Source organism: Bradyrhizobium sp. CSA207 (assembly GCF_029051685.1).
Classification (GTDB): Bacteria; Pseudomonadota; Alphaproteobacteria; order Rhizobiales; family Xanthobacteraceae; genus Bradyrhizobium.
In genome coordinates this window covers 1-54607 of the sequence record NZ_JAACFT010000019.1, presented here as the reverse complement: position 1 = coordinate 54607, position 54607 = coordinate 1, and the positions used below count along the sequence as shown (strand labels likewise).

The 54607-nt window shown below is 64.2% G+C and carries 56 protein-coding genes and 1 tRNA gene (1 of these 57 cut by a window edge); 32 read left to right on the top strand and 25 right to left on the bottom strand.

All coding sequences use genetic code 11. From position 1 onward, the window contains the following. Together GWG65_RS21920 and GWG65_RS21915 are read right to left on the bottom strand one after the other, a co-directional pair. On the bottom strand, positions 1–679 hold the 5' portion of the coding sequence (locus GWG65_RS21920; protein WP_275197655.1) for a GGDEF domain-containing protein. It extends 389 nt beyond the left edge of the window; only the first 679 of its 1068 coding nucleotides appear in the window; it begins with the start codon at positions 677–679; the stop codon falls past the left edge of the window. A 112-nt stretch (positions 680–791) separates the two neighbouring features. Beyond that, on the bottom strand, positions 792–2357 hold the full coding sequence (locus GWG65_RS21915; RefSeq protein ID WP_275197654.1) for a DEAD/DEAH box helicase: 1566 nt from the start codon (positions 2355–2357) through the stop codon (positions 792–794). A 605-nt stretch (positions 2358–2962) separates the two neighbouring features. Between GWG65_RS21915 and GWG65_RS21910 the strand changes: the two genes are divergently transcribed. The 3 genes from GWG65_RS21910 (at position 2963) to GWG65_RS21900 (ending at position 6895) form a co-directional block, all read left to right on the top strand. Then, positions 2963–4477, top strand: coding sequence for a caspase family protein (locus GWG65_RS21910; RefSeq protein WP_275197653.1), 1515 nt, complete (start codon positions 2963–2965; stop codon positions 4475–4477). 210 nt (positions 4478–4687) lie between these two features. Further along, complete coding sequence (locus GWG65_RS21905; RefSeq protein WP_275197652.1) at positions 4688–5959, top strand: FAD-dependent oxidoreductase; 1272 nt, start codon at positions 4688–4690, stop codon at positions 5957–5959. Positions 5960–6121: 162 nt separating this feature from the next. Then, positions 6122–6895 carry an outer membrane beta-barrel protein gene (locus GWG65_RS21900; protein ID WP_275197651.1) on the top strand — a complete coding sequence of 258 codons (774 nt, stop codon included), beginning with the start codon at positions 6122–6124 and terminating at the stop codon, positions 6893–6895. A gap of 105 nt (positions 6896–7000) precedes the next feature. Here GWG65_RS21900 and GWG65_RS21895 read toward each other — a convergent pair whose 3' ends face one another. The 4 genes from GWG65_RS21895 to parE form a co-directional block, all read right to left on the bottom strand. After that, positions 7001–7771, bottom strand: a complete 771-nt coding sequence (locus tag GWG65_RS21895; protein WP_275197650.1) for a glucose 1-dehydrogenase — start codon at positions 7769–7771, stop codon at positions 7001–7003. 22 nt (positions 7772–7793) lie between these two features. Continuing rightward, the gene (locus GWG65_RS21890; protein WP_007609848.1) at positions 7794–7979 is read right to left on the bottom strand and encodes a hypothetical protein; all 186 of its coding nucleotides are present in this window, start codon (positions 7977–7979) and stop codon (positions 7794–7796) included. Between the two features lie 312 nt (positions 7980–8291). After that, positions 8292–9143, bottom strand: coding sequence for a porin family protein (locus GWG65_RS21885; RefSeq protein ID WP_275197649.1), 852 nt, complete (start codon positions 9141–9143; stop codon positions 8292–8294). A gap of 442 nt (positions 9144–9585) precedes the next feature. Further along, a complete protein-coding gene (gene parE, locus GWG65_RS21880) occupies positions 9586–11631 on the bottom strand; it encodes a DNA topoisomerase IV subunit B (protein WP_275197648.1) in 2046 nt (681 codons plus the stop codon). A gap of 273 nt (positions 11632–11904) precedes the next feature. On the opposite strand from parE, the gene GWG65_RS21875 reads away from it, so the two are divergent. Next, a complete protein-coding gene (locus tag GWG65_RS21875; RefSeq protein ID WP_275197647.1) occupies positions 11905–12435 on the top strand; it encodes a DedA family protein in 531 nt (176 codons plus the stop codon). A 64-nt stretch (positions 12436–12499) separates the two neighbouring features. Here GWG65_RS21875 and GWG65_RS21870 read toward each other — a convergent pair whose 3' ends face one another. Beyond that, positions 12500–13495 (bottom strand): MBL fold metallo-hydrolase, encoded by a 996-nt coding sequence (locus tag GWG65_RS21870; protein ID WP_275197646.1) that lies wholly within the window; start codon positions 13493–13495, stop codon positions 12500–12502. Between the two features lie 366 nt (positions 13496–13861). Here GWG65_RS21870 and GWG65_RS21865 point away from each other — a divergent pair, with 366 nt between their 5' ends. Then, the gene (locus GWG65_RS21865; RefSeq protein ID WP_275197645.1) at positions 13862–14530 is read left to right on the top strand and encodes an FMN-binding negative transcriptional regulator; all 669 of its coding nucleotides are present in this window, start codon (positions 13862–13864) and stop codon (positions 14528–14530) included. Beyond that, positions 14527–15510: an N-acetyl-gamma-glutamyl-phosphate reductase gene (gene argC, locus GWG65_RS21860; protein WP_275197644.1), complete on the top strand. Its 984-nt coding sequence runs from the start codon at positions 14527–14529 to the stop codon at positions 15508–15510. Before GWG65_RS21865 ends, argC begins: the two co-directional genes overlap by 4 nt. Before the next feature lie 156 nt (positions 15511–15666). Here argC and GWG65_RS21855 read toward each other — a convergent pair whose 3' ends face one another. Continuing rightward, positions 15667–16065, bottom strand: coding sequence for an MAPEG family protein (locus GWG65_RS21855; protein ID WP_275197643.1), 399 nt, complete (start codon positions 16063–16065; stop codon positions 15667–15669). Positions 16066–16131: 66 nt separating this feature from the next. Further along, entirely contained in the window at positions 16132–17940 is a 1809-nt protein-coding gene (phaC, locus tag GWG65_RS21850) for a class I poly(R)-hydroxyalkanoic acid synthase (protein WP_275197642.1), read from the bottom strand. On the opposite strand from phaC, the gene GWG65_RS21845 reads away from it, so the two are divergent. From GWG65_RS21845 to glpX, 5 genes are all read left to right on the top strand, one after another. Next, positions 17939–18091 (top strand): hypothetical protein, encoded by a 153-nt coding sequence (locus GWG65_RS21845; protein ID WP_275197641.1) that lies wholly within the window; start codon positions 17939–17941, stop codon positions 18089–18091. The two genes, phaC and GWG65_RS21845, sit on opposite strands and share 2 nt — an antisense overlap. Positions 18092–18193: 102 nt before the next feature. Continuing rightward, positions 18194–18469, top strand: coding sequence for a hypothetical protein (locus GWG65_RS21840; RefSeq protein WP_275197640.1), 276 nt, complete (start codon positions 18194–18196; stop codon positions 18467–18469). Between the two features lie 246 nt (positions 18470–18715). Next, positions 18716–19936 (top strand): LL-diaminopimelate aminotransferase, encoded by a 1221-nt coding sequence (locus tag GWG65_RS21835; protein ID WP_275197639.1) that lies wholly within the window; start codon positions 18716–18718, stop codon positions 19934–19936. A gap of 29 nt (positions 19937–19965) precedes the next feature. Then, on the top strand, positions 19966–21282 hold the full coding sequence (locus GWG65_RS21830) for a homoserine dehydrogenase (protein ID WP_275197638.1): 1317 nt from the start codon (positions 19966–19968) through the stop codon (positions 21280–21282). A 115-nt stretch (positions 21283–21397) separates the two neighbouring features. Beyond that, positions 21398–22399: a class II fructose-bisphosphatase gene (gene glpX, locus GWG65_RS21825; protein ID WP_275197637.1), complete on the top strand. Its 1002-nt coding sequence runs from the start codon at positions 21398–21400 to the stop codon at positions 22397–22399. A 75-nt stretch (positions 22400–22474) separates the two neighbouring features. Here glpX and GWG65_RS21820 read toward each other — a convergent pair whose 3' ends face one another. Continuing rightward, the gene (locus GWG65_RS21820; RefSeq protein ID WP_275197636.1) at positions 22475–23158 is read right to left on the bottom strand and encodes a hypothetical protein; all 684 of its coding nucleotides are present in this window, start codon (positions 23156–23158) and stop codon (positions 22475–22477) included. A 673-nt stretch (positions 23159–23831) separates the two neighbouring features. Between GWG65_RS21820 and GWG65_RS21815 the strand changes: the two genes are divergently transcribed. Then, positions 23832–24560 (top strand): haloacid dehalogenase type II, encoded by a 729-nt coding sequence (locus GWG65_RS21815; protein WP_275197635.1) that lies wholly within the window; start codon positions 23832–23834, stop codon positions 24558–24560. Between the two features lie 49 nt (positions 24561–24609). Here the strand turns inward: GWG65_RS21815 and GWG65_RS21810 are convergent, their stop codons facing one another. Then, on the bottom strand, positions 24610–25251 hold the full coding sequence (locus GWG65_RS21810) for a glutathione S-transferase family protein (protein ID WP_275197634.1): 642 nt from the start codon (positions 25249–25251) through the stop codon (positions 24610–24612). A gap of 67 nt (positions 25252–25318) precedes the next feature. Next, positions 25319–25984, bottom strand: a complete 666-nt coding sequence (locus tag GWG65_RS21805) for a GntR family transcriptional regulator (RefSeq protein WP_275197633.1) — start codon at positions 25982–25984, stop codon at positions 25319–25321. 117 nt (positions 25985–26101) lie between these two features. Here GWG65_RS21805 and GWG65_RS21800 point away from each other — a divergent pair, with 117 nt between their 5' ends. From GWG65_RS21800 to GWG65_RS21770, 7 genes are all read left to right on the top strand, one after another. Next, positions 26102–26899 (top strand): enoyl-CoA hydratase/isomerase family protein, encoded by a 798-nt coding sequence (locus tag GWG65_RS21800; protein WP_275197632.1) that lies wholly within the window; start codon positions 26102–26104, stop codon positions 26897–26899. Between the two features lie 9 nt (positions 26900–26908). Beyond that, positions 26909–28168 (top strand): CoA transferase, encoded by a 1260-nt coding sequence (locus tag GWG65_RS21795; protein WP_275197631.1) that lies wholly within the window; start codon positions 26909–26911, stop codon positions 28166–28168. Between the two features lie 51 nt (positions 28169–28219). Next, on the top strand, positions 28220–29212 hold the full coding sequence (locus GWG65_RS21790) for a tripartite tricarboxylate transporter substrate binding protein (RefSeq protein ID WP_275197630.1): 993 nt from the start codon (positions 28220–28222) through the stop codon (positions 29210–29212). Positions 29213–29464: 252 nt separating this feature from the next. After that, positions 29465–29947: a tripartite tricarboxylate transporter TctB family protein gene (locus tag GWG65_RS21785; protein ID WP_275197629.1), complete on the top strand. Its 483-nt coding sequence runs from the start codon at positions 29465–29467 to the stop codon at positions 29945–29947. Between the two features lie 11 nt (positions 29948–29958). Beyond that, complete coding sequence (locus GWG65_RS21780; RefSeq protein WP_275197628.1) at positions 29959–31500, top strand: tripartite tricarboxylate transporter permease; 1542 nt, start codon at positions 29959–29961, stop codon at positions 31498–31500. Next, on the top strand, positions 31497–32528 hold the full coding sequence (locus GWG65_RS21775) for a 4-hydroxythreonine-4-phosphate dehydrogenase PdxA (RefSeq protein WP_275197627.1): 1032 nt from the start codon (positions 31497–31499) through the stop codon (positions 32526–32528). Before GWG65_RS21780 ends, GWG65_RS21775 begins: the two co-directional genes overlap by 4 nt. 152 nt (positions 32529–32680) lie before the next feature. Continuing rightward, positions 32681–33289 (top strand): NADPH-dependent F420 reductase, encoded by a 609-nt coding sequence (locus GWG65_RS21770; RefSeq protein ID WP_275197626.1) that lies wholly within the window; start codon positions 32681–32683, stop codon positions 33287–33289. Positions 33290–33471: 182 nt separating this feature from the next. On the opposite strand, the gene GWG65_RS21765 is transcribed toward GWG65_RS21770, so the two are convergent. Beyond that, entirely contained in the window at positions 33472–34554 is a 1083-nt protein-coding gene (locus GWG65_RS21765) for a methyl-accepting chemotaxis protein (RefSeq protein WP_275197625.1), read from the bottom strand. Between the two features lie 286 nt (positions 34555–34840). On the opposite strand from GWG65_RS21765, the gene recJ reads away from it, so the two are divergent. The 3 genes from recJ (at position 34841) to GWG65_RS21750 (ending at position 38412) form a co-directional block, all read left to right on the top strand. Continuing rightward, positions 34841–36682, top strand: a complete 1842-nt coding sequence (gene recJ, locus GWG65_RS21760) for a single-stranded-DNA-specific exonuclease RecJ (protein WP_275197624.1) — start codon at positions 34841–34843, stop codon at positions 36680–36682. 32 nt (positions 36683–36714) lie between these two features. Next, positions 36715–37524, top strand: coding sequence for a glucose 1-dehydrogenase (locus GWG65_RS21755; protein ID WP_275197623.1), 810 nt, complete (start codon positions 36715–36717; stop codon positions 37522–37524). 96 nt (positions 37525–37620) lie between these two features. Continuing rightward, positions 37621–38412: an aldolase gene (locus GWG65_RS21750; protein WP_275197622.1), complete on the top strand. Its 792-nt coding sequence runs from the start codon at positions 37621–37623 to the stop codon at positions 38410–38412. A gap of 18 nt (positions 38413–38430) precedes the next feature. Here GWG65_RS21750 and GWG65_RS21745 read toward each other — a convergent pair whose 3' ends face one another. After that, a complete protein-coding gene (locus GWG65_RS21745) occupies positions 38431–39663 on the bottom strand; it encodes a lytic murein transglycosylase (RefSeq protein WP_275197621.1) in 1233 nt (410 codons plus the stop codon). Between the two features lie 184 nt (positions 39664–39847). On the opposite strand from GWG65_RS21745, the gene GWG65_RS21740 reads away from it, so the two are divergent. Both GWG65_RS21740 and GWG65_RS21735 read left to right on the top strand, forming a co-directional pair. Then, positions 39848–40099 (top strand): hypothetical protein, encoded by a 252-nt coding sequence (locus GWG65_RS21740; RefSeq protein ID WP_275197620.1) that lies wholly within the window; start codon positions 39848–39850, stop codon positions 40097–40099. An 84-nt stretch (positions 40100–40183) separates the two neighbouring features. After that, positions 40184–40351: a hypothetical protein gene (locus tag GWG65_RS21735; RefSeq protein ID WP_275197619.1), complete on the top strand. Its 168-nt coding sequence runs from the start codon at positions 40184–40186 to the stop codon at positions 40349–40351. A gap of 31 nt (positions 40352–40382) precedes the next feature. Here the strand turns inward: GWG65_RS21735 and GWG65_RS21730 are convergent, their stop codons facing one another. Continuing rightward, the gene (locus GWG65_RS21730; protein ID WP_275197618.1) at positions 40383–40931 is read right to left on the bottom strand and encodes a MarR family winged helix-turn-helix transcriptional regulator; all 549 of its coding nucleotides are present in this window, start codon (positions 40929–40931) and stop codon (positions 40383–40385) included. 54 nt (positions 40932–40985) lie between these two features. Here GWG65_RS21730 and GWG65_RS21725 point away from each other — a divergent pair, with 54 nt between their 5' ends. Continuing rightward, a complete protein-coding gene (locus GWG65_RS21725) occupies positions 40986–41465 on the top strand; it encodes a carboxymuconolactone decarboxylase family protein (RefSeq protein WP_275197617.1) in 480 nt (159 codons plus the stop codon). A 21-nt stretch (positions 41466–41486) separates the two neighbouring features. After that, complete coding sequence (locus tag GWG65_RS21720; protein WP_275197616.1) at positions 41487–41990, top strand: cupin domain-containing protein; 504 nt, start codon at positions 41487–41489, stop codon at positions 41988–41990. Between the two features lie 28 nt (positions 41991–42018). Here GWG65_RS21720 and GWG65_RS21715 read toward each other — a convergent pair whose 3' ends face one another. The 3 genes from GWG65_RS21715 to efp all read right to left on the bottom strand — a co-directional run bounded on the left by GWG65_RS21715 (position 42019) and on the right by efp (position 45312). Continuing rightward, on the bottom strand, positions 42019–42927 hold the full coding sequence (locus GWG65_RS21715) for an amino acid ABC transporter substrate-binding protein (RefSeq protein ID WP_275197615.1): 909 nt from the start codon (positions 42925–42927) through the stop codon (positions 42019–42021). Positions 42928–43099: 172 nt separating this feature from the next. Continuing rightward, complete coding sequence (locus GWG65_RS21710; protein WP_275197614.1) at positions 43100–44722, bottom strand: M23 family peptidase; 1623 nt, start codon at positions 44720–44722, stop codon at positions 43100–43102. Positions 44723–44745: 23 nt separating this feature from the next. Further along, positions 44746–45312: an elongation factor P gene (gene efp, locus GWG65_RS21705; protein ID WP_148738367.1), complete on the bottom strand. Its 567-nt coding sequence runs from the start codon at positions 45310–45312 to the stop codon at positions 44746–44748. 162 nt (positions 45313–45474) lie between these two features. Here efp and epmA point away from each other — a divergent pair, with 162 nt between their 5' ends. From epmA to GWG65_RS21690, 3 genes are read left to right on the top strand one after another with little or no spacing between them, the layout of a single operon-like run. Further along, complete coding sequence (gene epmA / locus GWG65_RS21700) at positions 45475–46539, top strand: EF-P lysine aminoacylase EpmA (protein ID WP_275197613.1); 1065 nt, start codon at positions 45475–45477, stop codon at positions 46537–46539. Further along, positions 46536–47630 (top strand): lysine-2,3-aminomutase-like protein, encoded by a 1095-nt coding sequence (locus tag GWG65_RS21695; RefSeq protein ID WP_275197612.1) that lies wholly within the window; start codon positions 46536–46538, stop codon positions 47628–47630. The genes epmA and GWG65_RS21695 overlap by 4 nt, the downstream gene beginning before the upstream one ends. A gap of 44 nt (positions 47631–47674) precedes the next feature. Next, entirely contained in the window at positions 47675–47926 is a 252-nt protein-coding gene (locus tag GWG65_RS21690) for a hypothetical protein (RefSeq protein WP_275197610.1), read from the top strand. A 52-nt stretch (positions 47927–47978) separates the two neighbouring features. Here GWG65_RS21690 and GWG65_RS21685 read toward each other — a convergent pair whose 3' ends face one another. The 6 genes from GWG65_RS21685 to GWG65_RS21660 all read right to left on the bottom strand — a co-directional run bounded on the left by GWG65_RS21685 (position 47979) and on the right by GWG65_RS21660 (position 52667). Continuing rightward, positions 47979–49064 (bottom strand): 3-deoxy-7-phosphoheptulonate synthase, encoded by a 1086-nt coding sequence (locus GWG65_RS21685; RefSeq protein ID WP_275197609.1) that lies wholly within the window; start codon positions 49062–49064, stop codon positions 47979–47981. A gap of 238 nt (positions 49065–49302) precedes the next feature. Beyond that, a complete protein-coding gene (locus tag GWG65_RS21680) occupies positions 49303–49881 on the bottom strand; it encodes an HdeD family acid-resistance protein (protein ID WP_275197608.1) in 579 nt (192 codons plus the stop codon). Positions 49882–49949: 68 nt separating this feature from the next. Continuing rightward, complete coding sequence (locus GWG65_RS21675; RefSeq protein WP_275197607.1) at positions 49950–50987, bottom strand: PrsW family glutamic-type intramembrane protease; 1038 nt, start codon at positions 50985–50987, stop codon at positions 49950–49952. A 397-nt stretch (positions 50988–51384) separates the two neighbouring features. Further along, positions 51385–51624, bottom strand: a complete 240-nt coding sequence (locus tag GWG65_RS21670) for a hypothetical protein (protein WP_275197606.1) — start codon at positions 51622–51624, stop codon at positions 51385–51387. 118 nt (positions 51625–51742) lie between these two features. Further along, positions 51743–52369 (bottom strand): PilZ domain-containing protein, encoded by a 627-nt coding sequence (locus GWG65_RS21665; RefSeq protein WP_275197605.1) that lies wholly within the window; start codon positions 52367–52369, stop codon positions 51743–51745. A 223-nt stretch (positions 52370–52592) separates the two neighbouring features. Beyond that, a tRNA-Glu gene (locus GWG65_RS21660) sits at positions 52593–52667 on the bottom strand. Between the two features lie 225 nt (positions 52668–52892). Here GWG65_RS21660 and GWG65_RS21655 point away from each other — a divergent pair. The 3 genes from GWG65_RS21655 to GWG65_RS21645 all read left to right on the top strand — a co-directional run bounded on the left by GWG65_RS21655 (position 52893) and on the right by GWG65_RS21645 (position 53630). Beyond that, positions 52893–53147, top strand: a complete 255-nt coding sequence (locus GWG65_RS21655) for a PilZ domain-containing protein (RefSeq protein ID WP_247387373.1) — start codon at positions 52893–52895, stop codon at positions 53145–53147. A gap of 61 nt (positions 53148–53208) precedes the next feature. Beyond that, complete coding sequence (locus tag GWG65_RS21650) at positions 53209–53457, top strand: hypothetical protein (protein WP_275197604.1); 249 nt, start codon at positions 53209–53211, stop codon at positions 53455–53457. 5 nt (positions 53458–53462) lie between these two features. Then, on the top strand, positions 53463–53630 hold the full coding sequence (locus GWG65_RS21645; RefSeq protein ID WP_275197603.1) for a hypothetical protein: 168 nt from the start codon (positions 53463–53465) through the stop codon (positions 53628–53630). Between the two features lie 117 nt (positions 53631–53747). Here the strand turns inward: GWG65_RS21645 and GWG65_RS21640 are convergent, their stop codons facing one another. Further along, positions 53748–54386, bottom strand: a complete 639-nt coding sequence (locus tag GWG65_RS21640) for a glutathione S-transferase (RefSeq protein ID WP_275197602.1) — start codon at positions 54384–54386, stop codon at positions 53748–53750. Between the last annotated feature and the right edge of the window lie 221 nt (positions 54387–54607).

Sequence of the window (54607 nt, the reverse complement as noted above, 5' to 3'; positions counted from 1 at the left end):
AGGAATCGTTGAACGACTTGAAGTGATCGATGTCGAACAGCAGCAGCGACAGCGGCTCGCCGCTTGCAAGCGCGCTCTGCACGGCCATGCCGATCATGCGGTCGAAATATTTGCGATTGCCCAGGCCCGTGAGTGGATCGGTCAGGCTCTCGGCCCGGATTGCCTCGAGGCTGTGCTGGAGATTGCTGATCTCGCTCTTCGATAGCGTCAGCCGGTCTTCCAGCGCCTTGTTGGTCTCGCGCATCTCGCTGGTCGAGCGCACCAGGCTCTCGACGACCGCCTTGATCTGCTCGCGGCTCTTGGCCGACGACAATTTTTCGGTCGCGCCCGACAGGTTGGCGTCGTAGGAGCCGGTCATGCCGAGCGCGTCGCTCAGCACCTTCATCACGTCGTCGATCTCGCCGATGACGCGCGCGCCCACCTTGTCGATGCGATCGGTGGTCTTGATGTGGGAGAGATAGGTCTCGTAGATCTGCTCGAGATCGGCTTCGGACAGCTTGCCGCTGCGCGCCAACGTCTCGTTGATGATCTTGTTGAGCGGGGCGTTGTAGCCGGTGGCGTAGACGTACCAGATTTCGTAATTGCGGGGGATTGCGGTTTGCCGGAGCGAGCGGATTTGACCGAGCGCCACTTCGGCGAACGCCATCGTGCGTTCGTGTTCATCGAGCACGTTGACCACTGAACATTCCCCACGGCGACCGGTGCGCCGCCGATCGCTGCAATACTTAAATTATGTTCGTAGGCTAACGGACGATCGTGAACGGCCGGTAAACGGCCGCTCGCTGGAGCGTTCAGGCGCCCGCCGGTGAGCGAACCGGCCGCAGCAGGAATGCCGGAAGATGCGAGTGATCGCCAGGCTCGGAATCGGCTTCGCGCTGGCGGCGCGGCTCGGGACGGCCGATCGACGGCACATGGGGCGGATTGGCCTGTTGGCGCGAGCCGCCGCGCGGCTCGGATGATGGCCGTGCTTCACGCGGCGGCCGTGCTTCGCGCGCGGGCCGTTCTTCGCGAGCAGGTCTTGCCTCGCGTGCGGGCCGCGCTTCGGCCGCAGGCCTTGTGTCGGCCGCAGGCCTGGCGTCGACCGAGGGTCTCGCCTCGGTGGGCTGCGGTGCCTCGCCACGCGGCTCGTGGCCGCGACGCGATTTGCCGCGTCCGCCGCGGGAGCGATCGCGTTCCCGCCCACGCGACTCGCGCGGACGCTCGCTCTGTTCGGACGTGCCGGCGTGTACCTCGAAGTCGCCTTCGGCGCGCGGAATGCTCTGGCCGATCAGCTTTTCGATCGCCACCATCGACTTCTGGTCGAGCGGCGTCACGAGCGAAATCGCCATGCCGCTACGGCCCGCGCGGCCGGTGCGGCCGACGCGGTGAACATAGTCGTCGGGATGGTGGGGGACGTCGAAATTGAAGACGTGGCTGACCGCAGGGATGTCGAGGCCGCGGGCGGCGACGTCGGAGGCCACCAACAGCGGTAGCTCGCCCTTCCGGAACTGTTCGAGCGCCGCCGTGCGGGCCGACTGGTCCATGTCGCCGTGCAGGGCGCCGACGCTGAAGCCGTGCTTCTGGAGCGATTTGTGAACGACGGCGACTTCGCGCTTGCGATTGCAGAAGATGATCGCGTTCTTGAGATCCTTGGCCTCGCGCAGCAGGCGTCGCAGCAATTCGCGCTTCTCATGCGCCTCGCGCCCGGCCGGGACCTGGCACTGCGTGACTGTGACGGCGGTGGTGGCGGGCTTGGAAACTTCCACCTTTTGCGGATTGTGCAGGAAGGTCTCGGTGATGCGCCGGATTTCCGGCGGCATGGTCGCGGTGAAGAACAGGGTCTGCCGCGTGAACGGGACGAGCTTGCAGACGCGCTCGATGTCGGGAATGAAGCCCATGTCCAGCATGCGGTCGGCTTCGTCGATGACGAGCAGTTCGACGCCGGTGAGCAGGAGACCGCCACGCTCGGTATGGTCGAGCAGACGGCCGGGGGTTGCGATCAGCACGTCGACGCCGCGCGTCAACTTGGCGTCCTGGTCACCGAACGAAACGCCGCCGATCAGGAGCGCAACGTTGAGCTTCTGGCCGGCGCCGTAGCGGTCGAAGTTCTCCTTGACCTGCGCCGCGAGCTCGCGGGTCGGCTCCAGGATCAGGGTTCGCGGCATGCGCGCGCGGGCGCGACCCTTTTCGAGAATGGTGAGCATCGGCAGCACGAAGGCTGCAGTCTTGCCGGTGCCTGTCTGGGCGATGCCGAGCACATCCTTGCGCGCGAGGACGTGGGGGATCGCCTGTTCCTGGATGGGGGTTGGGGTGGTGTAACCTGTGGCCGCCACTGCGGCGAGGACTTTTTCGGATAGTCCGAGATGGGTAAAAGACATTGAGCCTCTGGTCGAAACCGCCGTTCGGAATCGAGGGTAATAAGGCTGTCGCGTTCCACCCCAAAACGGCGCGCTCTCAAAGAAGCTGGGGGTGCTGACTCACGCGAACAAAGCGCCAGGCTCAGGAATCGCTCTTCGATCTGAGCCGCGTCGTCCCGGAACATAGGCGGGAATCGGCCAAAGTCAATGGAGCAACCGCGGGAAGGCCCGAAAAGCCCTGAGGTTTTTGCTCAAATAATGGGTTCGGCTTGGCTTTTCTGGCTGGCCGACCGCCGGGCCCGGGGCGCCGCTAATCCGCTTCGGCCGCCTGGGCCCGGAAATCGCCGGGGGCCATGCCGTAGGCGATGCTCGCGGCCTCACCGAGCGCGGAAAGCAGGCACCGAGCAGGGGCGCCAGGGCGTGGTCGTTAAATATCTTGGGTGCGCGCTCGCCAATGCGCTTGTCGTGCGAGGACAGGCCGCTTACGCGGATCTTCGGGATTCGCCCGCCGCCACGGCCGGTTGAACCGCTACTATGTCTGGACCGACTATGACAACAGCGGCCGAAGCTTGCCAATGAGTTCGAGGGCGCCGGCAAGGAGGCCGCTCTGCAATGGGATTTTTTCGATGACGCGCCGGCTTTTCGGAATTCTGGCGGCCCTTGGCCTCGCGGCGGGCCTGAGCGGTTTCGCGGCTCCCGCCTATGCCGAAAAGCGCGTCGCGCTTGTCGTCGGCAACAACGACTACAAGAATGTTCCAAAGCTGCTCAAGGCCGTCAACGATGCCCGCACGATGGGCGACACGCTGAAGCAGCTCGGCTTCTCGGTGATGGTCGCGGAGAATCAGAACCGTCAGCAATTCTCCGAAGCGCTGCTCGCCTTCGACAAGGCAATCGAGCCCGGTGATACCGCTTTCTTCTTCTATGCCGGCCACGGCTTCGAGATCGCCGGACAAAACTATCTGCTGCCGACCGACGTGCCGGCAGCGACCGAAGGCCAGGAAGAGCTGGTGCGCGATGCGTCCGTGTTGGCCGACCGTATCGTCGAGCGGCTCCAGAACAAGAAGGCACGGACCTCGATCCTGGTGTTCGACGCCTGCCGCAACAACCCGTTCGAGCGCAGGGGCACCCGCGCGGTAGCCGGCGGCGGCGGGCTTGCGCCGATGGTGCAGCTGCCCGAAGGCGTGTTCTCGGTGTTCTCGGCCGGTCCCCGCCAGACCGCGCTCGATCGCCTCTCCAATGACGACGCCGATCCCAATTCGGTCTTCACGCGCACCTTCGCCAAGGAGCTGTTGCAGCCCGGCGAGAACCTGGTGCAGGTGGCACAGCGCACCCGTCGTCTCGTCAGCGAGATGGCCGACACGGTCAAGCACAGGCAGGTGCCGGTCTATTTCGACCAGATGGTCGACGACGTCTTCCTCAGCGGCATCGCGAAGGACGCTGCGGCACGCCCGGCCGATCCGCCGCCGCAGAAGGTCGCGGCGCTGCCACCGGTCTCGGTGCCGCGCGTGCCGAAGGAGGAGACCACCAATGCGCCGATCGCGAGCTTCTCGCGCCACAATGGCGGCTGGAGTGTGGTGTTCTCCTTCGCCGACCCAACGCTTGGAATTTCCTGGCGCATGGCGGGCAATGGTGATTTCCGCGAGACCGGCTTCATCGATACGCTCGATCCACGGACGCGCAAGCGGATGCCGAACCCGTCGATCGAACTGCCGCCGGACGCTGCGGCCGGCACGATCGAGATTCGCTATGTCGATCAATCCGGCGACATGCAGGGCCCGTTCCCGATCAAGTTCGATCCCGAGGCCGCGCTGGTCCGCGACCAGCGCAAGATCCTCGACATGACCGCGACGAGCTGGCTGTCGTTCCGCGAGTTCAACGGGCTGCTGGTCTACTACACGCACCTGGTATCGTATCGCTGCGCCATCCGCGAAGTGCGCATCGGCATCGATACCGCCGTTCCCAACCAGGTGCTGAAGATGCCGGGTTGCGACATGCGCGACCCCAGTGCGATCAGCGCGGGAATGCCGCTCTACATGAAGCTTGCACCGGCAACGCAGTTCATCTCGGTGGAGCTGACCTATCGCGACGGCAGCGTGTCGGAGATCAAGAGTTTCCGCACCGCGAACCGCAGCAACAATTAAGCGGCACCACGTCCCCGACCGTCATTGCCCGGCTTGACCGGGCGATCCAGTAATCCGAGACTTATCGCGATAAAAACGTTGGGGCGCGGCGTACTGGATGCCCCGCCTGCGCGGGGCACGACGGCCGGTGGATCAAATTGGGCCTATGCGCCTCGTCGGCTGCAGCTACAATTCTCGCAGGGAATCGACGTTGCCAGTGAGAGCCGGAATATGAACACAACGCTGGAACGACAGCCTGCGACCTCCCTCAAAGTCCGGTGTTGCATTGTCGGCGGCGGACCCGCCGGGATGATGCTCGGTTATCTCCTGGGGCGCGCCGGCATCGATGTCGTGGTGCTGGAGAAGCATGCGGACTTCTTCCGCGACTTTCGCGGTGACACCGTGCATCCTTCGACCCTTCAGGTCATGGATGAGCTCGGCCTGATCGACGGCTTCCTGAAGCTGCCGCATCAGCGCTTGCAGACGATGGACGGCCTGTTCGGCGGCACGCCGGTGCGCATCGCCGATCTCCGCCAGCTCCGCACGAAGTACCCGTTCATCGCCTTCATGCCGCAATGGGACTTTCTGAATTTCCTGCGCGAGGCCGGCCAGCGCTTCGCTTCGTTGAAGGTGATGATGAACACGGAGGCCGTCGATCTGATCCGCCGCGGCGAGAGCATCGCCGGCGTGCGCGCAAAGACGGCGGACGGCGACATCGACATCGAAGCCGATCTCACCATCGCCTGCGACGGCCGGCATTCGATCGTGCGCGAGCGCGCGGGCCTCGAGGTCGAGGAGATCGGTGCGCCGATGGACGTGCTGTGGTTCCGCGCCGGCCGCAACGCGGGCGAGACGGAAAACGTGTTCGCCGGTGTCGAGCGCGGCAAGATGATGATCAGCTTCGACCGCGGCGATTACTGGCAGTGCGCCTATGTCATCGCCAAGGGGCAATACGATGCGGTGAAGGCGAGGGGATTGCAGACGCTGCTCGACGATGTCGTGCGTATGGCGCCGATCCTCAAGAACGGCATTGCCGACGTGAACAGTTTTGACGACATCAAGCTTCTCACCGTCGCGATCAACCGCCTGACGCGCTGGACGCGGCCGGGTCTGCTCTGCATCGGCGATGCCGCGCATGCGATGTCGCCGGTCGGCGGCGTCGGCGTCAATCTTGCCGTGCAGGATGCGGTCGCGACCGCAAACCTGCTGGCGGACAAGATGCAGCAGCGTTGTCCGTCCGAGAATGAGCTCGATGCGGTGCGCCGCCGCCGCGAGTTTCCGGTGAAGATGACACAGTGGATGCAGGTCGTCGTGCAGAACAACATCATCAGCGGCGCCTTGCAGCCGGGCGATCGGCCGCTGAAGGTGCCGCTGATCGTGCGCCTGATCACCGCGCTGCCGTGGCTCCAGGGCATTCCGGCGCGCCTGCTCGCGCTCGGCGTGCGGCCCGAGCACGTGCATTCGAGAGCTGCGCCGTCATCGTCGCGCGCAGGAATTGGGTAGGGATAACGCCGCGTTAAATCGCGCTTTGCGCGTTGCGTTCGGGCAACAGCGCAGACGGATTCACGGCACTCTTTTCGCGAATCCGGCGTCTTAACTTTCTTGATTCAAATTTGAGTAAGAACTGTCTGTGAGCGTGCACCCATCGAGGACAAGGGGTGTACGATGCGTTCCAAGTTGATTGCTGCCTTCGCCTGCACGACCGCTCTGGTTTCGACCGGCGCTGCTTCCGCTGCCGATCTCGGCGCGCGGCCCTACACCAAGGCGCCGGCCTATATCGAGCCGCTGTTCAACTGGACCGGCTTCTATGTCGGCGGCCACATCGGCGGCGCCTGGACCAACGAGCAGTTCATCAACAATGGCAACGGCGGGGGCTTCGGCGACCTGCTGCCCGGGCAGGGCTATCGTCAGCGCGGCGCCGGCATCATGGGCGGCGCCCAGATCGGCTATAACTGGCAGGCCAACAATTACGTGTTCGGCATGGAAGGCACGATCTCCGGCCTCGACAACAAGGGTACCGTCGTGAACACGGCCTTCGGAGCCGCCGACGACATCTTCACCTGGCGTGCCAACGTGCTGGCGACGGTCGTCGGCCGTGCAGGCTTTGCCGTGCAGAACAACCTGTTCTACATCAAGGGCGGCTACGCCGGCGTGAACAATCGTCTGTCGGTGATCGACAACGTTGCGAACCCGACGACGGGCTCGGGCGGTCAGACCCACTGGGCCAACGGTTGGACCGTCGGCGCCGGCTGGGAATACGGCATCACCCGCAACTGGATCGTCGGCCTCGAATACAACTACGCGGCCTTCGGCAGCCAGACCTATCAGCTCGGCGGCGCCACGGCCAACTACTCCTTCGATGCCAAGCCGCGCGACATCCAGTGGGCCGTCGTGCGCGCCAGCTACAAGTTCGACGCGCCGGTCATCGGGCGCTACTGAGCACGTCAACGAACGATCGATCATCTAAAAAGAAAATCACCACCACCAATTCAAAAGCCCCGGCTTGGTCCGGGGCTTCTTTTTTGCGTGCAGCGCGAGGGCGTCTCAGGCCATCACCGAGAATCCGCCGTCGACGGGAATTGCAGTGCCGGTCACGAAGACCGATGCCGGCGAGGCGAGGAACACCGCGATGCCCGCGAAGTCGTCGATGTCGCCCCAGCGCCCTGCGGGCGTGCGCGCCAGCACACGCTCATGCAGCCCCGAGACCTGTTGCCGCGCGCCGCGGGTGAGATCGGTGTCGATCCAGCCGGGCAGGATGGCATTGACCTGGATGTTGTCCGGCGCCCAGGCGTTGGCGCAGGCGCGCGTGTACTGCACGATGCCGCCCTTGCTCGCCGCATAGGCGGTCGCGAAGCTCGCGCCGAAGATCGACATCATCGAGCCGATATTGATCACCTTGCCGTTGCCGGATGCCTTCAGCGCGGGATAGGCCGCCTTCGAGCACAGGAAGGCGCTGGTGAGGTTGGTTTCGATCACCTTGTTCCACTCGTCGAGCTCGAGCTCGTGCGGCGGCTTGCGGATGCTCATGCCGGCATTGTTGATGAGGATGTCGATGCGGCCGAGATCCTTGACGACGCGATCGACCATCGCGGCGACGGCGGCCTTGTCGGTCACGTCGGTGGTCACGGCGATCGCCTTCACACCGCGCTGCTTGAGATCTGCCACGGCGGCTGCGGACTTCGCTTCGTTGCGCCCGACCACGGCGAGGTCGGCGCCGGCGTCGGCGAGGCCGTGGGCCATGCCGAGCCCGATGCCGCCATTGCCTCCCGTTACGACCGCGACCTTGCCGCGGAGATCGAACCGGCTGGATGTCATGCTTTCTATTCCCTCGTTTCTTCTATTGGTTGCTCTGCCAGATTAGCACCAGCCCGAAGCCGGCCATGGCTGCGCCATAGCCCGCCCACTGCAGCTGGTTGACCATGAAGCTCGATCGTGGCCACGCAACGGTGCCCGTGCCCTGTCCGATCCAGAGCAGCCCGACGGCGAGAGCAAACAAGCCTGCGATCAGCAGAAATCTGCGCATGCATTCCTCCCATTGGTCCGCTTCTGTCGTGGCGCGCGGCGTGAAACGCCACAGCCGCGAAAGCTTGGGGCCAGACTAGCCGGCTTCAGCTCGGATACAATGGCTACGGATGCAGGGCGGCAGGGAGGCGCATGGTCCGCGCGCAGGGCCGTGGTGGCCGGGGTGCGGCGATCTTCACGCCAATCGAGCAATGATCGAAGGGTAGCCCGCAAGCGCATTCGGAGCGACGAAGACGAGCGTCAGCCGTTGAGGGCCCCACAACGAAAAAGCCCCGGACGATGCCGGGGCTTTGACGTCGATATCGGGATCAGATCAATACTTCGCGACCACCGGGCCAGCCCAGTTGAAGCGGTAGACCAGCGAGGTGCTGATGGTCTGGGTCCAGGGCTTGAAGGTGATCGCTTCGCCCGTAAGAGTGCCGGCGGCGCCGCCAAAGAGATTACCTGTAGCGAAAGTCGTCGGCAGCGAAATACGGTTGTAGAAGGTCGAGCGGTATTCGGTCTTCATGAACCAGCCTGGCGCGGAGATGCCGAAAATGCTCAGGTTGTTCTCGACGCCGCCGCCAATGAACCAGCCATCACGACGGAAAGAACCTGTGGTGGTTTGCGCACCGGTGGGAGCAAACGCCGGTCCGGCAAGGAAGGTTTGCGTGGTGCCGGACCACTCCGAACCGGAGTAACCGGCATTCACGTAGGAGAGGACATTGGGGGCAACCAAATAGCCCACCCGCGCACCGGCGGCGTAGCTGGTGCGAAGCTTTTCGCGACCTTCCGTACCCAAGGCGGTGTCGCTGAGCGAGCCGCGGATGTCACCGAACTGGCCGTCGGCGAAAGCGCCGATGACCCAAGTGGGGTTGATCTGCCAGTCATAGCCGATACCGACCGTTCCGAACCAGCCGCTGCCGCCCAGGCGCTGATCGCGGGTGAGAGAGGTGCCAGCGGGACCAAAGCCGCCGAAGGGTGCGGTCACAACACCAGTGCTGTTCACGTTGCTGTCGGCATTCCACAAGCCGCCGCCGCCGCCGCCGAAGATGTAGAAGCCGGTCCAGTTCGCGACGGGCGCCGGCATCGGGGCCTTCACGTAGGGGCGGGCCCCAAGGTCGGCCGCCGAGGCCGAACCGGTCATTGCCGCAACCGCGGTCAGAGCGAGCAAAATCTTCTTCATGTTAAAATCCCCAACCCTTGGTCTGTCCGGCAGGCGCGAGCGCACTGAAGTTCGTTTCATCTGATGCCCTGACTATAGACGTTTCCCGCCGGAATGCTGTTGCCCGGCAGGCACAGTCGCCGGAAAACGCCTGCCGGAAGGGATTCGTGCCGCTGTCGCCAGAGTCGAGAAAACCAACATGATTTCAGTATGTTGCGTGGAGCGCTTGGTTTCAATCTCCGGTAGCTTCTCGTCAGGAAGACGGCTTTGTTCGAAATGGAGGCAATCCTGCCTCGGCCTTGGCGCCCGTGAGTCGTTGGCCGAGTCGCTCGTTGCGCGCGATCTGCCTGGAAGGACAGCCGGTTCGATTGCCCGGCGTAAATCGTCAGGAAAAGGCGGCATCGCAGCCGCAAACGAAAAAGCCCCGGACTTGAGCCGGGGCTTTTGAAGGATGATCGCAGCGTCAGACGTCGAGCAGCTCATCGCTCGCAAACTCGGCCTTGTCCGAGATGAACGCGAAGCGCGCTTCAGCCCTGGTGCCCATCAGGCGCTCCACCGAATCCGCCGTGGTGTCGCGGTCGTCGGCGAGCAGCACCACCTTCAGCATGGTCCGTTTGGCCGGATCCATGGTGGTCTCCTTGAGCTGCGCCGGCATCATTTCGCCGAGGCCTTTGAAGCGGTTCACCTCGACCTTGGCGTTGGCGTTGAATGCGCTCTTGATCAGCGCCTCCTTATGCGCGTCGTCGCGGGCGTAGACCGATTTCGTGCCATTGGTCAGCTTGTAGAGCGGTGGCACCGCCAGGAAGAGGTGCCCCTCGTCGATCAGCCGCGGCATCTGCCGGTAGAAGAAGGTGATGAGGAGCGAAGCGATGTGGGCGCCGTCGACGTCGGCGTCGGTCATGATGATGATGCGCTGATAGCGCAGATCCTCTTCGCGATAATGCGCAAGCGTGCCGCAGCCGATCGCCTGCACGAGATCCGAGAGCTGGGCGTTCGCCGTCAGCTTGTCCTTGCCGGCAGAGGCGACGTTGAGGATCTTGCCCCGCAGCGGCAGCACGGCCTGGGTCTTGCGGTCGCGCGCCTGCTTGGCGCTGCCGCCGGCCGAGTCGCCCTCGACGATGAAGAGCTCGGAGCCTTCGGTGCCGGCATCGGTGCAGTCCGCGAGCTTGCCCGGCAGGCGCAGCTTCTTGCCGGCGGTTTTGCGCGCGGTCTCCTTTTCCTGGCGGCGGCGCAGCCGCTCCTCGGCGCGATCGATCACGAAGTCGAGCAGCCTGTTGGCCTGGTTCGGGTTGCCCGAGAGCCAATGGTCGAACGGATCCTTCATCGCCTGTTCGACGATGCGCTGGGCTTCGGCGGTGGCGAGACGATCCTTGGTCTGGCCCTGGAATTCCGGCTCGCGCACGAACACCGAGAGCATCACGGCCGCGCCGACCATCACGTCCTCCGACGTGATGGAGGCCGCGCGCTTGCCTTGGCCGGCGCGCTCGGCATGATCCTTCAGGCCGCGCAGCAGCGCGCTGCGCAGGCCCGATTCATGCGTGCCGCCGTCCGGCGTCGGCACCGTGTTGGTGTAGGACGAGAGAAAGCCATCGGCATCCGCGGTCCAGGCAACCGCCCACTCGCAGGCGCCATGCGCGCCGTTACGCCCCGACTTGCCGGAGAAGATGTCGGGATGCACCAGCGTGTCAGCGTGGATCGCTGCGCCGAGATAATCCTTGAGGCCGCCGGGGAAGTGGAACGTTGCCTCCGGCGGCACGTCGTCGATGCCCTTCAAGAGCTCGGGCGCGCAATTCCAGCGGATCTCGACGCCGCCGAACAGGTAGGCCTTGGACCGCGTCATCTTGAACAAGCGCTGCGGCTTGAACGCGGCCTTGGCGCCGAAGATGTCGGTGTCCGGCTTGAAGCGCACGCGCGTGCCGCGGCGGTTGTTGATCTTGCCGAGATCCTCGAGCTTGCCCTTGGGATGGCCGCGCTCGAAATTCATGCGGTAGAGTTTCTGGCTGCGCGCGACCTCGACCTCGAGGCGCGAGGAGAGGGCGTTGACCACGGAGATGCCGACGCCGTGCAGGCCGCCCGAGGTCTCGTAGACCTTTGAATCGAACTTGCCGCCCGAATGCAGCGTGCACATGATGACTTCGAGCGCCGACTTCTTCGGAAATTTTGGATGCGGATCGACGGGGATGCCGCGGCCGTTGTCGGTGACAGTCAGAAAACCGTCGGCGCTTAAGTCGACCTCGATGAAGGTCGCGTGCCCGGCGAGCGCCTCGTCCATCGAGTTGTCGATGACTTCCGCAAAGAGGTGATGCAACGCCTTCTCGTCAGTGCCGCCGATATACATGCCAGGCCGGCGCCGGACCGGTTCCAAGCCCTCCAGCACCTCGATGTCGGCCGCGGTGTAGTCGGCTTCGGCGCCGCCAGCGCGCGCGGCCGCCTTGGCGGGCGCGCGGGGTTTCGGCTCGTTGCCGCCGAACAGGTCGTCTTTTGCTTTGGTTTTCAATTGCTTGGACATATAATCTTGATGCGTTTTGAGGGATCGCGCAGACGGCGAATCGGTTGGCGTGACTATGCCACTTCTGGCTCGAAAAGGTCACCGCGGGGCGGGCCGGCCGAGGTGGTTGTAAGCCAATCCCGGCGATTTTACGCCGCAGGCCCTCCAGTTCCCGGCAATTTGACGTCCGGGTCCACGCTCACAGGGCCTTTGTGACTTGATGTCACACAAGTCCTTGGCTTACCAGTCATTTTCATTATCTGGGTCCTGTCGGGGCGGGAAGGCTATTCTGGAATGGAGCAGTATGCGCACGCACTGGCCGACTTCGTGCGCGCTCACCAGGCCTGGGCAGCTCCGATCGTGTTCCTGCTCGCCTTCGGGGAGTCGCTGGCCTTCATCTCGCTGCTGATCCCGGCCTGGGGTGCGCTGGTGGCGATTGGCGCCCTGATCGGAGCCAGCGGCATCAGCTTCTATCCGGTCTGGATTGCCGGCGGCATCGGCGCAGCGCTCGGTGACTGGGTCTCCTATTGGTTCGGTTACCGCTACAAGGAGAAGGTCGCGCAGATGTGGCCGCTGTCGCGCTATCCGGAACTCCTGCCAAAGGGCGAGGCCTTCGTGCGAAGCTGGGGCGTGCCCAGCATCTTCATCGGTCGCTTCTTCGGGCCCTTGCGCGCCTCGGTGCCGCTCGCCGCCGGCATCTTCGAGATGCCCTATTGGAGCTTTCAAGCGGCGAATTTCGTCTCGGCCCTGGTCTGGTCGGCGGCGCTCTTGCTGTTCGGCGACGTGATCGCCAAGCTGATGGAATGGATATGGCGCCTGATCTGACCGGGCGGCAAGGCCACCCGGTCAGGGCGTAACAAGGCCACCCGGTCAGGGCGTAAAACGACGCCTAAAGCGAGGCATTCCAGATCGACGGGATCCAGCGATAGCCCGAGCCGTCCTTTTCGACGCGGACGAGACCGGGGAAGGCGGCGTGGAAGGCCTGGATCGGCATCTTCTCGGCGATTGCCATGTCGTAGAGCTTGCGCCGGGTCTCCTGCGCCAGCGGCTTGTCGACGTCGGAGGCGATGTTCCACTCGGGATGCTTGACGAAGAGGAACGCCGCGCCAGCGGTGATATCCACCTGCACCAGCACCTTCTCCGAGCCGGAGGCGACGACGAAGGAGTTGTGGCCCGGCGTATGGCCGGGGCTCGCCACCGAGGTGATGCCGGGCGCGACCTCCTTGCCGGACTCGTATTGCGTGACCTTGCGGCCGAGCGCGTCGAACACACGGCGGATGTTCTTGAAGTTGCTCTCGAGAATGGGATTGCCAATCCCCTTGCTCATCTCGCCGTCGTCCATCCAGAACTTCCATTCCACCGCCGGCACCATGATCTCGGCGTTGGGGAAGGCGGGCTTGTTCTCGGCAGAGAGCAGGCCGTTGATGTGATCGCCGTGAAAATGGGAGATGATGACGGTGTCGACGGCCGCGCGGTCGATGCCGGCGGCTGCGAGATTGTTGTGGAACTGGCCGACCTTGCCCTTGGTCTGCGCGAACTGGTCGGCGCCGAGACCGGTGTCGATGACGACCAGCTTGGGCCCGGTGTTGACGACAACAGGATTGAAGGTGTGCGTGACCTTATCGGTCGGCAGATGGTTCTCGGCGAAGATCTTGTTGATGTCGTCCTTGCTGGCACCGGCTGCGTAATTGTCGGGCAGGTTGACCGTGGTGACGCCATCGCAGACCACCGTGACCTGGTGGGTGCCGACATTGTAGCGGTAGAAGCTCGCATTCTGTGCGGCGGCCGGAGGTGCTGCGGCGTTCGCGGACGACGTCTTCACGAAAGGCAGGAGCGCGGAGGCGGCGGCGCCGGCTAGCGTTGCGCGACGGGTGATCTCGGTCATGGCGATGTCCTGGGCTGGGTTGCGAGAGGCACGGGCCGGCGGGCTGTGGCGCGTCGGCCTTTTTCCGAAACCCCCATTGCTAGTGGAAATTCCTCTGCAACCTGATGACATCGGGTGCGGCATCCTGCCGTCACGCCCGATTGGTTTGGACTTGACCCCGGAACCCGCCGGCCGTATAGCCGCGCGTCATGATCAACGCCGCGACCATCCTGTTCGCCCGTCGCCGCCGCCGCAGCTTAGCGGTTTGGGCGGTCGATCGCGTTTGAGATCATCGTCTTTGCCGCTGGATCCGATCCGCGGCATTCTCTCTCCTGTCAGCGCGATCTGATCCGGCGGTCCCCCGAGGAGGCCCAGCAGGAGACCACGATGTACACACCACCCTTTTTCAAGCAGGACCGCGCCGCGAGCCTGAAATTCGCCAATGAGCGCGGCTTCGGCACCATGTGCGCCTTCGATGGCCACAAGCCGGTCGCCTCGCCGCTTCCGTTCTACCTGGCTTATGCCGCTGACGGCACGCCGCACGCCGCCTTTCATCTTGCCCGTCACAATCCGCTGCTAAAGCTTGCGGACGGCGCGACCGCCTGGCTGCTCGCGGTCAACGGTCCCGATGCCTATGTATCGCCCGATTGGTACGTCTCGCCGGATCAGGTGCCGACCTGGCTCTACCAGTCGGTCCACCTGAGCGGACCGGTCAGGCTGTTGTCGGACGACGAGCTGTCGGTGCAGATCGAGGTGCTCAGCGACAAGTTCGAGACCTGGCTGCCGCCGAAGAAGCCGTGGACGTCGGCGAAGATGACGGCCGGCCGGCTGGAAGCAATGAAGAAGGCGATCGTGGGTCTGGTCATGACGGTTGAAGAGGTCGAAGGCAGCTTCAAGCTCAACCAGCATAAATCCGACGCCGACTATACGGCGATCGCCAATGCGCTCGGTGCACAAGCCCATGCCGACGCCAGGGAGATCGCGCAACTGATGCAGGACGTGAGGCCGGAAGCCTTCGCGGACGAAAGCAACAAGCTCGAAAGGAGCGTGCCATGAGCCTCACTGATACCAAGCAAGCACCGACCAGGGGCGCTAACACCAAGCCCGCCACTGTCTTCGTCGATGGCGGCTCCGGCACCACCGGCCTCGGCATCAACGAGCGGCTCAAGCTCCAGGGTGACGTCGCGGTGAAGACGATTGCCGACGACAAGCGCAAGGACCCCGCGGCCAAGAAGGCGCTGATGGAGGAGGTGGATCTCGTCATCCTCTGCCTGCCGGATGACGCTGCCAAGGAAACGGTCGCGCTCATCGACAGCATGGGGCCGTCGGGCCCGAAGGTGCTGGACGCCTCGACCGCGTACCGGGTCGCACCGGATTGGGCCTACGGCTTTCCGGAGTTGACGCCGGACCAGGCCGGCAAGATCAAGGCGGCGAAAAAGGTCTCCAATCCCGGCTGCTATCCGACCGGCGCGATCGCGCTGCTGCGGCCGATCGTCGATGCCGGCCTGCTGCCGCAGGACTATCCCGTCACGGTCAATGCGGTGAGCGGCTATTCCGGCGGCGGCAAGTCGATGATCGCGAGCTTTGAAGACGGCAGCGCGCCGTCCTTCGAGCTCTACGGCCTCGGCTTCGAGCACAAGCATCTGCCGGAGATGCAGCTTTATTCGAACCTGACGCGGCGGCCGATCTTCATTCCCTCCGTCGGCAACTACCGGCAGGGCATGCTGGTCTCCGTGCCGCTCCAGCTGGACACGCTGCCCGGCAAGCCCAGTGGTTTGGACCTGCAGGCCGCGCTGGCAAAACGCTACTCCGGCTCGAAATACGTCTCGGTGATGCCGCTTCAAAACGAGGCGACCAAGGGCGGCCGGCTCGAGCCGGAGGCGCTGAACGAGACCAATCAGCTCGAGCTCTACGTCTTCGCCAGCGACAAATATCACCAGGCGGTGCTGGTGGCCCGGCTCGACAATCTCGGCAAGGGTGCTTCCGGAGCGGCCGTGCAGAACATGCGGCTGATGCTGGGATTGCCGGAGGAGTAGCCGAGCCGCTCCTTCATTTTCCGTCATTGCGAGCGAAGCGAAGCAATCCAGAAATGTTCCGCGCAGAAGCGGTCTGGATTTCTTCGTCGCTTCAGCGCAAAATTGCTACGCAATTTTGTCGCGAACTCCTCGCGATGGCCAGGGGAAGAAGAAGCGTCAAAACACCTTGAAAATCGCCAGCGCCAGCACGGCTTGCGCCAGGAAGCCGACGGTGAAGGCCAGGGTGCGGAAAACCGGGATCCCCAGCGCATAGACGATCAGATGCGCGAGGCGTGACCAGAAGTAAACCGCGCAGGCGAGCACAGTCCATTTCGTGGAATAGTCGATCGCATTCAGGATCAGTACCAGCGGCGCGAACAGCACGAGGTTCTCCACCGCGTTGTCATGCGCGAACATCAGGCGGTTCGCCCAGTCCGCCTGGGGCTTGTCGCCGCGCGAGGGATTGGCCAACGCGCCACTGAGACCTCGGACCTGGTAGCGGTTGATGGTGTAGGGAATCCAAAGGATTCCGGTCAGGATCACAGTCAGTGTCAGCCAGAACAATTCACGCGTCATAACCCGGTCCCCTCGTTTAATCGCCGTCGCAAGAGTGGAGCTTATACGAAGCTGCGGAAGATTCCGCTATGCGCGAACCCTGACATAGCTGCCGGGGGCGTCCTCGATCGGGGGCAGCGCCTCGCTGCCGACGCTGCGTGCCGGGACTTCCTCCGGATCGATTCCGCCGAGCCATTCGCGCCAGTCCGGCCACCATGAACCCTTGTGCTCGACGGCGCCTTTCATCCACTCGGCAACGGTGACGTCCTTGACGTTGTCGTTGGTCCAGTACTGGTATTTGTTCGACGCGGGCGGATTGACCACGCCGGCGATGTGGCCCGAGCCGGACAGCACATATTTCACCGGACCGCCGAAGAACTGCGAGCCATAAAGCACCGACTCGGCCGGCGCGATGTGGTCTTCGCGGGTGGCGAGATTGTAGACGGGCACCATGACTTTGGAGAGATCGAGCAGGGTGTTGTCGAGCACCATCGTGCCGGTGGACAGCCGGTTCTCCAGATAGCAGTTGCGCAGGTAATAGGAATGGTTCGACGCGGTCATGCGCGTTGCGTCCGAATTCCAGTGTAGCAGGTCGAACGCGCTCGGCTGCTGGCCCTTGAGGTAATTACTGACGACGTAGGACCAGATCAGGTCGTTGGAGCGCAGCATGTTGAAGGCCATCGCCATCTTGGAGCCTTCGAGCACGCCGGCCGCCTTCATGTCCTGCTCGAGGGCTGCGATCTGATCCTCGTCGACGAAGACGAGAAGGTCGCCGGCATGGGTGAAGTCCACTTGTGCGGCAAAGAACGTCGCGGAGCTGACGCGCTGGCGGCGCTTCTCGGCGAGCCAGGCCAGCGTGGTCGCGAGCATCGTGCCGCCGACGCAATAGCCGGCGGTGTGCACCTTCAACTCACCGGTCGCGCGCTCGATGACGTCCATCGCCGTGAGCACGCCTTCCTTCATGTAGTCTTCCCAGCTTTTGCTGCCGAGCCCCTTGTCGGGATTGACCCATGAGATCACGAACACGGTGATGCCCTGGTCGACGCACCACTTGATGTAGGATTTTTCCGGCTTGAGATCGAGGATATAGAACTTGTTGATCCACGGCGGCACGATCAGCAGCGGCGTGCGTAGCACCTTCTCCGTCGTCGGCGCATACTGGATCAGCTGCATCATCTCGTTCTGGTAGATCACCTTGCCGGGCGTCGTCGCCATGTTGACGCCGACGACGAGGTTGTCCGGATCGGACTGGCGGATCTTCAGCATGCCCTTGCCGGCAGCGATATCCTCGGCAAGCATCTTCAGGCCGCGCGCGAGATTGTCGCCGGACGTTGCGACCGTCTCGCGCAGCACTTCCGGATTGGTCAGAACGAAATTCGACGGCGACAGCGCGTTGGTGACCTGCTGGATGTAGAACTCCGCCTTGCGGCGGGTCTTTGGATCGAGCCCCTCGGCGTCGCGGACCAGCTCCTGCGCCCATTTGGTCGTGAGCAGATAGAGCTGCATCACGAAATCGAAGAACTGGTTCGACTTCCATTCCGGATCGGCGAAGCGCTTGTCGCGCGGCGAGGGCGCGATCGCGGGCGGAGCGTCCTCGCCGGCCATGCGCCGCGCCGCCGAACCCCAGAGGTCGAGATAGTCCTTGGCGAGCTTGGTCTGGAGATCGGACGAGCGCGTACTGTCCGACAGCCAGTATTCGGCGACCGACGTGAAGGTCTTGATGACCTCGGTGAGCTCGGCCGGCGGGCGATCCTGCACCTCGCCGCTCTCGCGCGGCTTCAGGTAAGCGGCGAGCGCCTTGCCTCCGCTCTCCATCGCCCGCGCAACATTCATCGCGAAGGCTTCCGCATTGAACTTCGTCTCTGACTTGGGCGTGTCGGTGGTGGCGGTACTCATGAGCAGAACAGTAACGATTCATTCCGTATTCGTCACCGCGAAGCTCGCACGTTTGGCGTTAAACACTCTCGAAGATGTGCTGCACTGCGACAAAGTTTCTTGGTTCCGTCACAATCAAGCCGCACCGACCGGGTTGATGGACGCCGGATGATTTCTCGCTCGCACCATTTTTGGGCACAATGGTTTGAGCTTGGACGGGTTGTTGGGTTAAGGTCCGGCAGCCTTGCGTTGGGACGAGGTGGGGATTTCCCAAGTGTTGGCGTTGAGGGACCTGCAAAAGACGCGGCTTGCCTGCTGCGCACTGCTGATCGCGGCGGTGGCGCTGGGCGGCTGTTCGAGTCAGCTTGCCGACCTTACGCCTGCCGATGCGCAGGCGCACCCCAAGGAGCCCGGCTCCTATTTGCCGGTGCACGATCTGCCGCCGGACCGTGATCAAGCAGTCATCCCGCCGGATCAGCGCGCCAAGATCGAGGCCGAGCTTGCGGCGGCGCGCGACCGCCAGGCCACCGCCGCCAAGGACGCCAAGTAAACGAAGGCGCCAGGTAAAGACGCCAGTTGGGGCGCTGCAAGGTAATCGCTGGCGCCCCCGCCACACCGTGCTAAAAAGGCCTGAGTTCAGCCGAGAGTTGGGGCGAAGGAGTTCAGCCCTTGTCGCCGAAAATGGCTCTAGGCCTTTGATGTAGAGGTATTTTCGCCCAGGTGCCGGGTGCCTTTCAAGGGGCCGTCACGGCCCTTTCGTTTCTGTCCAGACCGGTTGCCCGGAGCCCAGAGAGCCATGGAAGAGTTTTACCGCATCCGCCGCCTTCCGCCTTACGTGTTCGAGCAGGTCAACCGGGCCAAGGCCGCCGCACGGAATGCCGGCGCCGACATCATCGACCTCGGCATGGGCAATCCGGACTTGCCGGCACCGGCGCACGTGCTGGAGAAGCTCAAGGAGACCCTCGGCAAGCCGCGCACCGACCGCTACTCGGCCTCCCGCGGCATCCCCGGACTGCGCCGGGCCCAGGCCGGCTATTACGCCCGCCGCTTCGGCGTGAAGCTCAACCCGGACACCCAGGTGGTGGCGACGCTCGGCTCCAAGGAGGGCTTTGCCAACGTGGCGCAGGCGATCACCGCGCCAGGCGACGTCATCCTGTGTCCGAACCCGAGCTACCCGATTCACGCCTTCGGCTTTTTGATGGCGGGCGGCGTGATCCGCTCGGTCCCGTCGGAACCGACACCGCAGTTCTTCGAGGCGGTGGAGCGGGCGATCGTGCACTCGATCCCGAAGCCGCTGGCGCTGGTGGTGTGCTACCCCTCGAACCCGACCGCATATGTCGCGAGCCTCGACTTCTACAAGGACCTCGTCGCGTTCGCGAAGAAGCACGAGATCCTGATCCTGTCCGATCTCGCTTACGCCGAAGTCTATTTCGACGAGAACAACCCGCCGCCCTCGGTGCTCCAGGTGCCCGGCGCGATCGACGTCGCCGTCGAGTTCACTTCGATGTCGAAGACCTATTCGATGGCCGGCTGGCGCATGGGCTTTGCGGTCGGCAACGAGCGCGTCATTGCAGCACTCGGGCGCGTCAAATCCTATCTGGACTACGGCGCCTTCACGCCGATCCAGGTCGCAGCGACCGCCGCGCTGAACGGCCCTGACGATTGCATCAAGGAGATGCGCGACACCTACCGCAAGCGCCGCGACGCGCTGGTGGAGTCGTTCGGCCGCGCCGGCTGGGAGATCCCGCCGCCGGACGCCTCGATGTTCGCCTGGGCGCCGTTGCCGGAAGCCTTCCGCAGCGTCGGCAGCATGCAGTTCGCGACCCTGATGGTGGAGAAATCCGGCGTCGTGGTCTCGCCCGGCGTCGGCTTCGGCGAACATGGCGAAGGATATGTCCGCATCGCCATGGTGGAAAACGAGCAACGGATCAGGCAGGCCGCGCGCGGCGTGCGCCGCTTCCTTGAAAGCGGCATCGAAACGTTGCACAACGTCGTTCCGCTCGCCAACCGGCGTTAATTCTCTTCGACAGGTTTTCTAAAAGCATCATGGTCGCACCCCTGAAAGTGGGCATAGCGGGGCTCGGCACCGTGGGCGCCGAAGTTGTCCGTTTGATTGAAACGCAAGCCCGCGTGCTCGCAGGCCGCAGCGGACGCGGCATTCGTGTCGTCGCGGTCACCGCGCGCTCGAAGGCGAAGAAGCGTAGCCTCGATCTGCGCGATGTCGAATGGGCCCGGGATCCGATGGCGCTGGCCACGCATCCCGGCATCGACTGTTTCGTCGAACTGATGGGCGGTGCCGGCGATCCTGCGCTCTCCGCGGTCGAAGCCGCGCTCAACGCCGGCAAGTCCGTCGTCACCGCCAACAAGGCGCTGCTCGCCAAGCACGGGCTCAAACTGGCAAAAGCCGCTGAAAAGCACGGCGGCGCGCTGAATTTCGAGGCAGCGGTCGGCGCCGCAATCCCCGTCATCAAAACGTTGCGCGAAGGTCTTGCGGGAACCGGCATCAACCGCGTCTACGGCATCCTCAACGGCACCTGCAATTACATCCTGACCCGGATGGAGCAGGAGGGCCTGTCCTTCGCCGAATGTCTGAAGGATGCGCAGCGGCTCGGCTATGCCGAGGCCGATCCGTCCTTCGACGTCGACGGCCACGATACCGCACAAAAGCTCGCCATTCTCGCCAGCCTTGCCTTCGGCACGAAAGTTGCTCAAAGCGCGGTGTATGTCGAAGGTATCTCCTCCATCGCGCCGGAAGATTTGCGCGCCGCCGCGGATCTCGGCTACCGCGTCAAGCTGCTCGGCGTTGCCGTGCGCACCGCCACGGGCATCGAGCAGCGCGTGCATCCGACCATGGTTCCAAAATCCTCCTCGATCGCGCAGGTGATGGGTGTCACCAATGCGGTCACGATCGACGGCGAGGGCATTCCGCCGATTACGCTGGTCGGCCCGGGTGCCGGGGGAGCGGCCACCGCATCCGCGGTCGTTGCCGACATCGCCGACGTCGCGCGCGGTATCCGCGCCAATCCGTTCGGCCGGCCGATCTCGCATCTGTGCGACACAAAAAAGGCGCCGATGGAGCGGCACGAGGGCGGCTACTACATCCGCCTGCTGGCGCGCGATTTCCCGGGCACGGCGGCCGCGATCGCGACCCGGCTTGCCGAACAGAAGATTTCGATCGAGTCGATCGTGCAGCGTCATCCCAATGGCGGCGCCGCTCCGGCAAATGGCAAGGCGGTGCCCGTGCCCGTCATCCTGATCACCTACGCAACGCATGAGGACGCCGTGCGCCGCGCACTCGCGGCCGTGCAGCGCGACAAGGTGATCAGCGGACGGCCGCAGGTCATAAGGATCGAGAAGAACTAGGGCATGCTCCGGATCAGCATGCTGAAATGAGGAGCGCGGTTCGAACGAACCGCTGATGTTGCGAGTTGATGCGGACGGAGATTTCCGTTCAAACCTGTCTTGAAGGAGTGAGCCGATGTCGACCCATATTTCAGTGCCGCCGCACGCGTTGCTCGAGCGCATTCTCACGCTGGAGATCGTGCGTGTGACGGAGCGGGCGGCGGTGTCTTCGGCGCGGCTGCGCGGGCACGGCAATGAGAAGGCGGCCGACCAGGCCGCCGTGGACGCGATGCGGCGCGAGCTCAACAAGCTGCCGATCGAAGGCACCATCGTGATCGGCGAGGGCGAACGCGACGAGGCGCCGATGCTGTTCATCGGCGAGAAGGTCGGCATGAACGCCGGCCCGCAGGTCGACATCGCGGTCGACCCGCTCGAAGGCACCACGCTGTGCGCCAAGAACATGCCGGGCTCGATCGCCACCATGGCGATGGCCGACGGCGGCACGCTGCTGCACGCCCCCGACGTCTACATGCAGAAGCTCGCGATCGGTCCCGGCTACGCCAAGGGCGTCGTCGAGCTCGACGCCACGCCGGCCGAGAACGTCCGCCGTCTCGCCAAGGCCAAGGGCGTGCCGGCGGAGGGGATCACCGTGCTGGTGCTCGACCGTCCGCGCCACGCCAGCATCATCGAGAGCGTGCGCTCGACGGGCGCGGCCGTGCGTCTCATCACTGACGGCGACGTCGCCGGCGTGATCCACTGCGCCGACCCCGACAATACCGGCGTCGACATGTATCTCGGCACCGGCGGCGCGCCGGAAGGCGTGCTTGCGGCCGTGGCGCTGCGCTGCATCGGCGGCCAGATGCAGTGCCGCCTGATCCTCGATTCCGACGAGAAGCGCGAGCGCGCCGCCAAGATGGGCGTCAACGATCCCAAGATGATCTACGGCATCGAGGACATGGCCAGGGGCGACTGCCTGTTTGCCGCCACCGGCGTCACCACGGGCTCGCTGCTCTCGGGCGTGAAATTCCGCAAGGACGGCGTGATCGAGACCGAGACGGTGGTGATGCGCTCCGTCACCGGCACCGTGCGCTACATCAAGGCCGAGCACCGCGAATTGGCGAAGTTCCACCTCGATTGAGGCTGCGACGATCGCGCGCAACGTTCGGCTGACTAACGCCGGACGTTGGTCGCGGATAGGCACCTCCGTCGGGGGCTACGGACTGCGAGGCGGTGCTGGCAAAAACATGAAGGCATCGCGCAAAGTCAGGCCTAACTTCAAAGCCGACTGAAGCACGTCGACTTCTTCCGCAAACGGCCGGAGAAGCAGCTTCGCCGATTGGATATCCCCGCTCGCGAGCGCACGTCGAGCCTTTGCGTCGGCCTCAATATGGGCATCGGTAGCGAGCAAGTTGGACAGCGCGCCCGATATGGCGCCGTCGTAGCTCTCCAATCGGACTTCCGAAACGTAGTGGTCAGGCCGGAGTTTGATTTGATTTTCGCTCTTTGCCGGATCGAAAAGCCCGACCTTGCTCAACATGACCAGCAGAGGATGATTCCGGGCGATCGAGCCCGGAATGATCTCGTAGGTCTTGAGCCTTCCAAATCGATCCGGAACAGATGAGAATGAAATGACCGGCCCGATGTTGAAGCGCGAATTGCGGTGAAGCACGGCAACGCGATGATCAATTTCGGAGTCGGCCTCGAAAACCGCGCCGCTCTTAATCCCGGCGTCGAGGCCGTTTGCGATGAGGTATGACGAAAGCTGGGCAACGCGGACGGTGACGGCGCGTTCCTCGAGCCCATCCACCTCAAATTCGATCTCGCGTCCCGTGAATGCGGACAATCCGACCGTGTAGGCTCCGACGCTTTCACCGCAACGGAAGGGAACGATTTCCATCCACAATCCGAACGGGTGATCTGGAAACGGATCGAACGAGCGGCGCGACTGCTCAAGCCACATCTCGGGGGAGCGGCCACTTTTCCACTCCAGACTACGCCGAGACAGCCCGGCAGCGCTTCGAGCACGCCGCCGACAACGGCCGTTGTAAGGGGAGCATTCTCAACGAGCCCAAGCTTTGGCGTCTCTGCCTTGTTCTCGGCGGAGCCCATTGTCGAGACGATGAGGTGCGCGCGGTGGCGTCCAACCGCTTGGAAAGCCTCCGGCCACACCCAGGAAGCCCGCTGCCACAGCTGCTGATCGAACGGCAGGGGCGCAGGCATCAAGAGGATGGCCATGAGATGATCGCCGGCGCGAATGAACATCGCCTTGTCGGCGTCTTCACTTATTGTGACTTCGCTGCTTTCCCAGCGCAGGCCGGGATGACGGACGCGGAGCGTCTCGATCAGGACTCCCTTGTCGGGGAGGCGGGCGTCCTCAAGCAATACATATGCAACAGCGTTGGTCATGGCAGATGCGTTACACCCCGACTGGTTGAAGCCGGTCATCTTGTTCGTCTTGGACGTGCTTGATGTGCCGGACTAGCGCTGTTGTTGCATGGAACGGATCATGCTTTAAAGCCCTTGGTCTGATCCGAGGCCGCCCGGGGCGCGGGGACTCAGCGGAGCAAAGCATGACCACGACGTCCGATCTTTCCGCCGTCAAAGCCCTTGTCTTCGACGTGTTCGGCACGGTCGTCGACTGGCGCACCAGCCTGATCACCGACTTCATGCGGTGGAGCAGGGGGCGCGGCATCAGCGCCGACTGGACCGCGCTGGTCGACGGCTGGCGCGGCATGTACATGGCCTCCATGGATGACGTGCGCCAGCACCCCGAGCGCGGCTATGTCATGCTCGACGATTTGCATCGCCGCTCGCTGGAAAAGCTGGTCGAGAAGTTTGCGATCAAGGGCCTGACCGAGGCCGATCTCGATTATCTCACCAAGGGCTGGCACCGCCTGCATCCCTGGCCCGACAGCGTCGCCGGCCTGACGCGGTTGAAATCGAAGTTCGTGATCTCGCCGCTGTCGAACGGCAACGTCGCGCTGCTCACCAACATGGCGAAGTTCGCGGGCCTGCCCTGGGACCTGATCATGTCCGCCGAACTGTTCGAGCATTACAAGCCGGATCCCGAAACCTATCTCGGCGCCGCGCGCCTGCTCGGCTTCAAGCCAGCGCAGGTGATGATGGTCGCCGCCCACAACGGCGACCTCGCCGCCGCGCAGAAGAACGGCCTGAAGACGGCGTTTGTGGCGCGGCCGACGGAATATGGTGCGTTGCAGAAGGTCGATTTTGAAGCGACCGGCAACTGGGACATCGTCGCCAGGGATTTTGGCGGGATCGCCGACAGGCTGGGCTGCTAGTGAGGAACGCCCCGCCTTAGGCATCCTTGGCTGAGAGCAGCTCTCACGGCTATGCCTGCGGCAATCGCGGCGTTGTGGCCACGAAACTATTTCTTTCGGAGAAATCTACCCACCAGTCGCGCAGCCTGAGGTGCTTCCAAAGCAGCGTTTTGCCTTCAGGCGCCAATACAAAGTAGCCGATGATTGGCGCGAGATGGATGTCAGCGAGCGAGAGTTGATGGCCGCAGAGGTATGGTCCCTCGACGAGGGTTCTCTCCAATGCTGACAGGATCCTCGGCGTGGCTTCGAGGCCTTTTCGAAATTCGCTCTCGTCCGCCGGCAATCCCATGCGCGGCCTGAAAACCCCGTGAGAGAAGACTTGCCTCACCAGAGGCCAGTAGGCGTAGCTGTCCACGATCGACATGATTTGATTGCAACGCGCCCGCGTTCTCGGCTCCATGGATTGAAGCTTTGGCCCTTCAAAGGCTTCATCCACATAGCGCGTGATGGCGCCCGTTTCGTAGACGACGAAGCCATCATGAACCAGCGCGGGAACGCGCGTGAAGGGATGCATTGCAAGGTAGCTTGCAGGGATATTCTGCGCGAATGGATTGACCTCGACCCAATCGTACGCCACCCGCTTTTCATGGAGAGCCAGGCGGACGATCCGGGAGTAGACGCTGTATTGGTAGCCGTGCAACCCAATCGCCATGCAACGCGCTCCTAGTCTCCAGGATTGCCCGATACTGGCAGGTTCACAAGCCGTTGTGACCTCTCCCTCACGCGATCTTCAGCGCGAGCTCGCTCCCGTCCGTCTCCGCAAATCCGGCTTGCAAGACCTCTTCGCGCTTATGGCGCAGATGCGCGCGCAGGATGTGGGAGAGGCCGACGCCATCGCGCCGCTGTAGCGCGTTCAGAATGGCTTCGTGCTCGCTAACCGCGACCGCCCAGCGTTGCGGCGTCATCGGCGTGACGTAGCGCGCGCGGCGAATGCGCGCGGTCACGGAGGCATAGAGCCCCGAGAGCACGGGATTTCCGGCGGCGGCGACGATCGCCTCGTGGATGGCGCGGTTGCCGCGATAGTACTGAATCAAATCGCCCTCGCGATAGCGCTGCACCATCGACGCGTGTGCGGCGGCAATCTCGTCGATCTCCGCGTCGGTGATGCGCTCGCAGGCGAGTTCGCCGGCGAGTGCCTCGAGGCCCTGGCAGACCTCGAACAGGTCGCGCATGTCCTTGTCGGTCAGCTTCGCCGCGCGCGAGCCGCGATGGGGCAGCAAATGCACCAGGCCTTCGGCGGCGAGGACCTTGAGCGCTTCGCGCAGCGGCGTCCGCGAAATCTGCAGCCGGTCGCATAGCTCGCGCTCGGGAATGCGGGCGCCGGGCGGGATTTCGCCGTCGAGCAGAATGGCGCGAATGCGCCCGACGACCTCCTCATGAAGCATGGAGTGGAGCCTTGTTTTGCATGCAAAAGTCGTGTTAATTGCCGATGTAATACAAGATTGAGCTTGTAAATATCACATTTTGCATTCAAAAATGAAAAAATATAAAGGACTTGGGAGATGGACCAACAGGCCGCGGTGACGGAAGACCTCGTTTTTGAACGCGACGGCGATATCGGGCGGATCGTCTTCAACCGCCCGCAGGCGCGGAACGCGTTCACCTTCGCAATGTACGAGCGGCTGGCGGACATTTGCCAACAGGCCAATGAGGATCATTCGATCAAGGTGCTGGTGCTCCGCGGCGCCGGCGACAAGGCCTTCGCCTCGGGAACCGACATCAATCAGTTCCGTGAATTCAAAACACCGCAGGATGCGCTCGACTACGAGAACCGGATTGATCGGGTCCTTACCGTGCTCGAGCAATGCCGGGTTCCGACCATCGCGGCGATCAACGGGTTCTGCACCGGGGGCGGGGCAGGCATCGCCGCGGCCTGCGATCTGCGCATCGGCACCCGCAGCACGAAAATCGGATTCCCCATCGCAAGGACGCTCGGCAACTGCCTGTCGATGTCCAATATTAGCCGCCTCACGTCGCTCATCGGTGCTGCACGGGTCAAGGATCTGATCTTCACGGCGCGCCTCGTCGAAGCCGCCGAGGCTGCAAGCGTCGGGCTGCTCACTGAAGTCGTCGAGGACATCGCGGCGCTCGACCGGCGTGCCGACGAAGTCGCCCGGCTCCTTGCCGGTCATGCGCCCCTGACGCTCAACGCGACCAAGCAGGCGGTTGCCCGGCTGCAACGGCGGCTGACGCGGGAGGAGGGCGAGGACCTGATCCTGACGTGTTACACCAGCGAGGATTTTCGCGAGGGCCTCGACGCATTTCTCACCAAACGCGCGCCGCAATGGCGCGGCGAATAGGGCAGGCCGATGCAAAAGGATCCATCGCAATCCGCTTCTCATCGCTCCGGACCACTCGCGGGTCTCAAGGTCGTTGATCTCACCCATGTCATGGCAGGTCCGACCTGCACCTTGATGCTCGCCGACATGGGCGCCGACGTCATCAAGATCGAAAAGTCACCCAATGGCGACGATACCCGCCACTCGGTGCCGCCGAAAATCGGCGACGAGGCGGCCTCGTTCCTGATGATGAACCGCAACAAGCGCGGCATCGTGCTGGATCTGAAAACCGATGGCGGCAAGCGCGTCCTGCGGCGGCTGATCGCGAATGCCGACGTGCTGGTCGAGAATTTTGCGCCCGGTGCCATGGAGCGCCTGGGCTTCGGTTACGAGGAGCTGCACAAAGAGTTCCCGGCGCTGATCTATTGTTCGCTCTCGGGGTTCGGCCGCACCGGCCCCTACAAGGACCGCAGGGGATTCGATCTGGTCGCGCAGGCGATGAGCGGGATCATGAGTTTTACGGGCGAGCGTCCCGACGGTCCGCCGGTGAAGTGCGGGCCGCCGCTGTCCGACATCACCGCCGGCCTGCTCGCGAGTATGGGGATCCTAGCTGCCTATGCGCATCGCCTGAAAACCGGCGAGGGACAATGGGTTGAGACCTCGCTCTATGAAGCCGCGTTGGTGCAGACCTATTGGCAATCGACCATCGCCCTTGCCGCCGGCACGGCGCCGCGCGCGATGGGCTCGGCGCATCCGCTCAACGCGCCATATCAGGCTTTCGAAGCTTCCGACGGCTGGCTCGTGGTCGGCGGCGCCAACAAGAAGCATTGGCTCCTGATGCTGGAGGCGCTCGATGCGACCGAGCTTGCGGCCGACCCGCGCTTCGTCACCGGGGCCGACCGCATGGCGCATCTGAAGGAGCTCGAAGCGGTCTTGAGCGAGCGTTTCCGGACGAGGTCGCGATCGCATTGGCTGGCGGCACTTGACGAGAAGGGCGTGCCATGCGGTCCGGTCCACGACATGCTGGAGGCGTTGAGCGATCCGCAGACCCTCGCACGCGAGATGGTCGTGGAGGTCGAGCATTCGACGCTCGGCCCGGTGAAGACGATCGGGCTTCCGGTCAAATTCTCAAAGACGCCCGGCAAGGTGCGTTCCGGAGCACCGGTCTACGGCGAACATACAAGCGAGGTGCTGGCGGAGTACGGGTTCGACCAGCAGCAGATCGACGCGCTCGAAAAAGAAGGCGCGATCGTTTTGGCATCGAGCAGGCAGGAGGAACGCGTCGCCTGAGCTGACATCGCTACCAATAAACAAGATCAAAAAATCGGGTGGAGGAAAAACATGCGCAATATGTCGATATTTCTGCTGTCTGCGGCCGCCATTGTGCTCGCCGGCATGACTCCCGCCGGCGCGGCCTGGCAGCCGCAGAAGCCGATCGAGTTCGTTGCGACCGCTGGGCCGGGCGGCGGCACGGACAATCTGGCTCGTGCGGTGCAGAACATCATCACCAAGTACAAGCTGACGGACCAGCCGATCGTGGTCGTCAACAAGGGCGGCGGCAGCGGCGCTGAGGGCTATGTGTACGGCAAGGCCTCCGCGGGCGATCCCCACAAGGTCATCTTCGGCACCTCGAACGCCTGGCAGCAACCGCTCGTGTCCAAGGTTGCCTTCAACTACATCGACCTCACGCCGATCGCGGCCATGGCCCAGGACGAGTTCCTGCTCTGGGTCAAGCAGGATTCGCCCTACAAGACGGCAGGCGACTATCTGAAGGCCGCGGCCGCGAACGAATTCAAGATGGGCGGCGCCCAGTCGAAGGACACCGACGAGGTGTTGACGCGCATGATCGAGAAGGTCGGTCACGTCAAACTGACCTACATCCCGTTCAAGAGCGGCGCCGAGGCCGCAGTGCAGCTCGCCGGCGGGCACATCGATTCCCACGTCAACAATCCCAGCGAGAGCCTCGGCCAGTGGCGCGGCGGCACGCAGCGTCCGCTATGCGCCTTCAGCCCGAAGCGGCTGCCGCAGGGCACCAAGATCACCGCGACCGAGGGCTGGAGCGACGTCCCAACCTGCGTCGAACAGGGTCTCGACATCGCGCAATATGAGCAGCCGCGGACGGTGTGGCTGCCCGGCAAAGTCACGCCGGAGCAGGCTGCGTTCTATGTCGATCTGATGAAGAAGGTTCAGGCCACGCCGGAATGGAAGGACTACATCGAGAAGACCTCGCAGGTCGACACGTTTTTGACAGGCGATGCCCTGGATAAGTTCATCAAGCAGGATCTCGAGCACCTCAAGCAAGTTGCGAGTGAGCAGGGCTGGCTTATCAAGTGAGGCGGGCAAGCCTCTTCAAAGGCAGGGCGATTGCAGATGACGAACAACGTGGCGGGCAGGTCGCCTGCGGCCATCCTTCGAGACGCCCGCCTGCGGCGGGCCCTCAGGACGAGGTCGCGTTTTGCAGCGAGATATCAGACCCTCATGGTGAGGAGCCCGCCAAAGCGGGCGTCTCGAACCATCCAGGCCGAGCACGTTCGGCATCTTCCCCGCCGCCACATGCGATAGCCCTGCCTTCAAAGGTACCACGCCATGATATCGCGCCGCGCTCTTGAACTGGCGACCGCCGTCCTCACCGGCAGCTTCGGTGTAGCGGTCGTCGTCTCCAGCCTCGACAACGGCATTGGCTGGTCGAGCGCGGGCGTGGAGTCCGGCACCTTCCCATTCCTGACCGGAGTCATCGTCGTCCTTGGCAGCCTGTACAATCTGGCGCGCGGCGCCCTGCCGGGCTTGACGCTGGCGAGCGTCCCAATCGCTATCACGCCGACCGAACTGCGGCGGCTTGCCGGCCTGTTCGTGCCGGCGGCGATTTTCGTTGCGGCCATGCCGCTGATCGGAATCTACCTCGCCTCGGCCGTCTACATCTTCGTAGTGCTCGCAATTCCGAAGCATCAATCCCCGATGCGTTCGTCAATGATGGCGGCGGCAACCGCGCTCGGGCTCTACGTGGTGTTCGAGCGCATGTTCCAGGTGTCGCTTCCGCACGGCGCGCTCGCCGCCGCGTTCGGGTTCTGACGGAGCGGGTGATGGAAAATCTCCAGGAGCTCCTGCACGGCTTCAACATCGCGATCACCATGCCGCATCTGGCGCTGATGGTGATCGGCGTGCTGCTCGGCATTCTCGTCGGCGTGCTGCCGGGGCTGGGCGCGCCGAACGGCGTGTCGCTGCTGCTGCCGCTGACCTTCGGCATGCAGCCGGTGTCGGCCATCATCCTGCTCTCCAGCATGTATTGGGGCGCACTGTTCGGCGGCTCCGTGACCTCGATCCTGTTCAACATTCCGGGCGAGCCGTCGTCGGTCGCGACCACCTTCGATGGCTATCCGATGGCGCGTGACGGACGGCCGACGACGGCGCTCGCCACGGCGTTCGGCTCGGCCGCATTCGGCGCGCTGGTGGGGGTCATCCTGATCACCTTCCTCGCATCATGGGTGGCCGAGGTCGCGCTCGCCTTCGGGCCGCCGGAATATTTTGCGGTCTATTTCCTGGCCTTTGCGAGCTTCGTCGGCATGGGCGGTGCGGCGCCGATCAAGACCGTCGTTGCGCTGGGAATAGGCTTTGCGATTGCCGCCATCGGCATCGACACCGTCTCCGGCAGCGTGCGCCTCACCATGGGCGTCGACGAACTGGTGAAAGGCGTGAATTTCGTCGTCGCGGTGATGGGTCTGTTCGGCATCGGCGAGCTCTTGGTGGCGGTCGAAGAGGAGTTTCATGCTCGCGCGGTCTCCTCAAAGATCGATTGGCGCGAGGTGTTTCGCGCAGTCGGCCGCCTGCCGAGGCACAGCGTTGCGCTGCTGCGCAGCGCGGCGATCGGATGCTGGATGGGCATCACGCCGGGCGGCCCGACGGCGGCATCGTTCATGAGCTACGGCATCGCCAGGCGTTTCTCGCGGCGCGGACGCTACTTCGGCACGGGCGAGGTCGAGGGCATCATCTCCCCGGAGACGGCCGATCATGCGGCCGGCACCAGCGCGCTGCTGCCGATGCTCTCGCTCGGCATTCCCGGCTCTGCGACCGCGGCGGTGATGATGGGTGGCCTGATGATCTGGGGGCTCAACCCCGGCCCGATGCTGTTTGTCGATCAGAAGGATTTCGTCTGGGGGCTGATCGCCTCGATGTATGTCGGCAACATCGTCGCCGTCGTGCTGGTGTTGCTGACGGTTCCGGTGTTTGCCGCCCTGATGCGGATTCCCTTCGTCGTCATTGCACCGCTGATCGTGATCATCTGCGTGGTCGGTGCTTATTCAGTGTCGAACTCCTATCTCGACGTGGTCATGATGATGGGCTTCGGCATCGTCGGTTATCTCTTCAAGAAGCTGTTCTATCCCCTCGCGCCTTTGGTGCTCGCGATCGTCATCGGCGACAAGGCGGAGGACGCGTTCCGGCAATCGATGCTGATGTCCAAGGGATCGCTTGGAATCTTCTTTGCGAACCGCCTGGTGACGTGCCTGGTCGTGGCCGGCATCGTGCTGCTGCTGCTTCCGCTGGCGTTGCAGCTGGGGCGCATGTTGCTGCGCAAGCCCGCGTTACCCGGCGATCCGACGACAAGTCAGGAAAAGGTGATCATATGACCTCGAAGCCGCTGATCGCACTTGCGATGGGAGATCCCGCCGGCATCAGCCCCGAGCTGACGGCGAAGCTGGTCGCGCTGGACGACATTCGCTCCCGTGGCCGGCTCGTTGTCATCGGCGACCGCCGCATCTTCGACCAAGGCGCCCGAATCGCCGGGGTCAAGCCGGAGCTCAATACGGTCGAGCAGGGGGCCGACGTCCGTGCGGCCGCGGGCGATGCGCTGTTCATTGATCTCGGCCATCTCGATCCCGCGGAGGTCGAACAGGGCACGGCGAGCCTTGCCGGCGGCAGGTTCGCGCTGGCAAATTACCGTCACGCGCTGGAGCTCGCGCGCGACGGGCACGTCGACGCGGTCTGTTTCACGCCGTTCAACAAGCAGGCGATGCGGTTTGCCCGCGCGGACTATGACGATGAGATCGCGTTCTCTGCGGAGGTCGTCGGCCTCAAGACCGCTGCGAGCGAATTCAATGTGCTCGGCGAGCTCTGGAATGCGCGTGTCACCTCGCACATCCCGCTCAAGGACGTCGCCCCGAAACTGTCCAGCGAACGCATCCATCGCGCGCTCCAGCTGACCGATTCATGCATGCGCAACGCTGGTTTCGAGCGCCCGCGCATCGCCGTGGCCGGGCTCAACCCGCACGCCGGCGACGGCGGCAATTTCGGCCGTGAGGAGATCGACGTCATCGCCCCCGCGGTCGCGGCCGGCCAGCGCGAAGGCATTGCCGCCGAGGGGCCGTTCCCGGCCGACACGGTATTTCTGCGCGCCAAGGGTGGCGTCTTCGATGCGGTGCTGACGATGTACCACGACCAGGGTCAGATCGCGATGAAGCTGATGGGTTTCGATCGCGGCGTGACCATGCTCGGCGGTTTCCCGTTTCCGATCTGCACGCCCGCGCACGGCACCGCCTACGACATCGCAGGCCAGGGTATCGCGTCCACCGGCGCCAGCCGCGCCGCGGTGCTGCTTGCGGCTGAGATGGCCGCGCGGCGTGCTATCTTGCGTAGCGGCTCTTCGCGGAGTTCATAGCGCGCAGCCTTGCCGCGTACGTTCCCCTTCTCGCAGGTTTGTCTCCATCGGCCCACTAGTGGTGCGCTGATGCACAACCGTTGTTGAAAAATCGCCAATCCCGTCTGGCCAGGCGCGATCCTAGGTACTCCGCCATGAGTAGAGCGAGAAGGATGGGATCGATGAGTTACGCGATTATAGGTTTTGGTGCGGTTGGCCAGGCTCTCGCGCGAGCATTTGAGCGCCAGGTAATTGAAGTAACCGTTGCAAGCACGCGGCCGCCCGAGGTGCTCGCGCCGCTTGCAGAGGCGATTGGGCCCTCGATCATCCCAAAGTCGTTACAGGATGCGCTTGGCGCCGAGATCGTGATTCTGGCTGTTCCGTTTTGGGCGCACCGGGATGTCGCGAAGCTGGCTGTGAGCTGGCAGGGCAAGATCGTGATCGATGTGACAAACGCGTTCGGTGTTTCGCTGGAAGAGCTTGACGATCTTCCTTCGTCGGTCGTGATATCGAGAGCGTTGAGCGGCGCAAGGTTGGTGAAGGCATTCAACCATCTGCCCGCAGGAATTCTGGGCGCAGACCCCAGCGTCAAGGGCGGGCGGAGGGTCGTATTCCTGTCGAGCGACGACGAAGGCGCGATAGCCCAAGCGGCGGTCCTGGTTGAAGAGCTCGGCTTCGCGCCGGTCGCACTGGGAGGGCTCGCGGAGGGCGGTCTGCTCGTGCAGGCGCGGGGACAGAGCTGGGCGCCGCTTATCTTTCAGGATCTCACGAAATTCAAATAGGAGAACGGTCCGGGCGGCAGATCGGACGGCATGCCTGATGGTATCCTAATGCCGCCGCTTTGCCGACGGGTCAAATGGCGCGCGCAAAAAAGCATGGTGAAAACAACGGTCCGGCTACTGTGCATGGGGTTGTTTTCGCGCTTTTTGTTCGGGGAAGCGAACCGGCCGATGCTTCGGCCGCCTCACGCCCCGCAGATGATCACGCCGTACCAGCCGAGCCCGCGATAGGTCTCGTAGCCCGGCGTCGCATGGAACGCGACCAGGGTGCCCGAGCGGTCCTGATAGAAGCCGGAGCGCTGGCCGTTCAGCGACAGCGCGATCCGCTCGCTCAAAATGCCCTGGCCGTCGGAGGCTGCGATCACGCGAAAATTGGAGTCGACCAGCAGCACGCGCGCCTTGTCGCTGTCGCCGACGCGCACGCCTTGCACGATGGCGCGGGCCTGCGCCTCCCAGTCGAAATGGATGGCGAGCACGCCGACCGGCGCGCCGTTGGCCTGACCGCCGGCGCGGACGCTGGCGCAATAGGTCGCGACCTGCGCGTTGCCGAGCAGCGGCTGGTTCTCGACGTCGCCGGCGACATAGTCGTCGCCGGAGCGCAGGCTCTTGGCCTCGCGAAACCATTTGGTGTGGGCGACGTTCTGGCCGACGACGCGAAAACGATCGGCGCGGCCGTTGGCGATGACGTTGCCGTCGAGATCGCAGAGCCACAGGTCGAGATAGACAGTGTAGGCGCCGAGGATCACGGCGAGGCGCTCTGACGCATGCGAGACGGCGGGAGCGCCCGGGGAGGCCGCGCAATCGACCACGGCGGAGTCGGTCGCCCACCAGCGCACGTCGCAAGTGCGCTCATAGAGATTGCGGTCGATCAGCTCGATCGCGTTCAGGGACAGATCGACCATGCGCTCGCCGCGCGAGCGCTGGCTCATGCGTTCGATCGAGGCAACGAGGTCGCCGGTGCGCTTGGTCAGCTGTGTCTCCAGCTCGCGGGCGATGGTCTCGACCTGCTGGCCGACGCCGCGCACCTCCTGCGCCACCACGGCGAAGCCGGCGCCTTGCACGCCGGCGCGCGAGCTTTCGATCAGCGCGTTGAGCGCCAGCATCTTCATCTGGTTGGTAATCTGCTGGATCGACTTGGTCTTGTCGACCGCGATCTGGTTGACCTCCGCGGTCAGGCGGTTGATCAGTGCGGAGATGTCGGAATCATCGTCCGGCGCAGTGATTCCGTTCGCGATCGGCTTGGCTTTCAGACCCAGCGCTGCAGACATAGGGTAACTTCCCTTGGCAATGAGGCCTGATCTGCAAAGAACCCGGAACTACAAATTACAGATCGAATACGAGACTTTTTCGAGGATTCCGCCTAACGCCTGATTAATTTGCTGTTCGGTGGAATGCCTAAATGGTAGTCAATCCGGCTTGCGGAGCGGCCATCCACCGCTTTGTGCCCGGCTGCCGTTGCAAATCCCGAGGGATTCCCGGCCAATCCCCAAGTGAGTAGCCGGACGCCTGCGTGATGGTCCGGCCCCGAGTTCCCAACAGTTAGTCTCTCGAATCATGACGCCGCCCGCCACCGCCTTGCCGGTCGAAGCGCCCCACGCCTTCCTGGGCGTGGCACGCTCCTTCACGGACAAGCTCTGGCGCGACCGGCTGGACGCGCGCGGGGCGGCCAAGGCTCTGGCCATCGTGCAGCGCCACCAATTGCCCGAACTCCTGGCGCGAGTGCTGGCCGGCCGCGGCGTCGACATCGATGCTGTGTCTGACTTTCTCGATCCGACCATCCGCAAGCTTCTCCCGGACCCGTTCACGGTGACGGAGATGGAAGCTGCCGCCAAGCGGATCGCGGACGCGGCGGTGAGGGGCGAAAAGGTCGCGATCTTCGGCGACTACGACGTCGACGGCGCCACCTCGGCGGCGTTGCTCGCCTGGCACCTGCGCCATTGCGGGCTCGATCCGCTGATCCACATTCCCGATCGGATTTTCGAAGGCTACGGCCCGAACACGGAAGCGGTCCGCGCGCTGGCCGCGAAGGGCGCCACGCTCCTTGTCACCGTCGATTGCGGCACCACCAGCATCGAGCCGCTCGCCGAGGCGAAACGCCTTGGTATGTCCGTGGTCGTGATCGACCACCACCAATCCGGCATCGACCTTCCCGAGGTCGACGCGCTGGTCAATCCGAATCGCCCTGACGACCTATCCGGCCTCGGCCATCTCGCTGCCGTTGGGCTGGTGCTGGTGACGTTGGTTGCGGTCAATCGCGAGCTGCGCCAGCGCGGCTTCTGGACCAGCGAGATGCCAGAGCCCGATCTGCTCGGCATGCTGCATCACGTCGCGCTCGGCACCGTTGCGGACGTGGCGCCGCTGATCGGCCTCAACCGCGCCTTCGTCGCCAAGGGCCTGATCGCGATGCGGCGGCGCGACCATGTCGGGCACACCGCGCTGATGGATGTCGCGCGCCTGAACGGGCCGCCGGAGGCCTGGCATCTCGGCTTCATGCTGGGGCCGCGCATCAATGCGGGCGGCCGCATCGGCCGCGCCGATCTCGGCGTGCGGCTCCTGCTCGAAGGCGACGGTGTCGAGGCCGCGCGCATCGCCGCCGAACTCGACCGGCTCAACGGCGAGCGCCGCGTCATCGAGCAGGCGGCGGAAGCGCAGGCCGAAGCCGAGGCGCTGGCCTCGATCGGGCTCGAGGACAAGCTCGGCGTGATCGTCACGGCCTCTGAAGGCTGGCATCCCGGCGTGGTCGGGCTCGTCGCCTCCCGGCTGAAGGAGAAGTTTTCGCGGCCCGCTTTTGCCATCGCACTTGAGCCCGGCGGCATCGGCACCGGCTCGGGCCGCTCCATCGCCGGCGTCGATCTCGGCAAGGCGGTGCGGCAGGCGGTGGTCGACGGCATCTTGCTGAAAGGCGGCGGCCATGCGATGGCCGCGGGCGTGACGCTGCGCAAGGAAAAGCTCGCCGAATTCCGCGCCTATCTCGAAAGCACGCTGGCGCGCGACGTCGCGGAGGCCCGCCACGTCAACGAGCTCTATATCGACGGCGCGGTGTCCGCGCGCGCTGTGACGACGGAGCTTGCGACCACGCTCAACCGCGCAGGTCCCTTCGGCAGCGGCAATCCGGACGTTGTGCTGGCGCTGCCGGCGCATCAGCTCGTCTATGCCGACGAGGTCGGACAGGCGCATCTGCGCCTACGCTTCAAGTCCGGCGACGGCACCATCGTCAACGGCATCGCGTTCCGTTCGGTTGGCCAGAAGCTCGGCAATGCCCTTGTGGCCAACCGCGGCCAGCAGCTGCACGTGGCAGGCTCATTGTCGGTCGACCGTTACCAGGGCGCCGAACGCGTGCAGTTTCGCGTCCTTGACGTCGCGCTACCCGATCAGGGGCCGTCCCTGATCAGATAAAAATCCGCAAACAACAAAAAAAGGGAGTGAACATGGCAGGGCAGGTTGAAGGCAAGGTCGCGCTGGTGACCGGCGGCGCATCGGGCATCGGTGAAGCCGTCGTCGAGCTGTTCGCGCGCGAGGGCGCCACGGTCATTGCCACCGACATCGACGAGTTGAGAGGCCCCGAGCTCGCGAGGCGCATCACGAAGGCCGGCGGCAAGGCGATCTTTCTGGAGCAGGACGTCACCAGCGAGGAGCGCTGGGTGGAGATCGCAGCCGAGATCGCCAAGCGCTACGGCCGGCTCGACGTGCTCGTTTCCAACGCCGGCATCGGCATTGCCGTGCCTTCGATTGTCGACATGACGCTCAGCGACTGGCGCAGGCAGAACGCGATCAATCTCGACGGCGTGTTTCTGTCGGTGAAGCATTGCCTGCCGCTGATGCGCAAGACCGGCGGCGGCTCCATCGTCATGATGTCCTCGCTCGCGGGCCTGCGCGGCTCGCCGGGGCTGTCGGCCTATTCGGCGACCAAGGGCGGCGTGCGGCTGTTCGCCAAATCGATTGCGATGGAGTGCGCGGCGGCCGGCGACGGCATTCGCGTCAATTCGGTGCATCCCGGCATCATCGACACGCCGATCTGGGGCAAGATCCCGACCGGCGCGACCGGCAACCAGGGCAATGCCCCGATCGATCCCGAGGAGCGGGCCAGGGTCGTCACGCCGCTCGGCCGCGCCGGACAGGCCGCCGAGATCGCCGGCGGCGTGCTGTATCTGGCCTCCGATGCCTCGCGCTACGTCACCGGCACCGAGCTCGTCATCGATGGCGGCATGAACGCCGGTGGCGTGCCGCGGCGGGCCTGAGGCGCGCAGGGCAGGGCGGCGCTCGCAGGGGCTGACGCGCTGGCGTCGCCCCTGTACAACGCCAGCGTCTTCCGATCGACAGAGGTTTTCTTCGCCATGGCGCACGGCCTTCACGCTTCCTCACCTGCAGCTGTCCGCTCGAACCGGCCGGACCTCGCCACCGACGCGATCCGCACCGCGCGCGAGGATCTCGCCGCCTGCTTCCGCATGGCGGCGCGCAACGGATTTGAGGAGGGGATCTGCAACCACTTCTCGGCGGTGGTGCCGGGCCATGACGATCTCTTCCTGGTCAACCCCTATGGCTACGCGTTCCGTGAGCTGACGGCGTCAAAGCTCCTGATCTGCGATTTCCACGGCAACGTGCTCGACGGCGACGGCGAGCCCGAGGCGACCGCATTTTACATCCACGCCGAGATGCACAAGCGCCTGCCGCGCGCCAAGGTCGCCTTCCACACCCACATGCCCTACGCCACGGCGCTGTCGATGACCGAGGGCGATCCCCTGATCTGGGCCGGGCAGACCGCGCTGAAATTCTACGGGCGCACGGCGGTGGACCGCGACTACAACGGCCTTGCGCTCGACAACCGCGAAGGCGCGCGCGTCGCGTCCGCGGTCGGCGACGCCGACATCGTCTTCATGAAGCATCACGGCGTGATGGTGCTGGCGCCGACCATCGCGGAAGCCTGGGACGATCTCTACTACCTCGAGCGTGCCGCCGAGGTGCAGGTGCTGGCGATGTCGACGGGACGAAAGGTTCTGCCGGTCGATCCCGCGATTGCGGCAGCAACCTACAAGCAGATGCGCGAGGGCGACTCCGAATCCGCGCGCCTGCATCTTGCCGCCGTCCGTCGCCAGCTCGATGCCGAGGAGCCGCAATACAGGCACTGAGGCGGAGTGCACAGGCTGTCATCCACCCTGCCGCAGCTTCGCCAGCACCTTCAGCCCGCCATAGCCGTCCGCCGGCGTGATCCCGATCTTCTGCTGAAAATCCTTGATCGCCTTCATGGTATCGTTGCCGACGCGTCCGTCAGTGCCGCCGGTGTCGAAGCCGGCTTTCGTCAACCGTGTCTGCATCTCCTGTACCTCGGCCAGCGTCAGCGCGCGTTCGGAGCCAGGGAACGGCTGGATGAAGGGCGGCGCGCCGAGGCAGCGGTCGCCGAGATGGCAGATCGCCAGCGCGTAGTTCATCGAGGGATTGTAGCTCTTCACCGAATAGAAATTCGGTCCCAGCAGGAACGTCGGTCCGCCCGCAACCGGCGTCCACATCTGCGCGGATGCATTCGGTTGCGGAAACGGCTGTCCGTCGGCGCGGGGGACGCCGGCTGATGCCCAGGCCGCATAAGTGCGGTTGCCGCTGATGTCGCCGGGGGCGCGCACCTCGTAGCCCCAATGCTCGCCGCGGCGCCACTTGCCACGATTGACGAGATACTTTGCGGTCGAGCCCAGCGCGTCGTCGGGCTTGCCGAATGGCGAGACCTTGCCGTCGCCGTCATAGTCGATCCCGACATTGAGCCAGACCTCCGGCATCCATTGCGAATGCCCCATGGCACCGGCCCAGGATCCCCGCATCTCCTCCGGCGTGCTCCAGCCCTTGTCGACGATCCGCAGCGCGTTGATCAGCTCGGTCTCCCAATAGGCTTTTCGCCGCGGCTCATTCCAGGCGAGTGCGGCGAGCGAGGGAAACACCGGCGTCATGTGGTTCTGCTGCACCAGGGGATCGCCGTAGGCGGACTCGACGCCCCACAGCGCCAGCAGTGTGCCGCGCTCGACGCCGAAATCGCGTTCGATGCGCGCGAGCAACGCCTCGTTATTCTTCAGCGCGATCTTGCCGTTGATGATGCGCCAGTCGGAAACGCGGCGGTTGATGTATTGCCAGATCTGCTCGTGGAATTCCGGCTGGTTGCGCATCTGCTTGAACACGCTCATGTCCGGCTCGACGCGCGCCATCGCGCGCTGCCAAGTCGCGGCCGAGATCCCTTTTGCCATTGCACGCGCACGAAAACCCTCGCGCCATTCGTCGAAGCCGGGAGGCGTTGCGCCGAGGACGCAGGTGGGTGATGCGAGCAGGGCGGCTACGCCGAGCGCAGATTTCAACAGGGCGCGGCGGGGCTGGTTGGCCGAAGAATCAGCTTGTTTCATGGAGTGATTGTAGCGGGAAACATGGTCTCTGTGAGTGGTTCCTGGAACGCAGGAACAGTCGACCGCCCGGCGTTCCCCGGAACAAACGCTCGCGCTCATGCATTCCTTCCGCACGAGCGCTCCGACCGATCGTCGAGGCACCTTCCGCAACGCGGACCCTTATCTAAGGACAATTCGGGGCTGAATGAAGATACGCACGCATTCGGAAAGCCACGTCGTCGAGCTCGACGACGGATCAGACTGGCAGATCTTTCCGGGCGATCTTGCAGCGACGCTGAGCTGGAAGCCAGAGACGGATCTGCATCTGGAGCACTGCCGTGACGGGGTAAGTTCGCATGTGCTGGTGAACGCTGCGGACCAAAGCCGCGTGCGTGTGATCGGGGCGGACGAAACCTGGCCCGACGGCGAGGTTAAGAATGCGTTGAAGGGCGGGTAGGGCGCCTTTCCCCCAACATCGATGCCCCAACTTTAGGCCTGCCGCTTTACGGTCGGTTCGTTCCTGTCTGCGCAGAATGCATGCATGCGGGAGCTGTTCGACATCATCCGTGCCAACCCCTGGCCTTTCGGCGCAGGGCTGTTCGTCGTGATCCTGATGATCATCGCCGAGAATTTCGGCCGCGGCATTCAAGGCGGCGGCGACTGCGGCGGCTGCTCTGATGCCGACGGAGGCGATGGAGGCGGCGATTAGGCCGCGTCCTGGCGAACAGCACAGGGCCCACCTAGCTTTCCTGCAATTCGGCCGCTATCCCGGCGAGCCACCGCCTTATCGTGGTTTCCGCCTTGCCGTCCAAGCCCTTGGTAAGACGTTTCTCCAGCTCCAGCACACGCTCCCGGCATGCCTTCAGAAGCGTCGCGCCGCGCGGCGTCAGCGCCCATTGCTGGATGCGGCCGTGGACGGGGTGGGGCGTCATCACGATCCTGCCGTCGCGTTCGAGATTGCGGATGATCACGCCGACGGTCTGCGGCGTCAGGAAGGTGAGGCGGGCGACGTCGGCCCCCGACAGGCCGGGATAGGCATTGAGCATGGTCAGCACGGCGAATTGCGGCGAGGTCACGCCGAGATCGGCGAGCATTCGTTCCATCTTCAGCCGGACCGCGGCGTGGGCTTGGCGCAAGAGATAGCCGAGATAGCCCTGCTCGCCGCGCTTGCCTTCGCCAGGGCCCGGCACGCGCGGTGTTCCGTCGGCGCCTGGCCTGTCAGCGTCCTTTCGGGAAGCCGTCCTCCGCCTCGGTGGCGATCTCGTGATGTCAGCCGTCTTGCGGGGCATATGAGAGCTCTTATAAGATGTAAGTACTATTACAATAACACGAGGTAAACGGCGATGTCACACGCCCGCGGCGAATACGAGGATTTCAAGCGGATTGCGCCCGATGCCTATGATCTGGTGCTTGCGTTGGGGCAGGTCGCGGCCAACGCCGGCCTCGATAGGCAGCTCCTCGAGCTCATCAAGCTGCGTGCCTCGCAGATCAATGGCTGCGCGTTCTGCTTGCAGCATCACATCCTGCTCTCGGAGCGGATCGGTGTGCCCGTGGACAAGCTCAATCTGGTCGCAGTCTGGCGCGAGGCGCCGGTCTTTTCCGCGCGCGAGCGCGCGGCATTGGCGTGGACCGAGGCGCTGACCTTTCTACCTGACGGTGTCAGCGATGAAGTCCATGCGGAGGCTGCCTGCGAATTCTCCGAGGCCGAGCTGATGTACCTGACATCCGCGGTTGCCTCGATCAACGTCTGGAACCGCTTTGGCGCGGCCTATCGCTGGACGCCGGCGAAGCGGCCGGTCGCGGCGAATGCCGCAGCATCCTGAGTATATGAAGGAGAGGTAGAGATGACTGCAGTGAGTTTGGCCGCCGCGCCGCGGCAACTGCCATCGCGCCCGACGATGCTTGCTGTTGTTGGCGGGCTCGCTTGCGCTCTTGCGATCGGTAAGGCGTTGCCGGTGACGATGGATACGGTCTCCGGCGCGCTGGCGCCGCTGTGCGCCAACGCCGCCGAGAGCTCGCCGCTCGACAAAGTCGAGCCGATCGGCTCCTACGCTTTGCCGAACGTGCCGGGCAAGCGCGTCACCATCGTGCGCGTGTTCTACGGCCCCGGCGGGTTTTCACGGCCGCACCGCCACGCTGGCTCGGTGACCGCCTACATCACCAAGGGCGAGATCCGTTCCCAACTCGGCGGCGGCCCCGTCGAGACGTTTGGGGTCGGCCAGTCCTTCTTCGAGCCGCCGGGCTCGACACATCTGGTTTCGGCCAACGCCAGCGCCACCGAGCCCGCGGAATTGATCGCGGTGTTCGTGGCGGATGAGGGCGCGCAGCTCACGACGTTGCTGGAGTAACCCCGTCGTTGACGGAGGATATCTGTCGTCAGCCTCCGTAGGAGGCTGGATCAGGATTGTCGGAGGGGTTCTCGAATGACTTCTTCATCGACATCGGCATCGGCACGTGGAAGTTCAAGCCGCGCGGCGGCACTGGCTCCATGAACCATTTGTTGTAGATTTTCTCGATCTCCGGGCTCTTGTAGAGTTTTGCGGTTGCCCGATCGACCACCGCCTTGAACGGTGCGTCGTCCTTCCGCAGCATGATGCCATAGGGCTCCGGATCGGAAAATGCGCCGGTGCTGATCGCGTACAGCGACGGATCCTTTGAGGAGGCAATCATGGCGGCAAGCTGGATGTCGTCCATGACGAACGCTTGAGCGCGGTCGGTCTCGACCATCAGGAACGCCTCGGGGACGTCCTTGGCGTTCATCACAGTGATGCCCAGCGAGCGTGCAGCATTGGCCTTGTTGAGCTGGGTCAGGTTGGTCGAGCCCGAGACAGAGACGACGGACTTGCCCTTGAGGTCGTCAACCTGGTCGAGCTTCAGGGCCTTCTTGGACACGAAGCGGCTTGCCGTAAGGAAATGCGTGTTGGTGAAGGACACCTGCTTCTGGCGATCGGCGTTGTTGGTCGTCGAGCCGCATTCGAGATCGACGGTGCCGTTCGCCATCAGCGGAATGCGGCTGGACGAGGTGACGATGTTCTCGTTGACCTCGAGCTTGTCGAGCTTGAGCTCGGCCTTGATCTCGTCCACGATCTTCATGCAGATGTCGATGGCGTAGCCGACGATCTTCTGTTTGTCGTCGATGTAGCTGAAGGGTACGGCACTGTCGCGTATCCCGAGTGTGATCGCGCCGGTCTCCTTGATTTTCTTCAACGTGCCGCTCAATTCCTGCGCATGAACCGGCATGGCGAACGCGACGGCCAGGAAGGCCGCCGTGGTGAGAAAACGCATGTGCTTCCCTTCATTCTGTTTCGGCGCAACGCCCGCGAAGGCTGGATTCCGCCCTGCTTGCCGGTGGCCAAGCAATTCTGAGGCCAGATAGGCGCTAGGTCGCGTAACGCGTTGGGAAAACCTTGTCAGCCAAGGCCTCGCGCTGAGGACCGCCGCTGTAGCGCGAGCAGCCTCAATTATCCTCTCCGCTCGAGCCCTCGCGCAGGTCGGGCTTGAGGACATCCTCCGGCAGCGCGTGTGCCACGGGTTGTGGGCTGCCTGCGATCTCCGGGCCGACCTCGCGGCCGCGGGCGCGGATCAGGCGCTCATAGGCGGAGACCAACGTGACGTAGGGGCTGACCCAGATCCAGCCGTCGCGGGTGAAGACCTGCACGTCGAAATGCAGGTGCATTGAGGTGCCGGCGGGATGGTCGAGATAGTTCGAGACCACGCCGATCTTCTCGCCCTCGCTGACGATGCGGCCGTTGAGCAAGCCATCGGCGTTCATGGCCTGCGGATTCATGTGCATGTAGCGGAAGCGGATGTGCTCGGTGCGGCTGTTGACTTGAAGCGTCGCGGCCTGGTCCTTGGCGCCGCGGATCACGATGGCGTCGCGCACTGCGACCACGCCACGCTGCTTGGGGTCGCAGCGTTCGCCACCGTCGCTCTGCGGCGGGCATTCGGCCGCACGAATGTCCTCACCCTGGTGGCCGTAGCCGCCGCCGCATTGCCAGACCTCGAAACTGCGGGACTCGCAGAAATTGTCGCGCCAGGGATAGGCGGTCGTGCTCTCCATCTTGTCGCGCCTGGCATAGGATTGCGAGCGTACAAACGCGGGCGCCTTATCGAGCGGAAAGCGGATCTGCGCATAGGCCATCAGGTCGGGGTGGCCGCTCTTGTTGCGGTAGCCGGTATTCGGGATGATATCGCCGCTTGGCCGATAGCTGAATTCCGGCGAACGCTCTGCGGGACGATCGATGACGTTGGAGGCAATGTCCGTCAGCGGCCGCATTCGCCGGCCGCCGGCGATGTGCAGCGCCTTCAGGAAGCGCTCGGCAACCGGATAGGCTTCCTTGCAGGCGAGGCGCCGCGGTTTGGCGACGCTGTCGAGACACTGGATCGACACCACATAGGCGACGCCGAACCGGGTGAAGGCATAGCGCACATAACCTTCGCGGATGAACCTGCGCAGGTCCGGATAGATTGCTGCGAGCGCTTTGACCGGCTCGCCTTTGCCGCCGCTGGGATCGGCGATGTCGTAGATCAGCGCCGAGCCCGTAATCTGCACCTCGACCGGCCGTGCAAACACCCGTGTCGGCATGCCGTCGCCTGCGCCGGGCTCAAGCGAAAAGCTGGCGCTATAGCCCGCTGGGCCGGCGTCGAACATATTGGCGGGATTGAAATCCGCCTGGTAGCGCGACAGCGCGAGTGTCGCAGGCGCGCCGCTGCGCTGCGCGTCAAGGTAAGCGGCGGCGTCGAACGGCAGCAGAACGGGAACCGTGCTGCGCGCGATGCCGGTGAAGAATTGTGAGGAGACCGCGTTGAGCTGCACCAGCGCCGGCATCGCGCGCGGATCGTTGCGCGGCACCGAACGGCGGGGCACGAAGATGAAATCGCCGGCAATCTGTGGACGGCTGTTGATCTCGGTGCGGAGCTGGTCCAGCGCTGCGCGCCAATCGACGCGCAGGGCCGTGAGCGAGGGGCTACGGAATTCGTCCGCAGCGACCGGAGTTGCAAGGAGGAGCGAAAGCGCCGCTAGGGCTCGCGAGACAAAGCGGAAACTCTTCCTACCCACAGTCTCGCCCCCCGGCGGCACCTGCTCTGATCCTCGATCCTCGCTTAGTCCTTGGCGCGCTCGGAGTAGGAGCCGTCTTCAGTCATCACCACGATGCGGGTGCCGACTGCGATGTGCGGCGGCACGGTGGTGCGCACGCCGTTTGAGAGCACCGCGGGCTTATAGGACGACGAAGCGGTCTGGCCCTTGGTCACCGGCTCGGTCTCGACCACTTCCAGTGTCACGCGCTGCGGCAGCGCGATCGACACCGGGTTGGCGCCGTGCAGCGACAGCTTGACGGTCATGCCCTCCTGAAGATACGCGGCGGAGTCGCCAATCACGTCCTTGGAGACCTGGACCTGGTCATAGGTCTCCGGGTTCATGAAGTGGTAGCCATCGCCATCTTCGTACAGGAAGGTGTAGTTGCGCTCTTCGATCGTGGCCTTCTCGACCTGGTCAGTGGTCTTGTAGCGCTCGGAGATCTTTACCCCATCCGAGATTCGGCGCATTTCGATCTGGCTGACCGGGGTGCCCTTGCCAGGATGGATGTTCTCGGCGGTCACGACGACATATAGCTTGCCGTCTTGCTCGATCACGTTGCCCTTGCGAATAGAACTGGCGATGACTCTCAAAGCGATATTTCCTGTCTGCTTGGCCCGGCACCGGCCAGGACTTGGTCAAATTGATGGGGGACCTGGGGCCTCAAATCAGACCTCGGCGCCCGTTTCGGGCCGCAACATACTGATTTTGCCGTTGGAAGCCAGCATTTTGCTGTGCCGCGGGGCGGTTGGCGTATGATTGGGGACAAGCCGATCTCACCGTTCTGGTCGCCCGGGCGCCACCGCGACCGGCGGCCGTTCCTGCACGCGAGGGGGGCCATTACCGGCGCAATACGAGGCTTTTTTGCCGAGCAGGGCTTCGTCGAGGTCGAAACTTCCGTCCTCCAGGTCTCCCCGGGCAATGAGACCCATCTGCATGCCCCGCGGACCGAGATCATGCGGCCGGATGGCAGCCGCGTTCCCCGTTACCTGCGGACCTCGCCCGAATTTGCCTGCAAGAAGCTGCTGGCAGCCGGAGAGTCCCGAATCTTCGAGTTCGCCCGGGTGTTCCGCGATCGCGAGCGGGGGGATCTGCATTTGCCCGAATTCACCATGCTGGAGTGGTACCGGGCCGGCGCGCCCTACGACGCCATCATGGCCGACTGCGTCGTCGTGATCGCCCATGCGGCGCAGGCAACCGGAATCGGGACCTTCTCCTTCCGCGGCCGGTCCGCCGACCCCTTTGCCGAGCCGGAGCTCCTGACGGTTGCGGACGCATTTGAGCGGTTCGCCAGCGTCGATCTGCTGGCGACTATCTCCGGCGGGGAGGGCGACCGGGCTGCACTCGCCGCCGCGGCAGCCGGCAAGGTCCGAGTGGCCGAGGACGACACCTGGTCGGACATCTTCAGCAAGGTCCTGGTCGAGCATGTCGAGCCGCGGCTGGGGCAGGGACGTTTGACCATCCTGTTCGAATACCCATCTCCAGAGGCGGCATTGGCCCGTGTGAAGGCCGGCGACCCGCGGGTTGCCGAGCGCTTCGAGTTCTATGCCTGTGGCGTCGAGCTCGCCAACGGCTTTGGCGAATTGATCGACGCCGACGAGCAGCGCCGGCGCTTCACGGAAGAGATGGCGCAGAAGCAGCGCCGCTACGGCGAGGCCTATCCGCTGGATGAGGATTTTCTGGCCGCGGTCGCCCAGATGCCGGAGGCGAGCGGCGTCGCGCTCGGCTTTGACCGGCTGGTGATGCTGGCGAGCGGCGCTTCACGGATTGATCAGGTGGTGTGGACACCGCCTGCAAATGAAACGTTGAGTGAGACATGATGAAGACCAACCTTGCGCGCACCTTGCGCGAGCCGGCCGAGCTGGTGGCCGAGCAGCTTGCGCCGACCGAAGCGCTGCCGGTGCTCGAGCGCGTCGCTGCACGCTATGCGGTCGCGATCACGCCGGCACTGGTCGAGCTGATCGACAAATCCGATCCCGATGATCCGATTGCGCGGCAATTTGTTCCGAGCGCCGCGGAGTTGGAGGTGCAGCCGAGCGAGAATGCCGATCCGATCGGTGACCACCCGCATTCGCCGGTGCCCGGCATCGTGCATCGCTATCCCGACCGCGTGCTGTTCAAGCTCGTTCACGTCTGCGCGGTCTATTGCCGCTTCTGTTTCCGCCGCGAGATGGTCGGTCCCGGCAAGGAGAATGCGCTGTCAGACAGCGCCTACCGCACCGCCATTGATTACATCCGCGCGCACGGCGAGATCTGGGAAGTGATCCTGACCGGCGGCGATCCGCTGATGCTATCGCCGCGGCGCATGGGCGAGATCATGGCCGATCTCGCCGCTATCGATCACGTCAAGATCATCCGCCTTCACACCCGCGTTCCCGTGGCCGAACCTGCGCGCGTCAGCGACGAGATTGTTGCTGCGCTGAGGGTCGAGGGTGCGACCACCTGGGTCGCGGTGCATGTCAATCATGCGCGGGAGCTGACGGGCCCGGCGCGCGCGGCCTGCGCGCGGCTTGTCGATGCCGGGATTCCCTTGGTGAGCCAGTCGGTGCTCTTGCGCGGCGTCAATGACAATGTCGCCGCTTTGTCGGATTTGATGCGAGCTTTCGTCGAATGCCGGATCAAGCCCTATTACCTGCATCACGGCGATCTCGCGCCGGGCACCGCGCATCTGCGCACCACGCTGGCGGAAGGGCAGGACCTAATGCGCCAGTTGCGCGGACGGGTATCAGGATTGTGTCAGCCCGACTATGTCATCGACATTCCAGGGGGCGCGGGCAAGTCGCCGGTGGGGCCGAATTATGTGTTGCCGATGCAAAATACCGCACCTGATGCGCGTGATGCGGCATCGGAAACGCGCTATCGTATCGTGGACTATTGCGGCGACGTCCATCTCTATCCGCCCGAGACCTGAACGGGTCGCGACGGAGACGCCGGTTTGAGGAATGGAGGTATAGAATGAAGAAGATCATGGTGGCAGCATCGCTCGTGGTCTTGCTCGGCGGTACCGCGGTCGCACAGACCGGCGCCAAGGGATCGACGTCGGGCGGCGCCACGGCTGGATCGCTGCCGCAGGCGCCGGTCGGTCATCGCCAGCCGCGTGCCAGCGACGTGCCGAGCGAGAAGAATCTGAGCGATCCTAATAATCCCGTGAACAAGGAAGACGCGGCGCTGGACAAGAAGATCAAGAGCATCTGTCGCGGCTGCTAAGCGTGCAACGGCGGGCAGGGCGCGACAGCATCGTCCCGCCCGCGTTTGCGCCTTAGGCCGAGCGCTCGTGCAGCCCCGCGCGCCGGGTGTTGCGCCGGATCTCGACCGCGTCGGCGAGTTGCTCCAGCACGGTTGCCGTCGTCGCCCAGTCAATGCAGCCATCAGTGATGCTCTGGCCATAGACGAGCGGCTTGCCGGGCACCACGTCCTGGCGGCCGCCAACGAGACTGCTCTCGATCATCACCCCCATGATGCGGTTTTCCCCGCCCGAAATCTGGCGAGCGATGTCGGCCGTGACCAGTGGCTGGTTCTCCGGCTTCTTGCTTGAATTGGCGTGGCTCGCATCCACCATCACTTGCGGCGCGACGCCCGATTTCGCTAGCTCGTTGCAGGCTGCCGCAACACTTTCCGCATCGTAGTTCGGCTTGCTGCCGCCGCGCAGGATGATGTGGCAGTCCTCATTGCCTGCGGTCGAGGCGATCGCCGAGCGGCCGCGCTTGGTCACCGCCATGAAATGATGCGGATGCGAGGCCGACTTGACGGCGTCCGCCGCGATGCGGACGTTGCCATCGGTCCCGTTTTTGAATCCGACCGGGCAGGACAGACCTGAGGCCAGCTCGCGATGGATCTGGCTCTCGGTCGTGCGCGCACCGATCGCGGCCCACGACACGAGGTCCGCGATGTATTGCGGCGTCGTCATGTCGAGGAATTCGGTGCCCGCGGGCAGGCCGAGATTGTTGACCGCGGACAGCACGTTTCGCGCCAGCCGCGGGCCCTTGTTGATATCGAAGCTGCCGTCGAGGTCGGGATCGTTGATCAGGCCCTTCCAGCCGACCGTGGTGCGCGGCTTCTCGAAATAGACCCGCATCACGATCTCGAGCTGGTCGGCGAGGTCTTCGCGCAAGCCTGCGAGACGCTCGGCGTAGTCGAGCGCGGCCTTGGGATCATGCACCGAGCAGGGGCCGACCACGACCAGAAGCCGGTCGTCCTGGCCATTGAGGATCGCATGGATGGCGTTGCGCGACGCCATCACCACGCGCGTTGCGGTGAGCGTGCGCGGGACTTCGCGCATCACCTCTTCCGGCGTGCTCAGCTCTTTCAGTTCACGGATACGAAGATCGTCGGTCGTGCTCAGCACGGCGGGCTCCTGTCTTTTGAAGAACCTGCCGGCCAATAAAAAAGCCGCCAGGTCTGGCGGCGGCTTGTTCGGACGTTTGCTGCAATGTGTCAGATTGAGCGTGATCCTCCCGCCGCCAGCGAGCTGTCGTAGCTAAAGTACCAAAAATAGCTGGTGACGAGGGTGATCATGGAAGGCCATATAGCGTGCGGTTGGCGGGTTGTCACCCCCCAAATGGCGCAGTGCGTGACGAGGCGCCTCAGGTGTTGCTGTTGCGTGCCGCCAGCGCCATGCCGATCAGGGTGGCGCCGCCGAACAGGAGGTTGATGCCGACGAGGACGCCGATGGCCCATTCCGCCGAGCTCGGCAGCCCGGTGATCACCAAGAACGAGATCGCGATGTCGACGAGGCCCGAGATCAGCAGCCACGACCAGCGGCTGCTGAGCTCGCGGCGATGCTCCAGCGCATACATGATGGTGGCGACGCCCTCGGCGAGGAAATATGCGCCAAGCACGATGGTCAGAGTCAGCACCGCCTGCATCGGCCGCGCGAGCAGCAACATGCCGGCGAGCACGGCAAGCGCTGCCGAGATCAGCGACCACCAGAAGCCCGGCGTGCTGCGGGCCCAGTAGGTGACGATCAGCCCGCCGATGCCGCTGATCAGGAACATCCAGCCGAGGAAGATCGCGATCGCGAGGCTTGCGAGCGGCGGCAGGATCAGCGCGGCAACGCCGAGAACAGCGAGCAGGATGCCTTCGAACAGGAAGGCCTTCCAATGCGCCTTGACCGCGTCGCTCATGGCGGATTGCAGCCGTGAAAAGTCCTCAGGCGATGTCATGGTGGCCTCTCGCAGCAACGGATGAAGTTCAATCTAGTCCATGCGCGCCGCGCTTGCCATCCCGCGGCTCAGCCGCCTGGCGCCGAGGAAAATCCTTCCGCTGTGGTGCGGATGCGGTTGCGGCCGAGAATGTAGATCGCACTTGTGACAATCAGAAGCGCGATGCCGAGCAGGATCGAGGTGAGGCCGATCGGGATCAGGGCCAGCGTCAGGTTGCGCCCGGGATTGATGAGCCAATGGTGGATCGAGGTCAGCACGAAGGCGAGGCCGAGAAAGCCCACGCCGCCGCCGGCCAGGAGCAGCGCCCACATCCGGCGCAATTGGCTGAGCCGCTCCCGCGCCACCTCGGTCCGCGGCGCATGATGTCGCGCGACACGCCGGACCAGGCGCAGGGCGAAGGCGATCGAGCTGAAGCCGATCAGGAGGCTGGCGGCGCCCAGCCACATCCGAAGCGCCGGATCCAGATCCGGCATCCGCTGCAGCGTGAGCAGCGGGAAGTCGAAGGCCGAATGCAGCGCGAGCGGGCCTGCCAGCATCAGCAGGCGGCTGGAGAGGCGGGCCCAGTCGCGATGATGGCGGTTCGCACCGAGCGCCGTGCCGGCGCGCGCGATCGTCAGATAGGCGCCCGCGATGATACCGAGCGCGCCGTGGAACGGCACCGTCAGCACGCTGCGAAGGGCCGCAAGCGAGCGCCACATCTCGGCATGCTGGACGAGATAGGCGAGGTTCTCATAGGCCGCAAAGCCGAGGCCGACGGCGGCGCCATAGACCACGGTGTCCATCGGATTGGCGAAGGTCCGCCGCTTGGCCGAGGAGACCAGCACGATCGCGATCACCTTCACGGCTTCCTCGGGCAGCGCAACGCCGAACACCGAATGCATCGCGAGCGCCGCCCAGGGATTGTCGGGGGCCGCGATCATCCTGGCGAAAGGTGCGCGGGCGAGGCCCAGCAGCGAGATGCTGGCTGCGCCGAGCAGGAACGCGGTCCAGACCTGGGCCGGCGGGCCCGGGCGTTCCTCTGCGGCAATGACAAGCCACAGCATCAGGAGCGCCGGTGCGATGGCGGCAGTGCCGATGACGGTGGGCAGCGCTTCAATCAGGTACATCGCGTCGAAATTAGGTTCCCTTGACCGGCTTATCTACTTCCACCGATGCGACCATGTGTCATGCGCTTGCTGTCCTGTCGCTTAACACGCGTGACAGCTTCCGTTCATCCGCGCGCTTACCGAGGCGAGAATACCAGCGCAATCAATTGCATGACCGGAGGTGTTCGCTGTCGATCCCAACAATGGCGCCCCCGGTATGGAATTGAAATTGGCTAGCTGGATCAAGGGAATACGAAGAATTCTTAGATTCAACATGCAGATGGCCTCGCGGCCAGTCCAGCGGTTGCATTGTCTGCACGAGGCAACGCCCGACCGGGCAGGCCCCTGCGGTTTGCCCAATCGGTCCTTACGGGAAAAGCCCGTGTGGTAGCTCGAATCGGCAGTCCCAGCCCGGCCCTTAGTGGGTCGTGAAGGGCGGCCGCGGCTCGGGCGCAACGTCGAAAGCGCCGAGATGGAATTCGTTGCCTGCTTGATCTGGCTCGGTGTGTTGCGCAAGCAGCGTGAAAGCGGCCTGCGGGTATTGCTTCCAGATCACGAGATCGGCGGCCGTGATAGTGAGCCAGCCGAACGTGTACATGTAGCGTCCGGGCTCGGTGACCCGGCCGACCCTGTCCCAGGTGATCTTGTCGACTGCCATTCGGTCCCCCGATCGCAAGTCTGCACATGAAGGCCGCGCGAGGCACGGACCCCTAAAGAGTGATCCGGCAATGGGGCCATGGCGTGGCAGCAGTGCGGAGGCGAAGCGGCCGGAGGCCTCAGGCGGACTGCTTCAGCGCCGGGCGGACGATCAGGCGGACGAGGTCGTCGCGCTGCTGTTTTTCGGCGAATTTTACCGCAAAGCCGCTGGCGAATTTCCGGATGACGCGCCCGACGCAGGCGCCGACTGCGAGCGGCGTTCCGATCGGCGGGTCGTATTCGCAGGATATCGCAACTCCGGCCGTCGAGACGTCGATGATGAAGCAGGGGTGTGCGCTTCCGTCGGCGAGCGTCAGGAATGTATGCGAGACCTGCGGCACGAACCGCGCGTCACGCCGCAGATCTTCGACGCTGGCGTCCTTTTGTTTCTTCTCGAGCCAGGTCAGCTTCTCCGACATCCAGGCGCGCCGCGCCCGGGTCATCTCGAGCTCCATCAGGAAGCCCATCTTCAGCGTCGCGGTAATCGTGCACTCGAATTCGCCAAAGTCCTGGAAATAGGAGGTCACGCGCTCGCCAACCTTGCCGACGACCGGCACGTCCACGATCATGCGGAACGGCGAGACTCGCTTGGTGCGGCAGGCGAACGTCCTGAGCTTGCCCTCGCAATCGTACCAGCGCGGCAGCGAATAGCTGCCGCTCACGTTGACGTCCACTGCACGCTGCCTAAGGAACTCTGAGACCGACATGGCGCCAATCGTGTTGCGGATTATTCCCGTATTTCCACGGTAGCGGACAACCTCTAAGCAAATGATACCCGCACTCAGGAGTAGGGGTAAATTTGTGGTTAATGGCCAGGCCGGTAATAGAACGTTGGCAGGTCAGGACAGCCGGTTCGTGCTGGCGCATTCGCTGCCCAAGAACGATGAGGTTGGGGGAATAGCCAGACCGGCAATACCGCAGCCGCGATGCTGGCGCTCCCTAGCGGAATCGAACCGCTCTCTCCACCGTGAAAGGGTGGCGTCCTAACCGATAGACGAAGGGAGCAAACGCAGAGCCCCGCCGCTTCTGGCGGCATGGCCGTGGGCCGCACGAGTCTTGCCCGGCGGCCGCGGCGGGCGAACGTATAGTGGCGTTTGGGTCCGTGGGCAAGCCGTTCGGGATCGGTCTCTTGGGACGATCGACAGCTCCGATCCCGGGATCATTCGGGAGGCGATTTCAACGGTTTATTAGGGTTCCCGGAGCTAGCTGGACTGGGAGACTTTTTCATCGATGCCACCGCCCAAGAAGCGCGCCGACCGTAAATTGCTGTCGCGGCATGCCTGGATCACGCTCGACGGCGGGTTCGCCGCGCGGCATTGCCTGGTGCAGGACATCTCCGCTTCCGGCGCGAAGATCACCATGGACGACGACGCCAGTCAGCTTCCCGGCGTGATCCGGATGGCGTTCTCGCGCGATGCACGCACCGGGCGAAGCTGCCAGGTGGTCTGGCGCCGCGGCAAATCGGCCGGCATCAAGTTCCTTTGAGATCCGCCGGCGCGCGACCCCGGATGGCGCGGGGCGCGCGTTTCGGGCTAGAACGCGGACGATGCGTGCAACCATCCTCATCCTCACTTGCCTGGTAACGACGTCCGCCACCGCGGCCGAAAGCCTGCGCCTTCCGCCTGCCGAGCGGCCGCAGGCCGGCAAGGCCTTGCCGCTGAAGGGAGCTGAAGGCAACAGGGCAAGAGCCAATTCCTGCGCCTCCTATGGTCCGCGCTTCGTCATGGTCGAGGGCACCGGCACCTGCGTCGAGATCGGCGGCTCGATCAGCATCGACGCCGCGGTCCGGCGCTGAGCCGCATGACGCCGGACCTGCTGCGGCTCGACCTCGTCGTCCCCGTACTGATGTATTGCGCGCTGCTGTGGTGGGTCGGCCGCGGTCTGAGCTGGACCGCGCGGCTCGCCACCGCCGCCGTGACGCTGGTGCTGGTTATCTGCGTGCTGCTGGTCGAGCGCGGCTGGCTCTAGGACCTGCCAAACAAAAAGTGAAAAACAACCCCATGCACAGTAACGGTCAAGTGCGGGACGCTTGCGGCAATATCGGGATTCATCACGCTCCCGTCGCAGCTTAGACCGCGCCAGCGCTCACGACATCGGCGGTGCGACGTATTGCGCAAATCCGGCGCGGCGGCCGAGCTCGGCGAGCCACCGCGTCAGGTGCGGCTGCGCCGGCCGGCGGATGCCTTCGACCCCGAGCCAACGCCGCGCATAGGCGCCGACCGCGATATCGGCGAGCGTGAACTGGTCGCCCTCCATGAAGCGGCGCGCGCTGAGCAGCCGATCGGCGATCGCCCAGACCTCGGCGGCAGCATCCGCATCCCGCTGCACCTGGATCATGTCGCGCTCCGACGGCTGAGTCCGAACGATGCCCCAGAACACCGGACGGTCGACCGGCTGCACCGTCGACAGCGTCCAGTCGAGCCAGCGGTCGACCGAGGCGCGGCGCTTCGGCGCCTCCGGATAGATCGGCGTGCCGCTTCCGTGCGCGAGGCAGAGATAGCGCAGTATCGAATTGGATTCCCACAGCACGAAGTCGCCTTCGACCAGGGTGGGGATGCGCGCATTGGGATTCATCGCAAGATATTCGGCCTCGCGAGTCCTGCCGTAACTCATGCCGGCGTCGATGCGCTGATAGGGCAGGCCGAGCTCGGCGAGGCACCACAGCACCTTCTGCACGTTGACCGAGTTGGCGCGGCCCCAGATCGTCAGCTGTGTGTCCGGCATGTCGTCCTCCCGCGGCATTTTTCGGTATCGTAGCCTGGATGGAGCGCAGCGCAATCCGGGGTGCTTCGGCTGCGGCGGTCCCGGATTACGCTGCGAGACTGGGCAGGAATTTGTTTTGCGTACCCCACTAAGCGGGCGAACCGAATTCCAGGCAGAAACCAGCTTTTGGTCGGAACATCAGGGTCTGGAGCCCGGCTATTATCGCTGAAGCGATGTTGAGC

What these genes read in the sequence shown, in the direction of transcription:
- GWG65_RS21915 (WP_275197654.1), bottom strand. Translation starts at nt 2,357, where the DNA reads ATGTCTTTTACCCATCTCGGACTATCCGAAAAAGTCCTCGCCGCAGTG.
- GWG65_RS21910 (WP_275197653.1), top strand. Translation starts at nt 2,963, where the DNA reads ATGACGCGCCGGCTTTTCGGAATTCTGGCGGCCCTTGGCCTCGCGGCG.
- GWG65_RS21905 (WP_275197652.1), top strand. Translation starts at nt 4,688, where the DNA reads ATGAACACAACGCTGGAACGACAGCCTGCGACCTCCCTCAAAGTCCGG.
- GWG65_RS21900 (WP_275197651.1), top strand. Translation starts at nt 6,122, where the DNA reads ATGCGTTCCAAGTTGATTGCTGCCTTCGCCTGCACGACCGCTCTGGTT.
- GWG65_RS21895 (WP_275197650.1), bottom strand. Translation starts at nt 7,771, where the DNA reads ATGACATCCAGCCGGTTCGATCTCCGCGGCAAGGTCGCGGTCGTAACG.
- GWG65_RS21890 (WP_007609848.1), bottom strand. Translation starts at nt 7,979, where the DNA reads ATGCGCAGATTTCTGCTGATCGCAGGCTTGTTTGCTCTCGCCGTCGGG.
- GWG65_RS21885 (WP_275197649.1), bottom strand. Translation starts at nt 9,143, where the DNA reads ATGAAGAAGATTTTGCTCGCTCTGACCGCGGTTGCGGCAATGACCGGT.
- parE (WP_275197648.1), bottom strand. Translation starts at nt 11,631, where the DNA reads ATGTCCAAGCAATTGAAAACCAAAGCAAAAGACGACCTGTTCGGCGGC.
- GWG65_RS21875 (WP_275197647.1), top strand. Translation starts at nt 11,905, where the DNA reads ATGGAGCAGTATGCGCACGCACTGGCCGACTTCGTGCGCGCTCACCAG.
- GWG65_RS21870 (WP_275197646.1), bottom strand. Translation starts at nt 13,495, where the DNA reads ATGACCGAGATCACCCGTCGCGCAACGCTAGCCGGCGCCGCCGCCTCC.
- GWG65_RS21865 (WP_275197645.1), top strand. Translation starts at nt 13,862, where the DNA reads ATGTACACACCACCCTTTTTCAAGCAGGACCGCGCCGCGAGCCTGAAA.
- argC (WP_275197644.1), top strand. Translation starts at nt 14,527, where the DNA reads ATGAGCCTCACTGATACCAAGCAAGCACCGACCAGGGGCGCTAACACC.
- GWG65_RS21855 (WP_275197643.1), bottom strand. Translation starts at nt 16,065, where the DNA reads ATGACGCGTGAATTGTTCTGGCTGACACTGACTGTGATCCTGACCGGA.
- GWG65_RS21845 (WP_275197641.1), top strand. Translation starts at nt 17,939, where the DNA reads ATGAGCAGAACAGTAACGATTCATTCCGTATTCGTCACCGCGAAGCTC.
- phaC (WP_275197642.1), bottom strand. Translation starts at nt 17,940, where the DNA reads ATGAGTACCGCCACCACCGACACGCCCAAGTCAGAGACGAAGTTCAAT.
- GWG65_RS21835 (WP_275197639.1), top strand. Translation starts at nt 18,716, where the DNA reads ATGGAAGAGTTTTACCGCATCCGCCGCCTTCCGCCTTACGTGTTCGAG.
- GWG65_RS21830 (WP_275197638.1), top strand. Translation starts at nt 19,966, where the DNA reads ATGGTCGCACCCCTGAAAGTGGGCATAGCGGGGCTCGGCACCGTGGGC.
- glpX (WP_275197637.1), top strand. Translation starts at nt 21,398, where the DNA reads ATGTCGACCCATATTTCAGTGCCGCCGCACGCGTTGCTCGAGCGCATT.
- GWG65_RS21820 (WP_275197636.1), bottom strand. Translation starts at nt 23,158, where the DNA reads ATGGAAATCGTTCCCTTCCGTTGCGGTGAAAGCGTCGGAGCCTACACG.
- GWG65_RS21815 (WP_275197635.1), top strand. Translation starts at nt 23,832, where the DNA reads ATGACCACGACGTCCGATCTTTCCGCCGTCAAAGCCCTTGTCTTCGAC.
- GWG65_RS21810 (WP_275197634.1), bottom strand. Translation starts at nt 25,251, where the DNA reads ATGGCGATTGGGTTGCACGGCTACCAATACAGCGTCTACTCCCGGATC.
- GWG65_RS21805 (WP_275197633.1), bottom strand. Translation starts at nt 25,984, where the DNA reads ATGCTTCATGAGGAGGTCGTCGGGCGCATTCGCGCCATTCTGCTCGAC.
- GWG65_RS21800 (WP_275197632.1), top strand. Translation starts at nt 26,102, where the DNA reads ATGGACCAACAGGCCGCGGTGACGGAAGACCTCGTTTTTGAACGCGAC.
- GWG65_RS21795 (WP_275197631.1), top strand. Translation starts at nt 26,909, where the DNA reads ATGCAAAAGGATCCATCGCAATCCGCTTCTCATCGCTCCGGACCACTC.
- GWG65_RS21790 (WP_275197630.1), top strand. Translation starts at nt 28,220, where the DNA reads ATGCGCAATATGTCGATATTTCTGCTGTCTGCGGCCGCCATTGTGCTC.
- GWG65_RS21785 (WP_275197629.1), top strand. Translation starts at nt 29,465, where the DNA reads ATGATATCGCGCCGCGCTCTTGAACTGGCGACCGCCGTCCTCACCGGC.
- GWG65_RS21780 (WP_275197628.1), top strand. Translation starts at nt 29,959, where the DNA reads ATGGAAAATCTCCAGGAGCTCCTGCACGGCTTCAACATCGCGATCACC.
- GWG65_RS21775 (WP_275197627.1), top strand. Translation starts at nt 31,497, where the DNA reads ATGACCTCGAAGCCGCTGATCGCACTTGCGATGGGAGATCCCGCCGGC.
- GWG65_RS21770 (WP_275197626.1), top strand. Translation starts at nt 32,681, where the DNA reads ATGGGATCGATGAGTTACGCGATTATAGGTTTTGGTGCGGTTGGCCAG.
- GWG65_RS21765 (WP_275197625.1), bottom strand. Translation starts at nt 34,554, where the DNA reads ATGTCTGCAGCGCTGGGTCTGAAAGCCAAGCCGATCGCGAACGGAATC.
- recJ (WP_275197624.1), top strand. Translation starts at nt 34,841, where the DNA reads ATGACGCCGCCCGCCACCGCCTTGCCGGTCGAAGCGCCCCACGCCTTC.
- GWG65_RS21755 (WP_275197623.1), top strand. Translation starts at nt 36,715, where the DNA reads ATGGCAGGGCAGGTTGAAGGCAAGGTCGCGCTGGTGACCGGCGGCGCA.
- GWG65_RS21750 (WP_275197622.1), top strand. Translation starts at nt 37,621, where the DNA reads ATGGCGCACGGCCTTCACGCTTCCTCACCTGCAGCTGTCCGCTCGAAC.
- GWG65_RS21745 (WP_275197621.1), bottom strand. Translation starts at nt 39,663, where the DNA reads ATGAAACAAGCTGATTCTTCGGCCAACCAGCCCCGCCGCGCCCTGTTG.
- GWG65_RS21740 (WP_275197620.1), top strand. Translation starts at nt 39,848, where the DNA reads ATGAAGATACGCACGCATTCGGAAAGCCACGTCGTCGAGCTCGACGAC.
- GWG65_RS21735 (WP_275197619.1), top strand. Translation starts at nt 40,184, where the DNA reads ATGCGGGAGCTGTTCGACATCATCCGTGCCAACCCCTGGCCTTTCGGC.
- GWG65_RS21730 (WP_275197618.1), bottom strand. Translation starts at nt 40,931, where the DNA reads ATGCCCCGCAAGACGGCTGACATCACGAGATCGCCACCGAGGCGGAGG.
- GWG65_RS21725 (WP_275197617.1), top strand. Translation starts at nt 40,986, where the DNA reads ATGTCACACGCCCGCGGCGAATACGAGGATTTCAAGCGGATTGCGCCC.
- GWG65_RS21720 (WP_275197616.1), top strand. Translation starts at nt 41,487, where the DNA reads ATGACTGCAGTGAGTTTGGCCGCCGCGCCGCGGCAACTGCCATCGCGC.
- GWG65_RS21715 (WP_275197615.1), bottom strand. Translation starts at nt 42,927, where the DNA reads ATGCGTTTTCTCACCACGGCGGCCTTCCTGGCCGTCGCGTTCGCCATG.
- epmA (WP_275197613.1), top strand. Translation starts at nt 45,475, where the DNA reads ATGATTGGGGACAAGCCGATCTCACCGTTCTGGTCGCCCGGGCGCCAC.
- GWG65_RS21695 (WP_275197612.1), top strand. Translation starts at nt 46,536, where the DNA reads ATGATGAAGACCAACCTTGCGCGCACCTTGCGCGAGCCGGCCGAGCTG.
- GWG65_RS21690 (WP_275197610.1), top strand. Translation starts at nt 47,675, where the DNA reads ATGAAGAAGATCATGGTGGCAGCATCGCTCGTGGTCTTGCTCGGCGGT.
- GWG65_RS21680 (WP_275197608.1), bottom strand. Translation starts at nt 49,881, where the DNA reads ATGACATCGCCTGAGGACTTTTCACGGCTGCAATCCGCCATGAGCGAC.
- GWG65_RS21675 (WP_275197607.1), bottom strand. Translation starts at nt 50,987, where the DNA reads ATGTACCTGATTGAAGCGCTGCCCACCGTCATCGGCACTGCCGCCATC.
- GWG65_RS21670 (WP_275197606.1), bottom strand. Translation starts at nt 51,624, where the DNA reads ATGGCAGTCGACAAGATCACCTGGGACAGGGTCGGCCGGGTCACCGAG.
- GWG65_RS21665 (WP_275197605.1), bottom strand. Translation starts at nt 52,369, where the DNA reads ATGTCGGTCTCAGAGTTCCTTAGGCAGCGTGCAGTGGACGTCAACGTG.
- GWG65_RS21655 (WP_247387373.1), top strand. Translation starts at nt 52,893, where the DNA reads ATGCCACCGCCCAAGAAGCGCGCCGACCGTAAATTGCTGTCGCGGCAT.
- GWG65_RS21650 (WP_275197604.1), top strand. Translation starts at nt 53,209, where the DNA reads ATGCGTGCAACCATCCTCATCCTCACTTGCCTGGTAACGACGTCCGCC.
- GWG65_RS21645 (WP_275197603.1), top strand. Translation starts at nt 53,463, where the DNA reads ATGACGCCGGACCTGCTGCGGCTCGACCTCGTCGTCCCCGTACTGATG.
- GWG65_RS21640 (WP_275197602.1), bottom strand. Translation starts at nt 54,386, where the DNA reads ATGCCGGACACACAGCTGACGATCTGGGGCCGCGCCAACTCGGTCAAC.